The sequence below is a fragment of the bacterium genome (genome assembly GCA_012517375.1).
GTDB lineage: Bacteria > Hydrothermota > Tepidihabitantia > B3-TA06 > B3-TA06 > JAAYVC01.
The window spans coordinates 1-47,518 of record JAAYVC010000028.1 but is presented as its reverse complement, the minus strand read 5'-3'; the positions used below and the strand labels follow the sequence as shown (position 1 = coordinate 47,518).

At 47.6% G+C, this 47,518-nt stretch carries 66 protein-coding genes and 1 tRNA gene; 13 read left to right on the top strand and 54 right to left on the bottom strand.

What is annotated here, in order from left to right; genetic code table 11:
- The coding region (locus GX441_03690) for a hypothetical protein (protein ID NLI97747.1) at nucleotides 1–306 on the top strand (306 nt) is incomplete at its 5' end.
- Nucleotides 299–667: a TraR/DksA family transcriptional regulator gene (locus GX441_03685; GenBank protein NLI97746.1), complete on the top strand. Its 369-nt coding sequence runs from the start codon at nucleotides 299–301 to the stop codon at nucleotides 665–667. The genes GX441_03690 and GX441_03685, both read left to right, overlap by 8 nt.
- Here the strand turns inward: GX441_03685 and hflX are convergent.
- The 5 genes from hflX to GX441_03660 are packed head-to-tail and all read right to left on the bottom strand — an operon-like array spanning nucleotide 636 to nucleotide 6,512.
- Nucleotides 636–1,949, bottom strand: a complete 1,314-nt coding sequence (gene hflX, locus GX441_03680) for a GTPase HflX (GenBank protein ID NLI97745.1) — start codon at nucleotides 1,947–1,949, stop codon at nucleotides 636–638. The genes GX441_03685 and hflX overlap by 32 nt on opposite strands.
- Complete coding sequence (locus GX441_03675) at nucleotides 1,921–2,517, bottom strand: CDP-alcohol phosphatidyltransferase family protein (protein NLI97744.1); 597 nt, start codon at nucleotides 2,515–2,517, stop codon at nucleotides 1,921–1,923. The genes hflX and GX441_03675 overlap by 29 nt, the downstream gene beginning before the upstream one ends.
- The gene (rsmI, locus tag GX441_03670) at nucleotides 2,489–3,151 is read right to left on the bottom strand and encodes a 16S rRNA (cytidine(1402)-2'-O)-methyltransferase (GenBank protein ID NLI97743.1); all 663 of its coding nucleotides are present in this window, start codon (nucleotides 3,149–3,151) and stop codon (nucleotides 2,489–2,491) included. The genes GX441_03675 and rsmI overlap by 29 nt, the downstream gene beginning before the upstream one ends.
- A gap of 20 nt (nucleotides 3,152–3,171) precedes the next feature.
- The gene (locus tag GX441_03665; protein ID NLI97742.1) at nucleotides 3,172–4,125 is read right to left on the bottom strand and encodes a hypothetical protein; all 954 of its coding nucleotides are present in this window, start codon (nucleotides 4,123–4,125) and stop codon (nucleotides 3,172–3,174) included.
- Entirely contained in the window at nucleotides 4,122–6,512 is a 2,391-nt protein-coding gene (locus GX441_03660) for an AAA domain-containing protein (protein ID NLI97741.1), read from the bottom strand. Before GX441_03660 ends, GX441_03665 begins: the two co-directional genes overlap by 4 nt.
- 155 nt (nucleotides 6,513–6,667) lie before the next feature.
- Here GX441_03660 and GX441_03655 point away from each other — a divergent pair, with 155 nt between their 5' ends.
- Nucleotides 6,668–6,880 (top strand): hypothetical protein, encoded by a 213-nt coding sequence (locus GX441_03655; protein ID NLI97740.1) that lies wholly within the window; start codon nucleotides 6,668–6,670, stop codon nucleotides 6,878–6,880.
- A gap of 288 nt (nucleotides 6,881–7,168) precedes the next feature.
- On the opposite strand, the gene GX441_03650 is transcribed toward GX441_03655, so the two are convergent.
- Together GX441_03650 and GX441_03645 are read right to left on the bottom strand one after the other, a co-directional pair.
- Entirely contained in the window at nucleotides 7,169–7,462 is a 294-nt protein-coding gene (locus GX441_03650; protein NLI97739.1) for a GIY-YIG nuclease family protein, read from the bottom strand.
- Between the two features lie 321 nt (nucleotides 7,463–7,783).
- Nucleotides 7,784–8,677: a hypothetical protein gene (locus tag GX441_03645; protein NLI97738.1), complete on the bottom strand. Its 894-nt coding sequence runs from the start codon at nucleotides 8,675–8,677 to the stop codon at nucleotides 7,784–7,786.
- A gap of 306 nt (nucleotides 8,678–8,983) precedes the next feature.
- Between GX441_03645 and GX441_03640 the strand changes: the two genes are divergently transcribed.
- Nucleotides 8,984–9,556, top strand: a complete 573-nt coding sequence (locus GX441_03640) for a hypothetical protein (protein NLI97737.1) — start codon at nucleotides 8,984–8,986, stop codon at nucleotides 9,554–9,556.
- A 48-nt stretch (nucleotides 9,557–9,604) separates the two neighbouring features.
- Here the strand turns inward: GX441_03640 and GX441_03635 are convergent, their stop codons facing one another.
- From GX441_03635 to GX441_03485, 31 genes are all read right to left on the bottom strand, one after another.
- The gene (locus GX441_03635; protein ID NLI97736.1) at nucleotides 9,605–9,994 is read right to left on the bottom strand and encodes an STAS/SEC14 domain-containing protein; all 390 of its coding nucleotides are present in this window, start codon (nucleotides 9,992–9,994) and stop codon (nucleotides 9,605–9,607) included.
- 117 nt (nucleotides 9,995–10,111) lie between these two features.
- Nucleotides 10,112–10,477: an STAS/SEC14 domain-containing protein gene (locus GX441_03630; protein NLI97735.1), complete on the bottom strand. Its 366-nt coding sequence runs from the start codon at nucleotides 10,475–10,477 to the stop codon at nucleotides 10,112–10,114.
- Between the two features lie 186 nt (nucleotides 10,478–10,663).
- Nucleotides 10,664–11,317, bottom strand: coding sequence for an STAS domain-containing protein (locus tag GX441_03625; protein ID NLI97734.1), 654 nt, complete (start codon nucleotides 11,315–11,317; stop codon nucleotides 10,664–10,666).
- Nucleotides 11,318–11,339: 22 nt separating this feature from the next.
- Entirely contained in the window at nucleotides 11,340–11,690 is a 351-nt protein-coding gene (locus GX441_03620) for an STAS/SEC14 domain-containing protein (protein ID NLI97733.1), read from the bottom strand.
- Nucleotides 11,691–11,702: 12 nt separating this feature from the next.
- Nucleotides 11,703–12,056, bottom strand: a complete 354-nt coding sequence (locus GX441_03615; GenBank protein ID NLI97732.1) for an STAS/SEC14 domain-containing protein — start codon at nucleotides 12,054–12,056, stop codon at nucleotides 11,703–11,705.
- A 12-nt stretch (nucleotides 12,057–12,068) separates the two neighbouring features.
- Entirely contained in the window at nucleotides 12,069–12,428 is a 360-nt protein-coding gene (locus GX441_03610; protein NLI97731.1) for a hypothetical protein, read from the bottom strand.
- 9 nt (nucleotides 12,429–12,437) lie between these two features.
- Nucleotides 12,438–12,791 carry an STAS/SEC14 domain-containing protein gene (locus GX441_03605; protein NLI97730.1) on the bottom strand — a complete coding sequence of 118 codons (354 nt, stop codon included), beginning with the start codon at nucleotides 12,789–12,791 and terminating at the stop codon, nucleotides 12,438–12,440.
- Nucleotides 12,788–13,153 carry an STAS/SEC14 domain-containing protein gene (locus tag GX441_03600; protein NLI97729.1) on the bottom strand — a complete coding sequence of 122 codons (366 nt, stop codon included), beginning with the start codon at nucleotides 13,151–13,153 and terminating at the stop codon, nucleotides 12,788–12,790. The genes GX441_03605 and GX441_03600 overlap by 4 nt, the downstream gene beginning before the upstream one ends.
- On the bottom strand, nucleotides 13,150–13,512 hold the full coding sequence (locus tag GX441_03595) for an STAS/SEC14 domain-containing protein (protein ID NLI97728.1): 363 nt from the start codon (nucleotides 13,510–13,512) through the stop codon (nucleotides 13,150–13,152). The genes GX441_03600 and GX441_03595 overlap by 4 nt, the downstream gene beginning before the upstream one ends.
- The gene (locus tag GX441_03590) at nucleotides 13,509–13,895 is read right to left on the bottom strand and encodes an STAS/SEC14 domain-containing protein (GenBank protein NLI97727.1); all 387 of its coding nucleotides are present in this window, start codon (nucleotides 13,893–13,895) and stop codon (nucleotides 13,509–13,511) included. Before GX441_03590 ends, GX441_03595 begins: the two co-directional genes overlap by 4 nt.
- Nucleotides 13,874–14,236 carry an STAS/SEC14 domain-containing protein gene (locus tag GX441_03585; GenBank protein NLI97726.1) on the bottom strand — a complete coding sequence of 121 codons (363 nt, stop codon included), beginning with the start codon at nucleotides 14,234–14,236 and terminating at the stop codon, nucleotides 13,874–13,876. The genes GX441_03590 and GX441_03585 overlap by 22 nt, the downstream gene beginning before the upstream one ends.
- Complete coding sequence (locus GX441_03580) at nucleotides 14,233–14,595, bottom strand: STAS/SEC14 domain-containing protein (GenBank protein NLI97725.1); 363 nt, start codon at nucleotides 14,593–14,595, stop codon at nucleotides 14,233–14,235. Before GX441_03580 ends, GX441_03585 begins: the two co-directional genes overlap by 4 nt.
- The gene (locus tag GX441_03575; GenBank protein NLI97724.1) at nucleotides 14,592–14,963 is read right to left on the bottom strand and encodes an STAS/SEC14 domain-containing protein; all 372 of its coding nucleotides are present in this window, start codon (nucleotides 14,961–14,963) and stop codon (nucleotides 14,592–14,594) included. Before GX441_03575 ends, GX441_03580 begins: the two co-directional genes overlap by 4 nt.
- Entirely contained in the window at nucleotides 14,953–15,198 is a 246-nt protein-coding gene (locus tag GX441_03570; protein ID NLI97723.1) for a hypothetical protein, read from the bottom strand. The genes GX441_03575 and GX441_03570 overlap by 11 nt, the downstream gene beginning before the upstream one ends.
- Before the next feature lie 121 nt (nucleotides 15,199–15,319).
- The gene (locus GX441_03565) at nucleotides 15,320–15,703 is read right to left on the bottom strand and encodes an STAS/SEC14 domain-containing protein (GenBank protein NLI97722.1); all 384 of its coding nucleotides are present in this window, start codon (nucleotides 15,701–15,703) and stop codon (nucleotides 15,320–15,322) included.
- Nucleotides 15,682–16,044 carry an STAS/SEC14 domain-containing protein gene (locus tag GX441_03560; GenBank protein ID NLI97721.1) on the bottom strand — a complete coding sequence of 121 codons (363 nt, stop codon included), beginning with the start codon at nucleotides 16,042–16,044 and terminating at the stop codon, nucleotides 15,682–15,684. Before GX441_03560 ends, GX441_03565 begins: the two co-directional genes overlap by 22 nt.
- Nucleotides 16,045–16,048: 4 nt before the next feature.
- Nucleotides 16,049–16,426 carry an STAS/SEC14 domain-containing protein gene (locus GX441_03555; protein NLI97720.1) on the bottom strand — a complete coding sequence of 126 codons (378 nt, stop codon included), beginning with the start codon at nucleotides 16,424–16,426 and terminating at the stop codon, nucleotides 16,049–16,051.
- 4 nt (nucleotides 16,427–16,430) lie between these two features.
- Nucleotides 16,431–16,826 (bottom strand): STAS/SEC14 domain-containing protein, encoded by a 396-nt coding sequence (locus GX441_03550; protein ID NLI97719.1) that lies wholly within the window; start codon nucleotides 16,824–16,826, stop codon nucleotides 16,431–16,433.
- Nucleotides 16,826–17,185: an STAS/SEC14 domain-containing protein gene (locus GX441_03545; GenBank protein ID NLI97718.1), complete on the bottom strand. Its 360-nt coding sequence runs from the start codon at nucleotides 17,183–17,185 to the stop codon at nucleotides 16,826–16,828. Before GX441_03545 ends, GX441_03550 begins: the two co-directional genes overlap by 1 nt.
- Complete coding sequence (locus GX441_03540) at nucleotides 17,182–17,568, bottom strand: hypothetical protein (GenBank protein ID NLI97717.1); 387 nt, start codon at nucleotides 17,566–17,568, stop codon at nucleotides 17,182–17,184. The genes GX441_03545 and GX441_03540 overlap by 4 nt, the downstream gene beginning before the upstream one ends.
- A 66-nt stretch (nucleotides 17,569–17,634) precedes the next feature.
- On the bottom strand, nucleotides 17,635–17,994 hold the full coding sequence (locus GX441_03535) for an STAS/SEC14 domain-containing protein (GenBank protein ID NLI97716.1): 360 nt from the start codon (nucleotides 17,992–17,994) through the stop codon (nucleotides 17,635–17,637).
- The gene (locus GX441_03530; protein ID NLI97715.1) at nucleotides 17,994–18,377 is read right to left on the bottom strand and encodes a hypothetical protein; all 384 of its coding nucleotides are present in this window, start codon (nucleotides 18,375–18,377) and stop codon (nucleotides 17,994–17,996) included. The genes GX441_03535 and GX441_03530 overlap by 1 nt, the downstream gene beginning before the upstream one ends.
- Before the next feature lie 92 nt (nucleotides 18,378–18,469).
- A complete protein-coding gene (locus GX441_03525) occupies nucleotides 18,470–18,835 on the bottom strand; it encodes a hypothetical protein (GenBank protein NLI97714.1) in 366 nt (121 codons plus the stop codon).
- Nucleotides 18,836–18,960: 125 nt separating this feature from the next.
- Nucleotides 18,961–19,329 carry a hypothetical protein gene (locus tag GX441_03520; protein ID NLI97713.1) on the bottom strand — a complete coding sequence of 123 codons (369 nt, stop codon included), beginning with the start codon at nucleotides 19,327–19,329 and terminating at the stop codon, nucleotides 18,961–18,963.
- A gap of 214 nt (nucleotides 19,330–19,543) precedes the next feature.
- Nucleotides 19,544–19,909 (bottom strand): STAS/SEC14 domain-containing protein, encoded by a 366-nt coding sequence (locus tag GX441_03515; protein NLI97712.1) that lies wholly within the window; start codon nucleotides 19,907–19,909, stop codon nucleotides 19,544–19,546.
- Nucleotides 19,910–19,915: 6 nt separating this feature from the next.
- Nucleotides 19,916–20,263 (bottom strand): STAS/SEC14 domain-containing protein, encoded by a 348-nt coding sequence (locus GX441_03510; protein ID NLI97711.1) that lies wholly within the window; start codon nucleotides 20,261–20,263, stop codon nucleotides 19,916–19,918.
- A 363-nt stretch (nucleotides 20,264–20,626) separates the two neighbouring features.
- Entirely contained in the window at nucleotides 20,627–21,238 is a 612-nt protein-coding gene (locus tag GX441_03505) for a hypothetical protein (protein ID NLI97710.1), read from the bottom strand.
- Nucleotides 21,235–22,155 (bottom strand): hypothetical protein, encoded by a 921-nt coding sequence (locus GX441_03500; protein NLI97709.1) that lies wholly within the window; start codon nucleotides 22,153–22,155, stop codon nucleotides 21,235–21,237. Before GX441_03500 ends, GX441_03505 begins: the two co-directional genes overlap by 4 nt.
- A gap of 95 nt (nucleotides 22,156–22,250) precedes the next feature.
- The gene (locus tag GX441_03495; GenBank protein NLI97708.1) at nucleotides 22,251–22,988 is read right to left on the bottom strand and encodes a ribonuclease Z; all 738 of its coding nucleotides are present in this window, start codon (nucleotides 22,986–22,988) and stop codon (nucleotides 22,251–22,253) included.
- Nucleotides 22,985–24,118 carry a DUF1624 domain-containing protein gene (locus GX441_03490; GenBank protein NLI97707.1) on the bottom strand — a complete coding sequence of 378 codons (1,134 nt, stop codon included), beginning with the start codon at nucleotides 24,116–24,118 and terminating at the stop codon, nucleotides 22,985–22,987. The genes GX441_03495 and GX441_03490 overlap by 4 nt, the downstream gene beginning before the upstream one ends.
- A 22-nt stretch (nucleotides 24,119–24,140) precedes the next feature.
- Nucleotides 24,141–24,545, bottom strand: coding sequence for a hypothetical protein (locus GX441_03485; protein ID NLI97706.1), 405 nt, complete (start codon nucleotides 24,543–24,545; stop codon nucleotides 24,141–24,143).
- Nucleotides 24,546–24,945: 400 nt separating this feature from the next.
- Here GX441_03485 and GX441_03480 point away from each other — a divergent pair, with 400 nt between their 5' ends.
- The 9 genes from GX441_03480 to GX441_03440 are packed head-to-tail and all read left to right on the top strand — an operon-like array spanning nucleotide 24,946 to nucleotide 33,809.
- A complete protein-coding gene (locus GX441_03480) occupies nucleotides 24,946–25,182 on the top strand; it encodes a hypothetical protein (protein NLI97705.1) in 237 nt (78 codons plus the stop codon).
- Nucleotides 25,166–28,357 carry a hypothetical protein gene (locus tag GX441_03475; GenBank protein ID NLI97704.1) on the top strand — a complete coding sequence of 1,064 codons (3,192 nt, stop codon included), beginning with the start codon at nucleotides 25,166–25,168 and terminating at the stop codon, nucleotides 28,355–28,357. Before GX441_03480 ends, GX441_03475 begins: the two co-directional genes overlap by 17 nt.
- A 2-nt stretch (nucleotides 28,358–28,359) precedes the next feature.
- Complete coding sequence (locus GX441_03470; GenBank protein ID NLI97703.1) at nucleotides 28,360–29,874, top strand: hypothetical protein; 1,515 nt, start codon at nucleotides 28,360–28,362, stop codon at nucleotides 29,872–29,874.
- Nucleotides 29,875–29,914: 40 nt separating this feature from the next.
- Entirely contained in the window at nucleotides 29,915–30,370 is a 456-nt protein-coding gene (locus GX441_03465; GenBank protein NLI97702.1) for a hypothetical protein, read from the top strand.
- Nucleotides 30,367–31,194: a purine-nucleoside phosphorylase gene (locus GX441_03460; protein NLI97701.1), complete on the top strand. Its 828-nt coding sequence runs from the start codon at nucleotides 30,367–30,369 to the stop codon at nucleotides 31,192–31,194. The genes GX441_03465 and GX441_03460 overlap by 4 nt, the downstream gene beginning before the upstream one ends.
- On the top strand, nucleotides 31,191–32,081 hold the full coding sequence (locus GX441_03455) for a tetratricopeptide repeat protein (GenBank protein NLI97700.1): 891 nt from the start codon (nucleotides 31,191–31,193) through the stop codon (nucleotides 32,079–32,081). Before GX441_03460 ends, GX441_03455 begins: the two co-directional genes overlap by 4 nt.
- A complete protein-coding gene (bamD, locus tag GX441_03450; protein NLI97699.1) occupies nucleotides 32,078–32,830 on the top strand; it encodes an outer membrane protein assembly factor BamD in 753 nt (250 codons plus the stop codon). Before GX441_03455 ends, bamD begins: the two co-directional genes overlap by 4 nt.
- Nucleotides 32,827–33,399, top strand: coding sequence for a nicotinate (nicotinamide) nucleotide adenylyltransferase (nadD, locus tag GX441_03445; GenBank protein NLI97698.1), 573 nt, complete (start codon nucleotides 32,827–32,829; stop codon nucleotides 33,397–33,399). The genes bamD and nadD overlap by 4 nt, the downstream gene beginning before the upstream one ends.
- Nucleotides 33,399–33,809 carry a hypothetical protein gene (locus GX441_03440; protein NLI97697.1) on the top strand — a complete coding sequence of 137 codons (411 nt, stop codon included), beginning with the start codon at nucleotides 33,399–33,401 and terminating at the stop codon, nucleotides 33,807–33,809. The genes nadD and GX441_03440 overlap by 1 nt, the downstream gene beginning before the upstream one ends.
- Nucleotides 33,810–33,825: 16 nt before the next feature.
- Here GX441_03440 and GX441_03435 read toward each other — a convergent pair whose 3' ends face one another.
- From GX441_03435 to GX441_03360, 16 genes are all read right to left on the bottom strand, one after another.
- Nucleotides 33,826–34,389 carry an orotate phosphoribosyltransferase gene (locus tag GX441_03435; protein ID NLI97696.1) on the bottom strand — a complete coding sequence of 188 codons (564 nt, stop codon included), beginning with the start codon at nucleotides 34,387–34,389 and terminating at the stop codon, nucleotides 33,826–33,828.
- Nucleotides 34,386–35,084 (bottom strand): orotidine-5'-phosphate decarboxylase, encoded by a 699-nt coding sequence (pyrF, locus tag GX441_03430; protein NLI97695.1) that lies wholly within the window; start codon nucleotides 35,082–35,084, stop codon nucleotides 34,386–34,388. The genes GX441_03435 and pyrF overlap by 4 nt, the downstream gene beginning before the upstream one ends.
- Nucleotides 35,081–35,983, bottom strand: coding sequence for a dihydroorotate dehydrogenase (locus GX441_03425; GenBank protein NLI97694.1), 903 nt, complete (start codon nucleotides 35,981–35,983; stop codon nucleotides 35,081–35,083). Before GX441_03425 ends, pyrF begins: the two co-directional genes overlap by 4 nt.
- Nucleotides 35,980–36,732: a hypothetical protein gene (locus GX441_03420; GenBank protein ID NLI97693.1), complete on the bottom strand. Its 753-nt coding sequence runs from the start codon at nucleotides 36,730–36,732 to the stop codon at nucleotides 35,980–35,982. The genes GX441_03425 and GX441_03420 overlap by 4 nt, the downstream gene beginning before the upstream one ends.
- Nucleotides 36,698–38,068, bottom strand: coding sequence for a tetratricopeptide repeat protein (locus tag GX441_03415; GenBank protein ID NLI97692.1), 1,371 nt, complete (start codon nucleotides 38,066–38,068; stop codon nucleotides 36,698–36,700). The genes GX441_03420 and GX441_03415 overlap by 35 nt, the downstream gene beginning before the upstream one ends.
- Before the next feature lie 41 nt (nucleotides 38,069–38,109).
- Nucleotides 38,110–39,126 carry a phenylalanine--tRNA ligase subunit alpha gene (gene pheS, locus GX441_03410; GenBank protein ID NLI97691.1) on the bottom strand — a complete coding sequence of 339 codons (1,017 nt, stop codon included), beginning with the start codon at nucleotides 39,124–39,126 and terminating at the stop codon, nucleotides 38,110–38,112.
- Nucleotides 39,101–39,478 (bottom strand): 50S ribosomal protein L20, encoded by a 378-nt coding sequence (rplT, locus tag GX441_03405; GenBank protein ID NLI97690.1) that lies wholly within the window; start codon nucleotides 39,476–39,478, stop codon nucleotides 39,101–39,103. Before rplT ends, pheS begins: the two co-directional genes overlap by 26 nt.
- Nucleotides 39,479–39,481: 3 nt before the next feature.
- Nucleotides 39,482–39,718, bottom strand: coding sequence for a 50S ribosomal protein L35 (gene rpmI / locus GX441_03400; protein NLI97689.1), 237 nt, complete (start codon nucleotides 39,716–39,718; stop codon nucleotides 39,482–39,484).
- A gap of 25 nt (nucleotides 39,719–39,743) precedes the next feature.
- On the bottom strand, nucleotides 39,744–40,412 hold the full coding sequence (locus GX441_03395) for a translation initiation factor IF-3 (protein NLI97688.1): 669 nt from the start codon (nucleotides 40,410–40,412) through the stop codon (nucleotides 39,744–39,746).
- A gap of 3 nt (nucleotides 40,413–40,415) precedes the next feature.
- Nucleotides 40,416–42,311, bottom strand: a complete 1,896-nt coding sequence (gene thrS / locus GX441_03390) for a threonine--tRNA ligase (protein ID NLI97687.1) — start codon at nucleotides 42,309–42,311, stop codon at nucleotides 40,416–40,418.
- A 93-nt stretch (nucleotides 42,312–42,404) separates the two neighbouring features.
- Nucleotides 42,405–43,451 (bottom strand): tetratricopeptide repeat protein, encoded by a 1,047-nt coding sequence (locus tag GX441_03385; protein ID NLI97686.1) that lies wholly within the window; start codon nucleotides 43,449–43,451, stop codon nucleotides 42,405–42,407.
- A complete protein-coding gene (locus tag GX441_03380) occupies nucleotides 43,448–44,791 on the bottom strand; it encodes a GGDEF domain-containing protein (protein ID NLI97685.1) in 1,344 nt (447 codons plus the stop codon). The genes GX441_03385 and GX441_03380 overlap by 4 nt, the downstream gene beginning before the upstream one ends.
- Before the next feature lie 68 nt (nucleotides 44,792–44,859).
- Entirely contained in the window at nucleotides 44,860–45,300 is a 441-nt protein-coding gene (locus GX441_03375) for an MgtC/SapB family protein (GenBank protein ID NLI97684.1), read from the bottom strand.
- Nucleotides 45,301–45,309: 9 nt separating this feature from the next.
- Nucleotides 45,310–46,287, bottom strand: coding sequence for a PrsW family intramembrane metalloprotease (locus tag GX441_03370; GenBank protein NLI97683.1), 978 nt, complete (start codon nucleotides 46,285–46,287; stop codon nucleotides 45,310–45,312).
- Entirely contained in the window at nucleotides 46,284–46,949 is a 666-nt protein-coding gene (rnc, locus tag GX441_03365) for a ribonuclease III (protein ID NLI97682.1), read from the bottom strand. Before rnc ends, GX441_03370 begins: the two co-directional genes overlap by 4 nt.
- A 2-nt stretch (nucleotides 46,950–46,951) precedes the next feature.
- Nucleotides 46,952–47,036: transfer RNA gene (locus GX441_03360), tRNA-Leu, on the bottom strand.
- Between the last annotated feature and the right edge of the window lie 482 nt (nucleotides 47,037–47,518).

Below are 47,518 nucleotides of genomic sequence, written 5' to 3'. Positions count from 1 at the left end.
TCAGCAGGCAGGTTGCGGGCATCCATCGACGCCTGCATCCGCATTGCTTCAAAGAGTCCGCAGCAGAATGATTTGTTAAAAAAATATTCAAATCAACTGGCAGAATTATTTATCGTTTCGGAGGTAATCCTTGAGGAGTGGAATAAGATTGCTTCCGATGCCAAGAGCGCGGAGCTTGCTATTGTTGCAGAAAAACCTTCTGGAAGCAAGTGCGTGCGCTGCTGGCTTTGGTCTGAAACCACAGGAACGCACCCTGATCATCCGGGGTTGTGCGATAAATGCTACGAGGCGGTAACAGATGAATAAACGTGATCTTCAAAAATTCGCCCGAAGACTTCTCGAGGAAAAGATAAGACTCTTAAGAGAAATAGGAGTAGAAGAAAAAGCCCTGGAAGAATTGGCAAAGGAAGCTTCAGGAGATCTTTCGAGTTTTGCTTTTCACATGGCAGATCAGTCCGGCGAGACGTACAGAAGAGAATTAAAAGCTAGCTTGACTTCGGAACAAACGCAGATACTTAAAGCAATCGACCTTGCTCTGAAGCGCATTCACGACGGCACATTCGGTGTATGCACAAGATGCGGAGAAAAAATAGAAAAGGACAGACTGGATTATCTACCCTACGCTATGCACTGCATCAAGTGCCAGCGTCTCGTAGAAAGCAGCTGAATTCCTTCTCCAAAGAAGATAAGAGAGAGCGGTAACCCCTTACGATCAAGGTCACGCTATCTTCCATTTCCAACCTCTTTACGACATCTCCCGCTTCATAGAATCTGTTTTCCCATTGCGGTAACGAATGCGGGATAGTTACCTTTACTTCAAGAAAAACCCCAGCAGACAACTCCTTAATTCTTTCTTTTAAAATGTCTAACCCTTCTTTTTTAAGAGCAGAAACGAAAACCGAATTCTCGTACTTCCTCGAATATTTTTCTTTTACCTGTTCGTCAAAAAACAAATCACTTTTATTGAATACCATTATTTTAAGTGCATAAGTAGCTCCCAACTCCTCAAGGTGCTGTTCAACAACATCAATCTTTTCTGTCATCTTGCGATCGCTTGCATCTACCACGTGCAGTATGATATCGGCCTCGGCAATCTCACTCAAAGTCGCCCTGAAGCTCGCAACAAGCTGCGCTGGAAGGTTTTTAATGAAGCCTACGGTATCAGTAAGAACAACATGCACGTTTTCCAGCAACTCGAAGGAGCGTGTCGCCGAATCAAGCGTTGAAAAAAGCATAGAGGATACTGGAGTCGAATCTCCAGCAAGAGCGTTAAGAAGGGTAGACTTCCCGGCATTTGTATATCCTGCCATAGCTATTCTAAGCAGACGCTTTCTGCGTCTGCGTTGAACGCTTCGCTCTTTTTCTATGCTTATTAGTTCGCGTTTCAGGCGGGTTATTCGTTCCTTGATTCGTCTTCTGTCGCTCTCAAGCTTCGTTTCTCCTGGACCGCGAGTGCCTATACCTACGGCTCTTCCTCCCAATGCTCCAGACCTGCCTCCTAATCTGGACATCTCGCGACCCCAGCCTATCAGTTTAGTATAGTTGTATTCGAGTTGAGCGAGTTCGACCTGTGTCTTCGCTTCAGCGCTTTGAGCGTGAAGGGCAAAGATATCAAGTATAAGCGCCGTCCTGTCTATTGTCCTTCGTCCGAGTTCCTCCTCGATCACGCGAAGCTGCACGGGCGTTAGTGCATTATCAAAAATAACAAGATCGATCTTGAGCTGTACTGCAATCGCTTTTATATATTGAAGTTTTCCCTTGCCAACGAACGTTCTCGAATCAGGTTTGTCTCTGATTTGCAGAATCTTCTCTATGACCTCTCCGCCTGCCGTAACAGTTAAAGCTGCAAGCTCTTCGAGATTATCTATTGCCTCCCAGCGTTCGCGGTTGCCCATTGCTACGGCGACAAGAAGAATCCTTTCAGCTAACTTTTTTTCTCGTAAGGACATATACAAACCTGTGAACTGCTGTAAATGATGTGCCCACAAGCAATAACCTTAATACCCACTCCATGTAATCGGGAATAATCACAAGAGCAATTCCAAGTATTGTTACTCTCAACGGCCGGTCGAAAATCCCGACCTTGCATTCTATTCCAATGCCCTCAGCTCTTGCTCGAATGTAACTGACCGCCAGACTCGAAAAAAGGAGTGCAAAAAGGAACACCTTATCCAGTCTTGAGAGATTCAAAAACAAAAAAAACCCCAGGAAAACTGTAAACTCCGAGAATCTATCCAGCACTGAATCAAGAAAGGCGCCTTTTTTTGATTCGCTTCCCTGCAGGCGGGCAACCTCTCCATCAAGAGTATCCCAGAGAGCGGCAAAAAGCACAAATCCTCCTGCTACCCTCATCCATCCTCTGTACATGAGGATGAATGAGAGAAGAGTCAAAAGCATACCCATCAAGGATATAGCCCATGGGGGTGTTCCTCTTTTCGCAAAGAAATTAACAAGAGGTGAAACAAGCCGGCGAAAAGTCTTATATACCTTATCTTGTATTACCTGATACCAGGACAACAAATTCTCCTTTTAACGTAATCCCTTTGATTGTATCCTCGAATTCGCCAAGCTCGAACCTGGTCACTTCCTCAAACATCTTTGTCATCTCTCTGGCAAGGACTATCTTTCTTTCTGGACCAAGGCATGTTAGAAGGTCTATAAGTGTTTCAGAGAGTCTTCTCGCGGTTTCGTAGATGATTATTGTCCCTCTTTCTTCCTTGAATGATTTAATTTCTTTTTGCCTTCTGCCGGAGCGTTTAGGCAGAAATCCTATGAAAAGAAACCTATCTGTAGGCAGACCGGAAACGACAAGAGCAGAGAGCATTGCAGAAGCGCCCGGAACAGGAGTTACAGGGATTCCCTGGGATACCGCAGCTCTGACAAGGTAGAAACCTGGATCTGAAATTCCAGGAGTGCCTGCATCCGAGATTAATGCAAGAGTTTCGCCGCGATTGAGTCTAGCCAAAAGCTGCGGGGTTCTTGACTCCTTGTTTAAGTCATTGAACGAAATCAAGGGTTTGTGAATGTCGTAGTGCGCAATAAGACCCATCGAATGGCGAGTATCTTCGCAGATTACGGCATTGACGGATTTAAGAGTCTCTATAGCCCTCAGGCTGATGTCTTTGAGATTTCCTATAGGTGTGCTTACCACGTATAATTTGCCGCGTGTGATCAAAAGATTTGTTCTTTGATAAATTCGAAAAATTTGAGATTGTTCAATGCAAAGCGGTAATCTTGCAGCGCCTTGCGGAAAACAGTAATGTGCCTACCCCCGGAGATGGTCGAAAGGGACTCTGCCAGCATATTAAAGAATCCTGCAAAACCCCTAACAAGGGTATCAGTGTCTACTTTTGGTTCCGCCGATATTTTAGCTTCATCTGAGATTGAGACTTCGTTAAAAAAGCCGTATTCTTTCGCTATCCCCTTGAGTGAAATCTCTGCAATCTTTTTAACAATATTCCTGCCAAGAATCGCTGAAAACTCTTCAAGAACCCTGTTTGCCGATGTAATAAGAAGCTCAATTTGTGCTGATGTAGCATACGCGGCTTCCTCAGGAATCTGACGCAGCATTTTAATCGTTAATTCTGCCGCTCCTTCATTAACGTAACGGATGAATTCATCGCGGGTCTTGCCGCCAGAGGCAAGGTAAACCAAAGTAATCTCGCCTTCATTCATCAATGCATATGATTTTTCGCTCCGTCGAGTCACTACCAGTATCCCCGAGAAATGCTGGACGGAAAGATCCCTCAAAAGATTCGCAGGAGGAACGGATTTTCCATCGACTTCGCGCACTACCTGTTCGTCCTTAAGCCCTGATGAGATCATTGCCAAAAGCTGATCGTCCACAAATGCGATATTCACTATGGACGACTCTGTGTGTTTAATCTTCTCTTCAACGTCCTTAAGACTGACTTCTGCTGTAGGTCTGTTGTTTGCCGTTCGTAAGATTTTTGAAAGCTCTCCGCGCTGTATCAGGAGAATATCGAAAGCATCCGGGTAATCGATTGTTATGTAGAAGGAACGCTTATACGCTCTGTCTCTCTTGGCGATATGCAATACACCTTCTAAGTCAACAAACTCCGCTCGGAGCGAAAAGAGAATCAGTTTCTCTTTAGGAAATTTCATTTCTCCTCTTTTTCAAAAACAAGCTTTCCGTCTGACAATTCTATTTTGTAAACCGCGCCTTGTGTTTCACTAATAATAAGCCTGGAAAGAGGATTTGCAACCAGTTTCTCAATCGCTCTCTTCAGTGGCCTTGCCCCGAAACGAGGATCGAAACCTTCCCTTGAAAGAAGTTCTTTAACCTCATCTGCAACCTCAATCCTTATATTTTGTCCCAATAGTCGTTGAGAAAGCCGCGAAAGCTGGAGTTCGACTATCCGGCGCATGTGTTCAATAGAAAGAGGTTTAAATACAATGACCTCGTCTATCCTGTTCAGAAATTCCGGTCTGAAATTTGAGGAAAGATGATGATCAAGTTCTTCCTTGCTTAGAGCCCCGCCTGAATCGATTATCTCTTGCGACGCAATGTTTGAGGTCATTATTACGACCGTGCTTTTGAAGTCAACAGTCCGGCCTTGCCCGTCGGTAAGCCGACCGTCATCAAGGAGCTGAAGGAGGATATTGAATACGGAGGGGTGCGCCTTCTCTATCTCATCGAGTAGTATAACCTGATAGGGCCTTCGACGCACGGCCTCAGTCAACTGCCCGCCTTCTTCGTAGCCGACGTACCCGGGAGGCGCCCCAACGAAACGTGCGACCGAGTGTTTCTCGGAATACTCGCTCATATCAATTCTGAGAAGGGCTGCCTCGTCGTCAAACAAAAACCACGCAAGACTTCTGGCAAGCTCCGTTTTACCTACTCCTGTCGGCCCGAGGAACAAAAAAGAAGCGGTCGGTTTATCGGGATCAGCTAGCCCTGACCTTCCGCGTCTTACGGCGTCGGAGACCAGATTAACTGCCTCATCTTGATTAATAAGGCGTTCGTGAATCCGTGATTCCATATTTAAAAGCTTGTCTCTTTCTCCCTCCAGCATGCTTGCTACTGGTATTCCTGTCCAGCGAGAGATGGTCTCTGCAATATGCTTCGCCTCAAGTGTATCCTCAATTCCCTTATCTTTGAAGTAGGCGTCTCTTTCCCGAATATATTCCTCCTGTATCCTATCAGCCTCCTTCTTGAGCTTGGCAGCGCGAGCATAATCCTGAATTCTTACAGCCTCCTGCCCCTCGCGTGTCAACTCAGCAAGACTGCGCTCCTTATCACGAATTGCCGAAGGAAGCGAGAACTTTTCGAGTTTGAGATGTGCGGCAGTCTCATCTATCAAATCTATCGCCTTGTCCGGAAGATGACGACCGGTAATGTATCGTGCCGAAAGCCGCGCTGCCGCTTCAAGGGCCGCTTCGGAGATAGCAACTCCGTGATGAGCTTCGTACCGGTCGGCGAGCCGTTTGAGGATTTCTATGGTCTCCTCTATTGTCGGTTCGTCGACATATACAGGTTGAAAACGACGCTCAAGAGCTCCGTCTTTTTCTATATTCTCCCGATATTCCTTAAGGGTAGTGGCGCCAACACACTGAATCTCGCCCCTGGAAAGAGCAGGCTTAAGAAGATTTGAAGCGTCGAGCGCTCCTTCCGCTGCACCTGCACCGACAATCGTATGCATCTCGTCTATAAAAAGAATGATGTTTACACGGTTAAGCTTCAATTCGGCAAGAACAGCCTTGAGTCTTTCTTCGAATTCACCTCTGAACTTTGTTCCCGCAACAAGCTGACCCATATCAAGCGCAAGAACCTTTGAGTTTCGCAGAACTTCAGGCACGTCGCCGGAGACGATTTTTTGTGCAAGACCTTCCACAATAGCTGTTTTGCCAACCCCTGGTTCGCCGATAAGCGCAGGGTTATTCTTTGTACGGCGCGAAAGAATCTCAATCACGCGCCTTATTTCGTCATCCCTGCCTATCACCGGATCAAGCTTGCCTTCTTTCGCAAGCGCTGTAAGATCACGGGTGTATTTTTTCAGCGACTGATAGTGATTCTCAGCATCAGGGGAATCCACTCGCTGACTACCCCTGATCTTCTGGAGGGCTTTGTATACTTTTTCGGTAGTTATGCCGAAGTCGGAAAGTAGCTTAGCCGATAAGCCTTCTCTTTCTTCAGTAAGTGCTAAAAAAAGATGTTCGGTACCAATGTATTCATCCTTCAGACGCAAAGCCTCCTGTGAAGCTCTGTCCAGCACACGCTTAAGTCGCGGTGAGAGATATACTTGTTCGGTACCACCCGCAGCCCCAAGCACTTTTGGAAGCCTGTCCAGCTCTCGTTCAAGCCGCTCGATAAAATGCTCCGAGGCTATGCCCATTTCTGAAAACAGCTGCGGGACAACGCCCTCTGCTTGCGTAAGCAGTCCATATAAAAGATGTTGAGTATCAAACTCGGTGTGCTGGAATCGCGACAGCGACTCCTGGGCAAGTGACAGCGCTTCCTGCGCCCTTTGGGTAAATTTATCTAATCTCATGTTAGTAAATAGTTTAGCACATTAATTGCCGTTTGTCAATATGACTCATCGCGATTATTCGTGTTACCTTTAGCAAAATTATTGACACAAAACCAGGTCAGGTTTGACAAAACGCGGTCCAGTTTGAGTCTGACAATACGCTCAGGATTAAAGGAATGCGGTCAGGAATCATGGTCAAAAGCTGGTCAAAAGATGGACAAATAGCCGCTGGAAGCGGCATTGGCCGAAGTAGCGCTGGTAGCGCATGCATTCGGCTCGAAGCCTACAGCTTCGGCAGATCGATTGAAGTCGATATTGAAGGAACTAAGCCTTGTTTCAAGAGTTCGTTTGCGGGGCAGAAAATTTCTGAGATGATTAGTCAGGATTGATGGTTTGCGATCAGGCTTGGAGAAATCCTTCAGACTCCTGATCCCGCCGGTCTTCGACTACCCCCCTTCATAAGTGGGGCCATTAACTTTCTTCTGCTATCATAATAGAACCAGACTATTGCCTTGTCTCCTTTATTAAGGGAGGTGGCCGACACCCGAAGGGCCGGTCGGAGGGATCAAGCCACCAGGGATGGCATGGGTCGAAGCTGTAGCTTCGGCAAAATATTATGAGTTAGAGGTAGCGGCTGGAAGCCGCATACACGGAAGTCGCTTCCGTAATCGGAGGAACTACTTTGTTGCACTGACCTCATTCCACAAATCCCGCCATGTTGGGTTAGCGAATTCCACCAATTCTATCTTCCTTCGCCGCGTCCCAGCCTTTATCTGCTTTTCTCTTTCAATCGCCGATTTCGGATCGGAAAAGATTTCAAAGTAGACGAGCCTATCGAGTTTGTATTTTTTAGTGAAGCCTTCCACGAGTTTTTCCTTGTGTTCATAGACTCTACGGATAAGATTATTAGTCACTCCTGTATAGAAAACATTGCGGTAGTTATTGGTCATGATGTAGACGTAGTATTGCATTGCCTTATCTTTTAGCCACCACTTTCTTTCTTAGTCATCGCGAGGGAGCGGCTGGAAGCCGCATGGGCGGAAGCTACCCACCTGCGGTGGCTGAGCTTCCGCAGCTGCGACCGTGGCGATCTCCTGGCACTATTTCTGAACATGTGGCAATCACCCGTGTTTTTTGACTTTCTGCCGGGAGATGGTTCTCTGCGCTCACCCTTCGGAGCCACGTCCTAACGCCTCCGGCGTTACTCCTCGCAATGACGAATGCTGTGGGGTCCCCCTCCTTGATGTGAGGGGTACGCTCCAGAGGAGCGTTAGAGGGGGCGGTGAAGGCCTTTAACGGTTCCTCTCCCAAAAAAGACTTTCGCGAACTGCCTCTGTATAAGAGGATGGTGGAATGATTATTGCACAGTTACCAAGAGATTCTGCACAAGGATCTCTTAACGGAACCTGAATATCCGAAAGAATAGAATCTCCGAGACATTTGTAACCACCTAATCCATCGTTGACTATTAAACCGTTGCGATCTTCTTTGTATTTTGCTCCAAATCTGCTTTCCTTTAAATAAAAATAAGGAAACCACGAGAAAAAGGAATCCTCTGGAAACCAGTAGAAAACTTGAATCTCCTTTTTTATAGTAGAGGCATTTTTTGCAAGAAGGGGGTAATCATCAAACCAGATTGTATCAAGATCCTTTATTGGGTAATACTTGAATGGATGGTGTCGGTAACGGCTGACCCTTTTACAATTTAAAAGACAGTACTGAATACTATCAGCACTTTTTTTAGCAATCAAATCCCCCTTTAAATATACTATTGCACACGTCGAGTCGAAAGGTTTTTGTATTCCCTTCTTTACAGTATCAGCTTGTATAATTTGTGACTTTTCATTTTTTTTGTTTTGTGAACTTGTTTCAATTTTTTCCCTGACTTGAGTGGGTAATTCTTTTCTGGTTTCGACAAACCTAGTCAATGCAACTTTTGTGTCTGTGTCATCAATTTTCATAATAAGAGAATCGAGGAAGGGATAGTATTGTGAATCAGATTTGTCTATTATTTCCATAATGAGTTGTGCCCTCTGCATATCGTTATTTGCTTGTTGAATCCTTTTTTGAAAAGTTTTCGTTGGTATATCCAACAACCATCCAATCACAACCCCTAAAATCGCGGTAAACAGAGGTAGAATTATCTGTGCCCAGATTGGAAGCCCCTTTTTTCCTTTTCGAGCCATGCCTATATCTTATCCCTCCTCCCCCCTTTTGTCAATCCTTAGTTATGGTTAAATGCGACTTGCAATAGATTTAGGCGATTAGCTTCGTGCCGCCAGAGGCGGCTTGCTGAACTCATACGCCTCCGGCGCTAGTTCAGCCTACGCCCCTCCGGGACTAACTCGCAATGACTACCCAAAATCAAAAAACGTCATTGCGAGGCCTCCTCGGGAGGACGAAGCAATCGTATTAATCAAGGCTCCATCCCGAAAACGCCACGGCCGCCCATGCAGCTATTGACTTTGCGCGACCCAGGCATAGCATAACCCATGAAAAGATTGCTGGCGTTAATCGCTTTAGCGGGCGCTTTCGCGTTGGTCTCTGCCCAGAACAAGGACGAACGCGAGGGCGCGGGCGGAATCATCTTCGGTCCCGGCTTCTCGTTCGCGCTCGGCGCGCCCAAGGAATGGATATTCGACACCGAGCTTGCAACGGCAATAGGCGCGCGCGCGGTCATGTATCCTGCGGGAACCGAGCTTGCAACCACCGACGTGATAATTTACGCAAACGCTTTCCCTCTTGAGGGAAAATCCGTAAACGCCTGGCTTACAGGCGATATCGAAAAGCTCAAGAAGGACTTTCCCGGCGTATCGATTACCGAAGAGAAGAACCTTATGACCGCTGACAGTTTAATTGCGATAGTGCGGGGCTTTGCGCCTGCACAAAGCTCGTACCCGAACTACGAACGCACGGCATACATTATGATAGGGACGAACGTGGCGGTTATCTCGCTCTCGGCTCAGTCGAGCGAAGCGTTCAAGAAATCGGTTTCGGCTTTTGAATACGTAGTGACAGGCTTCCGCAACATCGGCAAGGAACTTCTTCTACAGGGCGAAAAGTAGCTAGAATACACCCTCTCCCGCTGCAGCGGAGATTCGTTTTGCGGGTGTTTAGTGTCCGTTATTATTATTTAACCAGTTGAGCGCCTCATCCTCGGAGTCGAAGAACCGCGCCTCTATATCCTTTCCCTTGTGCTTCATTCCGGCGACAAGAACCTTTATGAGCATCCTTATGTCGGGCTTGGCGTTGACCATCGCGACTCTTTCCTCAACGTATCTCTGCTTTGCCGAGCCTTGTATCAAGAGCTCGCGCGTTCTTTTGTTGTAGAAAGGCTGTGAAGCCTGGGACAAATCGACAATAACGCGGCACTGGTCGCCGCTTTTGTTGTATACCGCTCTCATCCGGGAAAGATACTCGGGAACATCTTCCTCGGTGAATCCTCCTAGAAACTTCTCCCGCAGGACATTGTGTTCCTTATCGAACCATACTTCATGTTTCATGCCTGACTCCAGAGAAGATTAACGATTAACCAATGACCCTACGGTCCATACTATATAATAATATACTCCGTAATACTACGATGTCAACAACGGGCGGGTCTTAAGAATTAAAGGAGATTATTTTTTAAGCCATTCAAGGGCGTCGAATGTATTACTGAAGTAACGGATCTCGAATATCTTAATTCCTTTCATTATATTAAGGAGCACTCCTGCCATTATTCTAAGCGCAGGGTTCGCGCCGAGAACGGCCGCTTTTTGAAAACTAAGCAAGCCCATATTTTCGGCAAAAACCCTTCTGAATTCCTTGCTGTAATGCTGCGGCGCCGCGTCAGACAAGTCGACCAGAACGTATCGCTTCTTCCTGCCTTCAAGCAAGCGATTTATTAGAGAAAAGAACTCAGGGATATCATCCTCAGTCCATTGTTCAAAAAACCTGATCCTTAAGACCTTGTTCTCTTCGTCAAACCAGGTTTTAGGAATCATTACGCTCTCCTTTAGAAATCCGTTTATCCAATAGTTATTATAGCTATTTTTTTTCTGATTACAACCCTTCGTATTATAAAAGCTAAGATAAACTTATCCATAAGCGTATAGCTTTATTTAAACAATAAACAACTTACACGTCTCTATAAAAAGAGACTGGAATGCGACCATCCTCCACTGGTACGGTTATCTCGAATCCCTGGCGCTTTTGTTTTTTATTTCCAGGTTGAGATGAGCAAGCGTCCATTTCAAGCCTTCAGCGAGATTGGACAGTGTTTCCACCGATGAAAGATCGACGCCCAGGTGAACGATGGTCTGCGCAACTTCGGGACGAATGCCTGTTATAACGCACTTGGCGCCCAGGAGTTCTACCGCCGAGACCGTTTTAAGAATGTGGTTGGCTACGGCTGAATCCACGGTGGGTACGCCCGTGATGTCTATTATCGCCACCCTTGACTGGGTCGTTCCGAGTTTTGTCAACAGCTCTTCCGTAAGGCGCTGGGAGCGCCTCGTATCGAGCGTGCCTATGATGGGAATAACCAGCACGCCATCCCACACCTTGATGTTGGGCGTGGAAAGCTCGAGTATCGCAAGCTGCTGCTGTTTAACAAGACCAAGCTGCTCTTCGAGAGCCTGCTGCTTTTGCTCGTTTTCGCCTCGCTCGTATGCAAGCTGCTCTATAAGGAAATTAATCGAGTACTCTACCTGAGTGAATTCATCCTCGGCTTTTTCGTCTACATCGAATGCCACTTCGTAGTCGCCAGTCGTGAGGGCGGCAAGAACTCCAATCATCCGTTCGACCCTTTCGGCTTGTATCTCTATTTTTTTCCCCGGGCTCATTTCAGCTATTCCTTTCTAATTTTTATTTAGCCAGCCATTCGCGGGCTTCTTCTTCGGTTTTCACGAACGTCGAATGATCGACAAACGGCAGCATCTTGATTATTAACCCGCCCATAACGCGCATCTTTGTTGAAGCGCCGAAAACCGCCAATCTGGAAATACGGAATTTGGCACCTCCATCACGCAAGGCTTCACGAGTCTTGGGCAGGAGATCTTCGAGGGTTGAGGCGTCTACCATCACTTTACACTTCTGTTCGGGTTTTATGTACTCAGCCCATTTTACGAACATATCTTTTATATCTTCAGCAGGCGGTTTGACGCGTAAGTATATAACTAAGGTATCGGGAGGTTCAAAGGTGATTATCTCTTTCATGATCTACTCCTGTTATTCATTTAGGAGCCACGCCCGGGCCTGCTCCTCCGTATCGAAGAACTTGGATTTCTTCACGGTCGGCAGCATCTTGAGTATCAAGCCGCCGAGGACCTTGAGTCTTTTCGACGCTCCAAAGAAAGCCATCTTGAGGTATGTAAACGGCATCCTGTGTTTGATGAGCGCCTCCCTTGTTTCAGGCGGGACTTCGGCGAGCTCGGAGACGTCTGCAAGATAATTGATTTCTCTAAGATCGCCGACTAGCTTCATCGCAAGTTCGTTCATCTCGAACAACTCATCCCTAGTCCACTTGCCGCGCACCCTCATAATGAGAAGATTAGGCTTCTCGAATGACATCTCCTGTTTCACGGTTCGCTCCTTTTATTCTTTTACTTCGCCAAGCCACGCGCGCGCCTGGGCTTCGTCTTCAAAGTATCTCGACTTCTTTATAGCAGGCAGCATCTTGAGGATGAGCATACCCAGCACCTTCATCCTGGCATGTTTTGTTAAAAGAGCCATCTTAAGATAGGTGAAAGGCGTACGGTATTTTACGAGATACTCTCTTGTTTTAGGCGGAATAGATTCCAGTTCCGTGCCGTCCAGTAAAAACGTAACCTCTCTCAAATCGCCTGCAAGCTCCATCGCTCTGTCGTTCAAATAAAGAACGTCTTCCGGCTTCCATTCGCCCTTAAGCCTCATGACCAGAAGGTTCGGCGGCTCGAATGTCAGTTCGTGGTTCACAGCCAGCCCCTATTCCTCTTCATTAAGCCAAATCAGAGCATCCGCTTCGTTTTCAAAAAACCGAGACGCCTTTACATTGGGCATTACTTTCAATACCAGAGTTCCCATGACTTTGACCATTGCGCTTGCGCCGACTACTGCTATCTTTTCGCTCTCGGGCAAGGGCTTTTTCACCATCGCCTCTCGCGCCTTGGGAGGTACTCTCTTCAGATCTCTGACATCCATAAGAACGTGCACCTTGTTTACTGTTTTCAACAGATCGAGCATCCTCTCAGTGGTAGATTCGACATCCTCAGGAGTCAGATCTCCTGTGAGTTGTACAATGAGATTTTTGTTTGAATCGAGGTTTACTTGCTGATTCATTTCTCTTCTTTCAGCCAGGCTAGCGCTTCATCCTCGGTCTTGAAGAATTTGGCGATATTGGACGACCCCATTATCGTCAACGCTATCTTTGCAATCATGCGGATGGAGGGGTTGGCCCCGATAATGGCTATCTTTTCGACATCGAGATATTTGGCGTTCTCCTTGAAGGCGTTGCGGGCATCCTTCGAGAGGAGTCCGGAAGGGTTTTGAGAAAGGTCGCCGAGGATATATCGGTGTTCCTTGCCTTCAAAACACTCCGCCACTTTAGGCAGAATCTCGTCGACATCGGCTTTTTCGAGCATGGCAAGGGTTTTGACGTACAGTACGCCTCGCTTCTCGTCAAACCGCATCTCGTAGTTCATTTCTCTCCTTTCAGCCAGGCGAGCGCTTCGTCTCTTGTCTTAAAGAATCCGGTCTCGTTTCTCTTGCCTATGACCGACGAAACTATCTTCGCCGTCATCCGCGTCATCGGACTCGTAACCACCATTGCCATCCGCGCTATGCCCACGTTTCCAGCCTCGGTCTGAAGCAGCCTTCTTGTATCCCTGTCGAGATCGGAAGATAATTTTTCCAAATCCAGCAGGAACGAATAAGGCGCCTTGTCGGCGAAGGAATCACGCATCAGCTTCATGGTTTCCTTCGCTTCTTCAAGCGTGAATTCGTCCTCCACTTCCAACACTACCAGCTTGTTTTCTTCGTCGTAGTAAAGCTTGTGCTTCATTTCTCTCCTTTCAGCCAAACAAGGGCTTCTTCCTGGTCTGCGAAGATTCGCGTCTCGACCTTCTGCTTTACAGTGCCGAGAAATATCTTGGTCATCATGCGTATCACCGGAGAGGTGATAAGGACGGCCGCTCTCGCATTATCATGCAGAAGGGATTGAACCCTTTTGTCAATCGCCGCACGGCTCTTGCGGTCAAGTTTTGCAACCTTCGCCTGGGACATATCAACGAAGGTCAGCATTCTCTGTTCGGGAGTAAACTCGAGGACGCGGTCGCTGACCTCGCTGTAATCCTCGACAGTTATGTCGCCGACGTAGCGGACGAAAAGAACTCCCTCCTTCTCATCGAGCCAGACCTCGTGCTTCATCCTTCGCCCTTCAGCCACGCGACCGCTTCTTCCTCTGTCTTGAAGAAGCGCGTCTGAGACTGCGTTTTCCCTATATGAACAAAAGCTTTTGAGATGATCCTTATGGCCGCCGATGCCCCTATTACAGCCACCCTTGATCCTTCGATAGTGGGAGTGGATTTAGCCAGCATCTCCCTGGTCTCGCGATTCCACATAGGGGTGACTGTCTGTGATATGTCGACCAGTATGCGCTTGAGGTTTTCTTCGGGCATCTTCAGCACCTCTTCGGCGGTCTGTCTGTACTCATCAGGGATAATCTCGCCTATATACTGAATCCGAAGTATCCCTTCCTCCTCATCATACGCTATCTTGTGCTTCATTTCTCTCCTTTCAGCCAGGCTAGCGCTTCGTCTCTTGTCTTAAAGAATCCGCTTTCATTAGTCTTGCCAGAAGCCGATGCAAGTATCTTTGCCGTCATACGGATAACAGGATTTGAAACTACAAGAGCCATTCTCGAAATACCGAGTCTTCCCACTTCATCCTGAAGGTACTTTCTGGCATCCCTGCCGATATTGTTTGATGTATTTGTTAAATCGACAAGCAGAGGGTATGGGGATTTTTCTTCGTAGGAGTCCCGGGTAATCTGAACCGTTTCCTTTGCGTCCTCGTACGTATACTCACCCGCTATTTCGAGCACCAGTACCTTGTTTTCTTCGTCGTAGTAAAGTTTGTGTTTCACTTATCTCCTTTTATCCAGGCCAAGGCATCGGCCTCGCTATCGAAGAACTTCGTCTCCGCTGACCATTTATTGCCTATTACTGCCAAAAGTATCTTCGCCATCATGCGAAGAACGTTATTAGCGCCCAGGATGGCGACCTTGTCGAGGCTAAGCGCTGTAGCCTCTTCGGCTACCATCTTCCTCATTTGTCTGCTGTACGATTGAGGTGCAGCATGCGACAAATCGCCTACGATGTTGCGTTCTTTCCTGCCTTCAAAATGCGCCCTTATGCGCTTAAACAACTCGGGGACGTCATTCTCGTCCCAGACCTCGGTAAAACTGAGATGCAACGCTTCGTTTTTCTCGTCGAACCACATATCAGGAATCATTTTGCTCCTCCTTAAGCCATTTGACGGCTTCATCTTCGGATTTAAAAAAATCAGTATCCTTGAGTTTTCTCATTGTCGCGGCAATGGTCTTGGCGAGCATTCGGGTTATTGCCGAAGTGCCCGTTATCGGGATAAGGCCTCCTTTAATGAGTTCCGGTTTGCCGGCGACAGCGTCTTTTGTTTCCCCGCTCCGCAGAGAACCCTCAAGCCTTGATACGTCCACAAGATAGCTCATCCTTTTCTCCGGGGAAGGGAGTTGATGAAATTCTTAAGTGAGGCGTATTTTTCGACGTTCAACTCCCCGATGAAGCGTATCCGCACGATATTGTTGACCTCGTCGTAGCCGAACTCGGGTGTCACTTTGCTCCCTTGAGCCAGACTAGGGCTTCCTCTTCGGTCTTGAAGAATTTGGCGATATCGGATTTACCCATTATGGTCAAGGCAATCTTTGCAATCATGCGGATGGAAGGGTTGGCTCCGATAATGGCTATCTTATCCACTTGAAGATTTTCTGCATTTTCCTTAAAAGCCGTGCGCGCGTCCTTCGTCAAAAGACCGGACGGGTTTTGGGCAAGATCTCCGAGGATATAACGGTGCTCCTTGCCAGCTAACATTTCCGCCACTTCGGGGATAATATCTTCTACATCGGCTCTTTCGAGCATGGCAAGCGTCTTTACGTACAGGACGCCGTTTTTTTCGTCAAACCACATCTCGTAGTTCATTTTTCTTGCTTCAGCCATTCCAACGATTCCTCTTCGGTCTTGAAAAAACCCGCCTTGAAGTCTTTACCCATCGTGGCAACCACTATCTTACTGATCATACGCAGGGCCGGATTTGTGACAATCATTGCCATCCTCGAAATCCTGAATCTCTTCGGCAGGTCCTGCATCAACCTGCGTACATCCTTTTCGAGTTTTGGAGGCATCTCTCTCGTATCAATAAGGGCCCGGACATCTTCAAGACCTTTTACAAGGTTTTCCATCTTTTCGACGGCTTCGACACCGTCCTCGTAATTGAAAATCCCCCTTGCCCTGAAAAAAATTATGCCGCTTTCTTTGTCAAGGTATAGCTCGTGCTTCATTTTCTTATCTTTCTCCTTTCAGCCATGCCAGGGCTTCTTCCTTTGTCTTAAAAAAATGCGCAATCTCTGACTTTCCGGTAACGGCAATAGCAATCCTTGCGACCATGCGTAATGCAGGTGTTGCTCCGAATATTGCCGATTTATCGGCTTCCATTAAATTGATCATTTCCCTGTATGTGTCCCTCATCTCTCTGGTCATAATACTAGCGCCGAACTGCGGACTTTCCGACATATCAACCAGAACATAACGGCGCTTTCTGCCCTCAAGCAGTTTCTGATAGCGGGGAATCAGTTCGCGCAGTGCTTCGTCGTCCATCAACCCCAGTATCTTAAGATAAAGGATGTCGTTCTCATCGTCAAAAGAAACGATGAATTTATCCATTATTTTATTTTCCTTTCAACCACGATAATGCTTCTTCCTCGGTTTTGAAGTATTTCGTGGAATCAATCTTGCCTGCAATGGTAAAAATAATCTTCGACATCATTCTTGTCATGGAGTCTGCCCCAAACACGGCTACGCGGTCCAATCCAACTTTTTCCCCTGCACCCATGAATATCCTTCGCGTCTCTTTATCCATCCTGGAGGCGGAAACTCTTGATGAATCGTCCAGAAGCAATTTGGGTGATTTGCCTTCAAGGAGGGTCCCGAGCACGTCTATCATTTCCCGGGCATCATCCGCGTAGATTACGTCGTAATGGATAATCACTGCGACGCCTTTTTCCTCATCGAAAAAAACCTTGTGTCTTACCTGACCGGTTTCTGAAATTATTTCTCTCATCATTAATCTCCTTTCAACCAGTGAATGGCTTCCTCTTCAGTTCTGAAAAAAGCTGAACCTCGGGCGTTTCTCATGGTAGCAATCACTATCTTACCGACTATCCTGATAGCAGGGTTAGTAACTATCATAGCGAATTTCTGCATCTTCATTCGCTTCGAAAGATCCTGCATCAACTTTCGAACATCCTTGTCGAGCTTGGGCGCTGCTTCTCTCATATCAGCCATCACCAGGATAGTTTTTTTGTCTTTTCCAAGCTCATCCATCTTATCCACAGTTTCCATAGCATCCTGGAGGTTGAATTCGCCTTTTACCCTCATGACTATGATGTCGTTTCTCTCGTCGAAACTGATTTCATGCTTCATTTCACACCTTTCAGCCAGCCAAGGGCTTCTTCCTCTTTCTTGAAGGTCGATATCTCTTCGTCCTTTCTTCCTCTTATACCAGCAAGCGTCGCTTTAACGAGCATCCTGACCACAGGGTTTTCAATGACGAATGCTGTCCTGTCAAGTGTTTTAAGGTATTCTTCGTATTCGCTGAATGCCTTGCGAGCCTGTCTGCTCATGCTGGTCTGATTGTTTCTGGAAAGGTTGACCAGTATCTTGCGCTCTGTCTTGTCTTCCAGCGTCTTTTTAATATCCGACCACATTGAATGAACATCTTGGGCAGAGTCAAGATGCATTATGTCGACGCGAAGGATTCCTGCCTTCTCGTCGTATCTGACTTCAAAAGAACCTGCGTCGCTCATACGACACCTCCTTCAACCATTCAGTGCTTTCCGAACACATGGTTGAAGTTATAAGTGCTCGATTCATCATTCCTGCTTCAACCAGGCAAGAGCCCTGGCTTTATCCTTGAAAAAATCTTTTTCATGCGAGCTCTTCGACAGGGCAACCACCACTCGCGCTATCATCCTGCTCGTCGGTCTCGTGATGACGAAGGCTATCCTTGCAGAGCGCTTCGCCTTGAGCTTCTCGCTCAGGAGCCTGCGCGCCTCGGCAGACAGGTTGCCGTTCGACTGGCTTAGGTCTATGAGCAATCTGTAGTAATCCTTGCCCTCGAACTGTTTATCGAGTATCTCGAACGTGCAGTCCACGTCTGACGACTGGAACTCGCCAATAACATCCACGCACATCGCATTGGCGTCTTCGTTGAAGCAGGTCTTGTGTTCCATTATGACTCCTCTCCTTTAAGCCATTCCAAAGCCTCCTCCTCCAGATTAAAGAACCTGACCTCCGGAAGCTCCGGGTTTAAGGTTCTTGCAGCGGCCAAGAGCATCTTTGCCATCATCCTGAGCACGGGCGAAGCGCCCGTTATTGCGGCTTTTTCGATTTCCACGTTTTTTGCTGTCCGGGCTACCGACTGGCGGAACTCCTTCGTGTAGGATTGGAAGGAGCCTTGAGATAAATCACAGATAACGATGCGTTTTTCCCGCTCATCAAGCAAGCTGTTCATCATGGAGACCGCCTCGGCAAATTCCCTGCCCGAACCCCACTGACCTTTGAGATTCAGCCTTACCATACCTATCTTTTCATCGTAAAATGTTTCGTATGCCATTCAGCTTCCTTTTTAAAATCCTTCACATCCGGCAGTCACACCCGATGACTTGAGATTTTCAGTGCAGACGCTTCCTGGAAAGTTCACAATAATCATTGACGTTTTATCCATTCCAGGGCCTCTTCATATGATTTTACGAACTTTGCCGTCATGGTCATTCCCAGTGAGCTGAGAACGACTCTTGCAAGCATTCTTATGACCGGCGAGGTGACTATCACTGCTGCGCAATCGAGCGCAAGACTCCTTGCGTACTCCTTGTAGACCTCCCTCACTTCCTTCCCTATCTTTTCAAACGCCTCCGCGTTTGAAAGATCCATAATCCCTTTGGTTGCTTTTTTTTCTTTCAGTATCTCCTTGATCCCGTTCATCAATGCCTCCGCTTCCTCTTTTTCAAGCGCAGCCGTAACATTAGCCATCACAAGCTGATTTTCACTATCGAACCATACCTTGTATTTCATTTCATTCTCCATATCGGGACTTTCCGTCCCGGAAGCTTACGATTATTTATTGCCGCTTTCTTTATCTCTATCTTTCTTATCAACGAGATGCAACCATTCTCTAGGATACTCATCCGATTTATCGGTCATTTCTTCGATTTCAGCCACTTAAGGGCCTCGGTTTCAGATTTAACGAACTTCGCCGTGCCCGATTGCCCGAGCGCAGTAAGGGCAACCCTTGCAATCATCCTGAGTACCGGAGAATCCACGATAACGGCCGCTCGGTCCAACGATAATCTCTTAGCATGTTCCTTATACACTTCTCGCGTTTCCTTGCTGACTTTTTTAATGCTACCGGCATTTGAAAGGTCCATGATTCCGAGCCGGGTACCATTTTTTAAAAGCTCCGCTTCTATCTTCATCATCATGTCTCCCGCGTCTTCCTTGGTTAAAGACTCAAGAACCTCAGCTCTTACAAGATGATTCGCGGCATCGTACCAAACCTTGTATCTCATTTCTTTCTCCTTCTTTCAACCGCACTCCTGCGCATTCCGTACCTTTATTTCTCAATCGACTCGCAAAGCGCTCATCGAATTCGGCAATCTCACACTCCCCTTCGGTTCGTGGATATTCATTTCAGATCCGCTACCTGTCGAAAAGAATTCAGAACAGCAGGCTTCGTGAAACACGTACTATCCTTCAAGCTTAAGATTCCCTTTCATATCTCATTCACGGCTTCTCTTTCAGCCAGCGAAGCGCCTCATCCTCGGTCTTGAAGAATCTGGTTGTCTTGCTCAGACCTATCGCCGCCAGAACGATCTTAGCCGACATGCGTACAAGCGTATCAGCTCCAACTACCGCAGCCTTGTCCCACGTCAAATCTTTTGACAGCTCCCGCATTCTTACCCTCTCCTCTTTCGTCGCCATTACCCTGTCGTTTTCTCTGACGTCTGCAAGAAGAAGCTTCTTATCCATATTCAAAAAGAGCTTCTTGAGTTCTTCCATGCTTTTATCGAGTTCTTGCATCGTGAATGATCCTTTAGTTTTAGCTCTCACTACGCCGAGTTGCTTATCTAGTTCTATCATGGGTTTCATATCATTTTATCCTTTCAGCCAGCGGAGAGCTTCCTCCTCGGTCTTGAATATCTTTGAGTTACTCATGCTTGAAGTCGCAATCTTGCCTATAATCCTCAGCGCAGGATGCGTGACTACCATCGCAAACTTTTTTACTGCATCCTCTTGCGACTGTTTTTTGAGCATCGTTCGCACCTCCTTATCAAGACTTGGCGTAGCTTCCGAGAGATCCACAAGAACGTTGAAGGAGCCTCTCTCCTTCAAGGTCTTATCGATAAATTCGGAGCATCGGACGGCGTCGTCCATTGCAAAATCGCCCCTTACTCTCAAAACTATCATGTCATTTTCTTCATCAAAGAATAGTTCGTGGTTCATCTTTTCCTTTCAAACGTTGCAGGGTTTTTCTTTATAGATGTCCGACCTCTGGGGGTGAGTATTTCGTCGTGATTCACTTTTTCATCAAGACAAAACTCATGACGGCTAACATGATTTTTTCCTGGATTACAACTTCCTTTTTTTAATGAAAAAAACCGTATTAGAGATACCGAGGCATCTCCACCTCTGTTAGGGAGTCTCTTATTATTACGCCGCTCGTCCCACAACCACAACCTGTATCTCATATTTTTAGCTCCTCAGAATTACACCATCGGTAATATCAAACTCAATTACCTAATAATAGTATAAATATTAACGCTGTCAAGTGGAAAACTGGATATAGAAGCTATTTTGCGAATTCGGTTATCTCATGAAAAGAATAAACATAAGGCCGAAGGCGGCGGTTCCAAGAAGGGCAGAACCCACGCATTGAAACCACTTAGCATCAAAAATCTTCCTTGCGCTGATGTATATGAGCGCTGCCATCCACAGAGCCGGTATTGTCAGTCTGATGATCTCGAGCCAGGCTGGCCAGGGTGGAAAGTACCACGAACCGAATATTGGTGCAAGAAGGGTTTCAGGCAGCCATGTAAAGAAGAACCAGGGAATAACGAAAGCCATGCCCAATGGACCAAGTATATCGGAGATGCGGCGCTTTGCCTCACGGGTAAATATGCGGTTCCACAGGAAAATGATTAGACCTGCAAACAGCCACGAGACTACTGCCCATGGTAGCGTAAAAAAAGTCTGCCAGAAGTAGTAAGTCTCTTTTGGAATAGGGAGTATGGGTGCGAATGCGGGTCTGAATCCCGTGAGATGGAGCAACAAGGCGGTTCCGGAATAAAGTATGGCGAAGATGAAGACCGCCCAGAAGCCGATGCCTGCATTCTTTTTGTCGTAAAGCTGGTCTTCTGCCGCCGTGCCTGGCTTCACTATCCAGCGCCAGAAGTATTTGAATATCTTTGCGAACATCATTTGCCCCTTTGACACAAGAAACGGAGTATGGCCTGGACGGTAACAGTTTCATAGCTTTCAGGATACTCCTCATACTCAACGTCATAGTCTTCTTCCTGGTAATACTCCGGTTCCTCTTGACTTGCCATCTGGACCGAGATATAGACGTACAAATCGCCCTTCGGATCGAGCGACGGTGATGAAAAGAACCCGTCTTCATTGTCAGGAAATTCCAGCGCTACCTCTTCGGGTTTGCCGAAAGACTTGGTTGTTGATTTACGTTCAGAGCGGTAAAGCGAATATCCGTCGGTCACGAGGATGGTCTTTTCGTCCGGGGAGAGCCAGCATGAGATGGGCGACTCAATTCCATCGAGAACGACTTCTTTTACGTTTCCGAATTTCTTCGCCTTTGCATCATACTCGGCGACCAGTATCATGTCATTTGCAGTATAATAGACCCTTGAACCGTTCGCAGAAAGCCATGGATACGCTTCTGCATCATCGGTGTTCAATTCATCGAGAGAACGGACGTCGCCGAAAGCCTCATATACCGAAGCCCTGGTTGCTATCCAGAGGTCGTTTCCTTCCCACCCGGAGCCCGGATTTCTCACGAAGATGATTACGAGTCCGTCGTCCGAAATTGTAGGCTGCATGTTGCCGGATGAGTCTGTAAGTTCATTGATCTCGCCCTTAAGGAGAATGGGTTCCGACCACGCCGCATCGAGCGTCGAACGCTTCCACAGATACAGCAACTCCTCACCGTTCTCGTTCGAGAAGCCACCGATGAAGTAGAGACCGTTGGATGAAACGCGACCGGGAACCGCATTCGGGGTCACAAGGGTATCCTCAAGCGAATACATCGCACACGGTGTTACTTTTCCGGCATTTAACATGGATGAGATGAATACTAGCCCTAGAGCAAGGTAAATTTTATTCATGACTTTGCCTCCATGATTTCAATTTTTCCAAACAGTTTATTCTCATTCCAGGGTAAGTCAATACCCGTCAATATCTTGAGGAGAAAAGACTCTCATCAACCTTGGATATCGAGGGGTTCTTTGCAGCGAACCCTGTGGATGATGAACGCCCTCTTTGCGAGCCTTGCAAGCCTTTCTGAGGATTCGAGTGAGAGGTGTACCCTCCGTTCGCTCTCTCCTCCCGGCTTATCCAGTGTCGCTTCGATGAGTAAAAGATCCGCACCGTTGATTCGGGGTTCAAGATTCGAGCCAAGACCCGCATCGCCCGTATAAACTATTCTCTGATTAGCAAAGAAGAGCTCGTAGCCGACCGCAGGGAGTTCCTGGCCGATTCCCTGACTCGTGCTTCCGGAGTGTACAACCTTGAAGGATTTGATTATAATCTCTGCGAACTTCAAAGACCTTGAATCCTCGACTTCATGCCGGACGACTTTGAAAGGCATCGTATTTGAGTAGAGAGACTCGAACGCGTCGAGTATTGCAGGCGGTTCTCTGGCTCCCTTCGGCATAGCTATGACAAGTTCTTCGCTCCGGCCTATCATCCGCATGAAGCCTAAGAGGGAGTGAATACCGCCGATATGATCGAAGTGACCGTGAGATATGAGGACGGCTGAGAGCGAGCGGAAGTCGCAGTTCAAGGATACAAGATCCCTCAGCGTGCCGTCTCCAGCATCCATGAGCAGCGATCCGCCTTTCTTCGAGGTTACAAGAATGGATGTTGCAACGCCGGCGGAGGAGTAGAGTACTCTTACTCCCCATCCTTCGCCCTGCCAAAAAAGACAAGTTTCATTCATACGGGGCTTACCAGGTAGGTAATAATGAACAAAGCAGTCATCGCAAGCTGAATGATCCTCAGAACCTTAAGGTTCTCCTTCTTTACCCAGTGCCACCCCCATGTGAAGGCAACAGTAAGAGCGGAGATGAGCGTGAACACGAGAAGCAGCATCGGCATCCCCAGGGTAGGGCCTATAAAGGTAGCGATCCCTGGCGAGAGTACCGATCCGTACAGAAGCATGAGATGTATGACATAGACTATCAAGGTCTCTTCGCTCAGGAAGAATGCCTTTCTAATCTTCTTGGCGAAACCGACCCTTTCGAGAAGCCACGCAATGCTTATCACTAAAAGCACACCGCCTATGTTCGCGAGAACCTGCTCTGGTTTGTTCGGAGAGCCTATCCCGAACGGCCTGCCTATCATGAGCGAGACGACGAACCCTATTATGAAACAAGCTACACCCGAAATGATGGCGATGATGATGTACCTTCGCTCATCCTTCAGCTTGCCCGACTCGGGAAAAAGGATTCCGAAGCACGCTCCGAATAAGATGTATCCCCACCATGGAAGAATCGTGAAGTTGGAACCGTACTGGGTAGTGAGCCACGATACAAGCGGCGAAGGACCTGGAAGATTTAACGGTCGGACTAAAGGAGCGAGAGCCAGACACGCCACACCCAGGGGCAAAAGCACCCACATAGCCCTCCTGGGACGACCCAGCAGCATGCAGATGAGATGGAGCAGGATGAGGCCGATTGAGATTATATGAAGAACGTCAACGGCGGTCATTCTTGCAAGGAGTTCGGGATTCATCATTCGGATGGTCTTTGAAAGACTCAAGGACGGAAGATGTAGCCAGTAGCCTATCACGAGAAAGTATATGTAGCGCCTCAACCTCTGCCAAGTCTTTGCCCCGAACTTGCGGTATTCATCCCATCTGCCGCGCGTTACCACCATGAATATCATACCGGAGCCGAAAAGAAACAGCGGCGCAGTCAGTCCGTGAACGGTTTCGTGTATCCTCCAGAAAAGCCCCTTCTGGATTGCATCATTCGCAAGCGCCCTGAATACGTGTCCCTGGACCATCAAAAAAATCGCAAACAAGCGGAAAAGGTCAACAAAAAAAAGTCTTGAGCCGGGTTTTCTCATATATTCGGGGCCTAGCGCCTGACTACTCTGCGTCTGCATTTTTTTTACTTGAGTTGGAGTTTGGAAGCACAACGGCTCTGTAAATATATGTTGCACCAAGAGATATAAGAAGAACGCCTACCCCCCACGCGATGTCCGGAATCAGTTTGAAGGCGGCAAGCGCGAGGCCAACTCCGAAGAGGATGAGGAATACGGCTGCTCCGAATCGGATTATGCATCTTTTTTCGACTCCTTCCTTCATATAGAGAGTATTCTTTCTTATGGCGCTCACGAGAACCCAGATGCCTATAGTTTCACAAAGCACGACAGGAACAAAACACCACAACGGAACCCAGCCCTTCCAGTAGAAGAAGAGGGCTAGTCCTGAAAGAACAAGCACGCCGCCAATAATGCTCGCAAGGACGATTCTTGAGCGTTTATGCATCATGCCCCCTCTCCGAACGATCTTTTCCGCATTCCGCATGCTATCCAGGGTTAAGAAAAAGTCAAGAATTTACCATACGCTAATCTGACTGTCTGAGCTGTTTTCGTGCAACAGCATACGACTCTGAAGCAAGAAGGTGCGAGATATAACTGCGACCCCATGGAACAATGTAAAGATACGTTTTCATGTCAGGCTTGAATCAAGAAATACGAAGTAATTTCTTGGGCTGGAGGCGCCTGATGGGAAGAGCCGGTCTGGCAGAATTAACCTTAACGAGTAACCTCAAACACGACCTGTCTGCTCGGAATCCATACCTGATTCGGATACCCAAAAAGAACGTCTCCTGCGTTCTTTTGGGGAAAAGTCCGCTTGACGGTTAAGGTCTCTGAACCTATAATCCCCTGTGATAAAGATATGCTTTTACGAAGGCTATAAAGCCGAGGAGGTCCCTAAAGAGTTGATACTCGAAGGGGAGCGGGTTACGGTCGACGAGATAGTCCTTGAAGCAAACGTTTACAATGAAACCGTTAGGGAATATGAGCGTCTAATAAAGGTGAGATGCGGAGATCGTTACTTCGAGCTTTCAGGCAGCCTGGAAGGCTGGGATTGCAAGGAGGTTTATTGTGAAGCCTCAAGGTAGACTACTCCTTTCAAGACTGGACAACTACAGGAAGAGGAAGAATTCTCTCCAGATGTTAGCCGTTCTCGTGCTTTTTGTCGCTTCAGCACTCCTGGCAAGCATTAGCTCCTTTATGCTGTTCTCACCCCTACCCTATCTTTTATTATTGATACCGCTCGGTCTTTTCTTGCTTTTGATTATACGAAAGCCTTCTTTGTACGAAGAGGCAATATCTGCCGAGGAGAGAGATATTACCTGGAAGGATCGCCTTTCGACGGCCGCAGACATCTCGCAAAAAGGGAACCCTAAGGAGGTGTATTCTGAAGAACTCAAAGGCGATTATCTAACAGGGATAGAAACCGCTCTTGAAGCGAAAAATCTGAACGCCGACAGGGAAAAGAAGCGCTTTTACGCGTCTTTAGGCATCCTGGCCGCTTCGTTTGCGTTAAGCCTCTCGGTCCTCATCCTCGCTCCTCGAAGACTCTGCTTCGGCATGAATGCCTTGTTTGCACCAGGAAGCCTCGATTTGAGGATTGAGTCTGTTACAGGTGATACAATTCTAGAAAGGGGGACGAGATTCCAGGCAAAAGCAAGGATTGTATCTCCTGTAGGGCTGCGATACGTAATCCTCGAGCAGACAAGCAACGCTAAAACCACAAAATCGAAGGTTAAAATCGAGGATAAGCTGGCAACCGCCGACATCAGGATGGATAGTGATGTAAAGCTCAGGTTCAGCCGACTGGGCAGGAGTTCAAAAGAGGTCTACCTTGGTCTGAACGAGCCCTTTGAGATAAAAAACGTCACTTTTACTGTAACACCTCCGGGTTATACGCGAGAAAAGCCTGTTGTATTCCATGACTTCAACATCTCGGCATTGCCGGGCAGCATGGTAGATTTTGAAGGCGAGGCGTCTTCAGAACTCAATGAGGCTCATCTGCAGAATGGCGACAGTTCATCCCGGATACAAGTCTCCGGGAAACGATTCATGGCGAGCTTTAGATTCACGAACTCAATGAATGCGGCTGTTGTTCTTGAGGATAGAACAGGCTCAAGGAAGGAACAGCGCATATACGTTAATGCGAAGCACGACCAGGTTCCCCTTGTAGACCTTTTTATGCCGGGGAAGGACGCCGTTCTTGATAAATCCATGTCTTTATACCTGGGAGCAGAAGCGCTCGACGATTACGGCCTTGACCAGGCGATGCTTGTTATGCAGGCAACTGACGGACAAATGATATCTATAGGCCGTTCCCGTGGAAAGGTTGAGGATACCTTGTACTACAAATGGGATTTGAGCGGACTAAACCTGCTGCCTGGAGACGAGATTAGCTACTACGTGGAGGTGTCCGATAACGATGCAGTATCAGGGCCAAAATGGGGCCGAAGCAAAACCTACAGGTTGAGACTGCCCGGTATGGACGAGGTTTTTTCCGAACTGACTGAATACGGCAACAAGACTGCCTCAGGACTATCAGCACTCGGCGAACAACAGAAGGAGCTTGGAATGGAGCTATCGAGAATCGAGTCCAAGCTCAAACAGGATAAAACCATGCCGCCGGAGGAAAAGGCAAGGCTTGAGGAGATACTGGAAGCCCAGAAGAACCTCATGGGTTCAGTGGACAGCATCGCTCAGGAAGCGAGGCAGTTCCTGGAGAAACTGAGAGAGGGAGCCATCAGCGACCCTGAGATGCTTGCCAAACTCTCATCACTCAGCAAGATGCTTGCCGACATGATGCCTCCCGAACTCCGCTCGCGCCTGGATGAACTCGCAAGCGCCCTGAAGAATGACCCTCAAAAACTCGCGGAGGAACTCGCTAAGACAGGCTCGCTCAGTCGCGATCTCGAAGGACAGCTCGAGCAGGCGATGTCGGTGCTCGAGAGATTCCTTGAGGAGCAAAAACTCTCGGATCTTTCCGAAAAATCCGACGCCCTCGCCAGAATGGAAGAAAATCTCATGAAGGAGGCAGGAAAGCTCTCTGAAGAGGAAGCCAAAGCGCGACAGGAAGAGATAAGAAAGGGACTTGAGGAACTTGCCAAACAGGCTCAGGAGCTTTCCGAAGCTCTAAGGGAGAAAGGGATTTCGGACGAACTCAAGAAGCTTGCCAGCCAGATGGCTGGCGAGAACAAAAATCTCTGCGACAAGGTCAGTAAAAGTTTGAGTGATTCAAAAATGGACAGGGAGAGCGCGAAAAAGCTTAGCCAGAATCTGAAAAATGCATCGATGCAGTTCGGACAGATGGCCTCAAACCTCAAGCGTTCAAGGCAGGATGAACTCAACCGCGAGATGGCTGCCGCTGCAAGGGAGCTCCTGCTCTTAAGCGATGAGCAGGAGAAGCTCACCGGCAATCTTCCTGCGGTTCCATCGCTTGAGGCCGCTGCAAAAGCTGCAGAACTAGAACGTGCGCTGGAGCGTGCTAAGGAGAATCTCTACCGGCTGGCAAGCCTGAGCTTTAACGTTCCAAGGGACGCAATGCAGAACCTGGCCGAGGCGTCGCGCAGCGAGGAGGAGTTCAAGGAAAGCCTTATAGAAGGCAGAACACCGAGTGCGCAAAGCCAGGCGCTATCCGCTCAAAGCGCAATAGACCGCGCGGCCGCGTCCCTTCTCAACGCTTACGCGCGCAGCCTTGGGCAGCAAGGGGCTTCGTCAACAGGTCTTGCGGAGATGCTCAACGCACTATCTCAGATGAGCCTGGCGCAGCTATCGATAAACCAGCAGATGGGCGGACTTCTGCCCCTGCCGATATCCGGTCAGATGACCGCCGCTCAGCAGGCCGCACTCGGAGAGCTCCTGAGCCAGCAGGCAGGTCTGCGGGAGCAGCTGGAGGAACTCTCGAAGGGTCAGGGCTCAAATCCTGGACTTTCGGGAATGCTCGAGGGAATCATCGAGGAGATGAAGAGAATGGAGGAGGATATGTCGCGTTTCACGGGAGAACGCGAACTTGTGAACCGGGGAGAGCGCGTTTTCAGAAGGCTTCTGGACGCAAAAAACGTACTGCGGAAAAAGGATGAGACAAGAGAAAGGGAGCGTGAGATTGGAAGCGTATGGAGAAATCTTTCTTCGCCCTCAATGCCGCTTGATGCAGGAGAAAAGAACCTCTGGCTCAAGAAGGAGATAATCCGAATAGAAAGGTCGGACTACCCTGAAGAATACAAAAGAATGGCAAGACAATACATAGAATCGCTGATGGAACGTTAAGCATGACTTTTGGAGTTCTGGTTCTATGTCTCTTCTCGCAATCGGACGTCTTGACAACGCTTGAACAGCGTCTTGTTACTGCATTCGATGAAGATACCTACAGGCGCTATCTCTATTACTGCCGCCAGCAGGATCAGGGTTCAAGGCTTGTTGAGACCAGCTCCGAACTGTTGAGCAATTACCCTGACAGGGAGATTCTAAACCTAGGCCGCGCCGAAGGGCTATTGATGTGCGGGAGGAACGACGAATCATTCAAAGCCTTAAAGGAGCTTTATGGAAAGTCGCCACAATGGGGAAGCGATATCATCTTTACATTAAACGAACTCGAATCCGATTACGTTGTATGGTTCATTACAGAGGAAAGAAAACGAACGTCAAACCCGACCCTGCACGCTCCGACGATGGTCGGTTTCTATTTAAGGCAAGCCAGAAACGAAAAGGCGCTTGAAGAGGTAGCAAACGCACTTGAGGCAGGAGCCGATTCGAAGGTTTTCAGCAAGCAAATCAAAACCTTATCCGAAAGACTTGGGCCGCGGAAGGTCTCAGCGAAATTGAGGACTAATAAGGATTCAAGCGCATTCGAAACGGCGCTCCAGCTCGGCGATACCCTTTTCTTGTTTTCAATAATAGAAAATACAAATGATTCGGGAGAACTCGCATCAATCGGAAGAAAAGCAGAGGAGAAAAAAATGTATGATGTTGCGTTAGAGGCTTACGAAAAAGCCGGCGAAAACATCGGCGCTGCAAGAATGATTCACGCCTTGGGGGATACAAAAAAAGCAAAAGAACTTCTTAGGAAAGATACGTCTATTCAATCCAAAACGGAGTTGGTCTTCATCCTATCGGAGTCAAAAGCAACATACCAGGAAGCTATTAAAACTCTTTATGAGATAGAAGAAGCCAGGGGAATCAGCGCCTGGACAAGGGTAAGGGTTTCCGCCTTAGAGCTTTTGAGAGGCAATTGGGAAAAATCCGGGGAGCTTCTTAAGGGCGTACCTGAGGACAGTTCTTCTTTATTACTTAAGGGCATTCTAGCCGCAGTTGACGGCGAAACGGACACGTTAAAGCTTTATATGGAATCCTTGCTCATCCGCTATCCTGGCAACTCGCTCGAAAACGACCTAGTTCTTTTGTACAAGATTGCATTAACGACTCCCCAGGATGCAAGCGATTACGCAATGGCGCTTGCAGCCTTGCGATGGGGTGATGCCGAAGACGCCTTGTCGTTTTCTTCACAAATCCAGAAGCGTTCGAAAGAGGCAGCGGATGAAGCTCTGCTCTTAATGGCGCAAAGCTTGGCAAAACTCCGACGATATCGCGAGGCCGACGAGGCATACTCGAAGATTTCCACGGACTGGCCAGAAAGCTCTCTGGCGCCGAGAGCGAAATTCGAGCGGGCGATTCTTTTGAGAGACAGGATGAATGATCCCGGGAAAGCGAAAGATATTCTTGAAGAAATAATCCTTCGCAACCCTGCATCACTTTATGCAGATCTTGCACGACACGAAATTCAATGAAAGAACATTGACACTTCCTGCAAGCTAGGTAAACTAGAGCATGAGCCTCACTCCAGCAGATATCAGAAAAAAAGAATCCCGGCGGGTACTGAAAGGACATGAAAGCGATGCAAGGGAGTTCCTTTTCGAGTTTGCTGCAGAGCTTAAGAGTTCAAACTCAGATACGGGAATTTTGAAATTCAAAATCAGCGACCAGCAGGAAACCGTCAAGGAATTCCGCAAAATGGAGCAGGTTCTCAAGGATACCCTTTCCCGGGGACATGGCGCGGCGGAGCTTCTCGGACGCAACTTTCTTGAGGATTCCGAAAAGATAAGGGAAGGAGCTAAGAATGACGCGGAGAAGCTCAGATTTTCGGCTCAACTTGAAGTTGAAAAGCTGCAAGCGGACATATGCAGTCTCCACACCCAAAAACATGCTTTTCTCGTGGAGGATGGAAGTAACGCCGGACAACTATGGAAGAATTCTCGAAAGATTGAAAAAGGAGACTCAAATTGACGAGACAGCAGATTGAAGAAAGTATCGAATTCATTCGTTCGACAACTGACATAGTTCCTGAGGGGCTCTTGATACTCGGTACAGGTCTCAAGGATGCTATTGGAGAACTTGATGAAGCGGCAATAATACCATACTCTCATATCCCTCATTTCCCGACGCCTACTGTTTCGTCCCATGAAGGCGAACTGGTTATCGGACGGATTGAAGGATATCCGTTGACGGTGATGAGAGGAAGACCCCACTTTTATGAGGGCTACACCATGGATGAAATAACCTACCCCGTTAGAGTCGTGCGTGAACTTGGGGCAAGGATGCTGGTTGTGACCAACGCGGCTGGCGCCCTGAACATCAACTTCAAGATAGGGGATATTGTTATCATCTCCGATCACATCAACCTGATGGGCGTCAATCCCCTAAGGGGCTTTTCAGATGACGCAAAGGGACAGAGATTTCCGTCACTCAGCCAGGCATACAATCCTGAACTCATGAACAGCTTTACTGCTGCAGCTCTTGCAGAAAAAATATTACCTAAGACAGGCATCTATGTAGCGGTAGCCGGACCAAGTCTTGAAACCCCTGCGGAACTAAGGTTTTTTCACAGCGCTGGAGGAGACCTTGTAGGCATGTCCACGGTCCCAGAGGTGATTACCGGCGTACAGCTAGGCATGAGGATTCTAGCCGTTTCTGTTGTATCCAATATGGCTATATTCCTTCCCCAACCGTCAAACGGAGACACGCTTGAAGAAATAACAAAAGCAGCATCCGAAACCGCTCAAAAGATGAGGAAAGTATTCAAGCGCTTCTTCAAGGAGTTCAGCAAATGAAGAAATACATGTTGATTCCAATTTTTTTGGCACTCTTTTCAGGATGCGGTTCCAAGAGTGATTTGAGTTTAAAAAAAGCCCGCGAAGCCCTTGACAAAAGAGACTTTTCGAAGGTAATAGTCGAGCTTGACCCATTGAGAAAGAGCAATGACCCCGTTGTGCCTGAAGTCAATTACCTCATGGGAAGAGCCTACTTGGGTCTCAAGAATCTCTCGGAGGCTGAAAAGAATTTCAAAAAAGCCCTTGCGTCAGACACTCTCTACAGAGACAGCATCGCATTAGCTTATAAGAAAAGGGGCATTGAGCTCGGAAAGGTTGGAGAAAGAGAACTGGCTATCGAATGCTTCGAATCGGCAATAAGAACTTCAAAGCGCATCTATATGGGCGACGCTTATTCCCTCATGGGTGATTTGTATGAGAAATTCGGGGAATACGGAAAAAGTGTTTACTACTACCGGCGCTCCCTCGCGTCGCTGAAGGATTCAACTTCACGAGCAATGGCATGGGAAAAACTGATAATCCTCTTGGAAAAACTCGGAGACAAAGGCGAAGCCTACCAGGCAACCGAGCAGGCGATGCAGGAAAGGCATTATTATCTTGAACCCAGATACTGCCAGAACGCTTATCTTTACGCCGAGGATCTTTTTCAAAGGGGGCAGCTCGACAGTGCGGATTTAATCATGACCAGGGTCCTTCAGGTCGAACTATCCCAGATGCTCAAGGATGATATCTACTTTCTTGCGGGCGAGATAAGACTCCGGAAAGGAGACGTTGAAGGCGCCAAAGCGGCTTTCCGGGAGGTTCTAAAACTCAGCGTCAACGCATCAGCCGCTCTTGCTTCTAAGGCCCGCGAGCGACTGGCGCTTTTAGGAGAGGAGACGAATTGAAACAAGCCATAATGATTTTTGCAGGACTGCTTTTATCCTTGCCGGTCTCGGTTAATGCAAAAACAGTCAAACCGGAATCACTGCCGCAAGACAGCGTTCTTCTTTTAGGGGAGACTGCGTTTGCGAATTCGGACTTCAGGAAGGCTATTTCTTTTCTGAACTATTATGTCCTGAATAATCCTACGAGCCCGGATGTACAAAAAGCCCAATTTCACCTTGCAGAATCTTATTACAATTTGAAGAAGTACGACGAAGCCTCGGTTGAATACGAGTTCCTGTACAAGCAGTATCCGGGTTCACAATACTCAGAACAGGCGCAGATCAAGGCGGCTACATCCAAATTCGAGACATCAGAACCCTACTACAAAGAGCAAATAACGACACTGGATGTTCAAAAAATGGCTACCGAATTTCTGCGCAAATACCCCAATTCCATCTACGCACCGGACGCAAGAAAACTTCTGGCAAGGATAGACGAAAAACTAGCAAGAAAAGAGCTTGAGGCAGCCAAGCTTTATTTCAAATTCAAGGAATATAACGCTGCCGTTATGTCTCTTGAGTATATCCTTGGTGAATACCCTCTAGCTAAAGAAACCAATTTCGAAACCAGCTACTATCTCGGCCTATGCAAGATGAAACTGGGCGAACTTGAAGAAGCTCAGGCGCTTATGGAAGAGTTGTCAGGAAACCAAAAGTGGCAGAAGAAAGCGCAGAAGGTGCTCGCGAAAATCGCAAAAGAGCTTGAATGAAGCGCATAGGTGTGTTAGGCGGATGTTTCGACCCCCCCCACATCGGCCATATGATTCACGCTCAGTTGGCCTCCTGCTTCTTTGAACTGGATAATATCCTCTTTATTCCAGCAGCCGCCCCTCCTCATAAAGACGCTTTCGCATCCTATGAAGCGAGAGTGAGGATGACTGAACTGTCGATTGAGGGAAATAAGGATTTTAAGGTTTCAACGATAGAGAAGGAAAAGAATCTTTCCTACACGGTAGAGACCTTGAGTGAATTGAAATTGAACCATCCCGACTCTCGATTATTCTTAATAATCGGCAGCGATGAATACGATATGTTTAACACCTGGCGCGATCCGGAGGCTATTATAGTGATGGCTGAACTCATTGTATTGCCGAGACGAACTGCTACAGTTCGCGATACCGATACAACTAGGAAAGTTTACTTCCCGGATTTTCCGATGATAGAAGTTTCATCATCAATGATTCGAACAAGATTGAAAGAAGGGAAAACAATTAATTATCTTGTTCGGGACAAAGTCAGGGATTATATTAACGAAACAAACCTTTATAAGGAGTGTTGATGTCCGATTTGTGGAAAGAAGTAACATCCTGGCTTGCTGAAGCAACACGTTCTGCAATAAAAGAAACCGAAGATCTTGCCCTGCGTGGTAAACATCGCTTCGACGTACTAGGCATGAACACCGTTCTCGGGGAAAAATTCACCGTCCTTGGAGGAATAATATACGCAATGCTCGTGAAAAAAGAGGCTCCTTCGAACATCTTCAAGGATCCGAGAGTAAAAAAGATACTCGGGGAGATAAGGGAAATAGAGACATCCCTGAAGGAAGCAAAAAAGAAGGCGTCAATCAATAAGACAGAGACAAAAACCTCCGTTAAGTCAAAAAATAAAAAGAGTACGCTACGAAAGGCCCCTAAGAAAAAACAAAGAAGCGCCGTTTCAAGGCCAAGAAAACTGAAGAAAGCTACTTAAAGCTACGAGGCTCTTTCTATCCGCCGAGCTTAACAAGCGGAAGCCCTTTCGAACAAAGCGGACAATTCGAAGACTCGTAAGCAGGCAGCGCATATCTGAGCGCGGAGATATAGTTCAAATCAGAAGGAGATTCCGCTGCCCTGTCAACAAGAACTGCTATCTGAGCTACCTTCCCGCCCTTTGCTTCGATTGCAGATACCGTCTTTCGAACAGACCCTCCTGTAGTCATCACATCGTCAACGACAAGAATGCGTTCGTCGGATGAAAGGCCCTTTCCGCGTCTAAGAACCATCTCATCGCCATCAGACTTCTCGGCATAACCAGCAGGTATCCCGAGCTGTCTGGCGGCCTCGTATGCAACAATCATCCCGCCGAGCGATGGACCTATTACGCGGTCGAAGGTTCCATCAATCTTTGAGCATAAGGATTCGACGAAGAGAGAAAGAACGTCAGGTCTTTCTAGAAGATAAAACTTCTCTACATACACTCCGGAATGCTTCCCGGAGCGAAGCAAGAAATGCCCTTCCTTTATGGCGCCGCACCCCTTAGCGAGAATGAGAAGGTCAGCGCCGCTGTTCATTGGGAAAGCTCCTTTCTGTATTCTTCAATGACTGCTACCGGATCCCTAGCCTCGACAATAGGCCTGCCGACTACTATGAAATCCGCACCGGAGAGAGAGGCCCCTTTAGGCGTATCCGTACGCATCTGATCCTTCTTGTCCTCGCCCGGAAGTCTGATACCCGGGGTTACAACTACGAAGTCTTTTCCGCACCTCTCTTTTATGGGCTTTATTTCGTTCGGTGAGGCGACAACTCCTGAAAGACCCGCGCTCTTTGCAAGTTGTGCAAGAAGCAGGACGTGCTGGTTGAGATTGTTAGAAGGCGAACCGAACAGATCGCGGAACGCCGCCTCGTCTATTGAAGTAAGTACAGTAACCCCGAGAATTATCGGGATGCCGCTGTGCATGCTCCAGGTCTCCTTGACTGCGGCTTCCATCATCTCGAAACCTCCCATAGCATGTACGTTGAACATGTCGACTCCGAGGAAGATGCAGTTTGCTGCGGCTCTGGCAACGGTGGACGGTATATCGTGGAATTTGAGGTCAAGGAATATCTTCTTTCCTGAATCTTTTATGAGCTTTACGGCATCAGGACCGGTTTTTGTGAAAAGACCGGAATCTATCTTGTAGAAATCAAGATGGCTTGAGGTTTTGTTTACGAAAACCTTTAATTCTTCAATAGATGCAACATTCGCTGCAACTATCAATTCTGTCATCTTTCCTCCAATCTGCCAATTAATTCTGAGGGTGAAGCAATACCCTCGGAATTAATGCATTCTTCAAACTCCTTAAGAATCCTAATCAGCGACTCGGGGTTTACCAGATTGATGCTCCCCAACTCCACGAGACTGGCGCCCGAGAGCATGAAATCTCTGACGTCCTGACCGCATACCGCCCCTCCGGAAGCGACTATCGGTATGCGGATGCGTTTTGAAACCTCCCGAACAAGGTAGAGTACATAGGGTTTAATGGCAGGGCCTGAAAGCCCTCCCGAGCCTGAGCCAAGGAACGGTCTCCTTCTTTTTGCGTCCACTACCAGGGCATTGAGGGTGTTTATGAGAACGACCGCGTCCGCACCTGAATCGGCAGCAGCCTTTGAAGTTTCACGCACGTCGCAGAAATTAGTGGTAAGTTTTACCCATATCGGCCTGGATGTCAGTGAACGGCACAAGGTTGTAACCTTAGCTACTTTATTTACAGACTGTCCGAGTGCGGCGCCACCCTCTTTGACGTTAGGGCACGAAAGATTGAGTTCGTATCCGGATATTCCCGGCGAGTCTTCAAGCGTCTCTATCAGAATCCCGAATTCATCTTCGTCAACGCCTGCCAGATTGACGTAAAGGGGCGTGGAGAAACGAATTGATGGAAGTATCCGGGTCTTGAACTCCTCCAGTCCCACATTCTCCAACCCGACGGAGTTTATGACCGTTTCGACTGAATCCCAGATTCTTGGAGGAGGATTACCCTTCTTCGGCTTGACGCTTATTCCTTTTGTTACGAATGCGCCGGCTTTTTCGATAACGTTTGAAAAGGTCAGACCGTAGCCGAAAGTGCCGGAGGCAAGAACCAGCGGGTTCTTGAAAGGGCTGTTTTTAACGAAAACCTCTAGATTCAAAGGAGTATCTCCTTGAGATTGAAGACAGGGCCTTCGGTACATACCCTGTGGTATATTTCATCACAGCCAAGAACCGCACATCCAACGCACAGGCCTGTGCCGCAACCCATGCGGGATTCCAGAAAGGCGTATATCGTCTGTTTCAGGGCTAGCGCCTTGAGTGAAACAAGCATCGCTTCCGGACCGCATGCATACAACACCTTTGTCTCGTAAAGCTCCGGGAGACTGGGCAGGACATCCGTGAGCAAACCCTTCTCGCCCTCTGAGCCGTCTTCCGTCGCAAGAATGACCCGTTCGCAACAGGTGCGGAACTCGCTGACAAGGATTAGCTCGGTTGACGTTCGTGAAGCGATGAGAGCGTAGCAAACAATTCCGCATTCCTTGAACTTTCTGGCAAGGTAGAGAAGCGGAGCGACTCCTACCCCCCCGGCACAGAGCATCACCGGGCTCTCTGAAACCATCGGCGCGCCGCAACCTAGTGGTCCTCTGATATCCATGGGAGTTTCAGGCTGGAGTTGCGATATCCACGAAGTGCCAGGTCCCACCACCCTGACTACAAACAGTATGTCCTCATTCATACAATCAGAGACCGATATCGCCCGCGGAAGGAACGTTTTTCCCGTCTGTAATTCAAAGAACTGACCGGGTTTGATTTCACCCACTCCTTGGATGCGTACTCTTAGGGCAATCAGCCCGCGAGCTAGCTCCCGGCGTTCAAGAAGAATCGCCCTGCGGGGTTCCATCTTCATTCAAAAGATTGAGCGCTTCTTTAGCGGCCTGGCTTTCCGGATAGCGTTCTAAGAGCTTTTCGTACACGTTCCGCCATGAAGGATCATTAAGTTTGTAGCGTTTTATCCAGATTATCCCGTACATTGACTTGGCTGCATACTCGCTTTCCGGATGTTCTTCCGACACCTTTTCATATTCTGCAAGAGCCCTTCTCGCGTCTCCGATACTTAGAAGATAAGATTCTGCCAAGAGAAACTGTTCCTTTGCAGGATCTATATCGGCTTGATCCGTTGTATCGGATGAGATTCTCGATTCAAGAAGCGTCTTTTTTCTTTCCGCTATCGCAGAATAGTTTGATTTAGTCTCGGAAGTGCTTATTGTATCATAGTATGATATGGCAAGTTCATACTTGCCTTGTTGCTCGAATATGTTTGCTACGAGGTAAAAAGCCTCTGCCCTGCTGCCTGAAGAACCCCGGGGAACCCTGGCCAGTATCTTTAAGGCTTCGGACGTATCGCCTTCGACAAGAGCTATCTTTCCTTTAATCAATTCTGCCTGTTCGTCGATATCTGGGTATCTGCCGCTGATCTGCTTCAGGGTCCGAGAGGAGTTACTGTACGAACCACTTATGTAATAGAGATTGGCAAGTGTAAGCCCCCTTGCATAATTATCTTTAGAAGTCTCGGCACGTTTAAGGTAGCGTTCATAGACTTTTATCGCATTAAGCGTATCTCCGCCGGCAAGCTCTATTTCAGCAAGATTTATCCTTGCCTCGTTAGATATCTCACCGAATGGGTAAAGTTCGAGAAAATCACTAAAAGCCTTGCTTGCGGAAGGCCAATCCTTCTCCTTTCTGAAGGCATCTGCCCAGGCGAATCGAGCTTTTTTTGAGTATTTACGGATAGGAAAAATATCATTCAGCTCGACTCTGCCTTCAGAGTATCTACCCTGTTCAATCAATGCTAAGGCGTGCCTGAAACGCGCCTCATCTATATAAGGGCTTTCAGGAAAATTCTCGATGAATCCTTCGAATTGAGGCAAAGCCTTGTCGTATCTCTCCATCCAGTAGTAATTCATAGCTATCAGAAAAAATGCATCGTCTACCCACCTGGAATCAGGATATTTTTTTGCTACTGTAACCGCTTTTTCAAGCGACTTCTGAAACAAAGACCTGCCTGATCCCTTGCTTTTTTCCTCATTGTTCAGTCCTTCCTTATAGTAGCGTTCTGCGTTATAGTAGGTATTAAAATAGGCGCACCCTGAAAGGAAGGCAAAAGATGATGCAAGAAAGGAGATTATGAATCTTATCTTAGCGCTTTTTTTAAATTTCCTTTTTTTGCATGTTGTCCGCATCATGAACATACTTTTATCCCCCTTTTTTAAATGATTTGTAATGATCAAGCCTCCCTGAATTGCCTGAGAAAACGCATATCATTGGTGAAGAAGTGCCTGATGTCATCGATCTTGTATTTTATGATAGTGATTCTGTCGATACCCATCCCGAATGCGTAACCTCTGACTTTATCCGGGTCATAACCTACGTTACGCAACACCTGGGGGTGAACCATGCCGCATCCGAGCAGTTCTATCCAGCCGCTGTGAGAACACATGCTGCATCCTTCGCCGCCGCATATTACGCATGAGATGGAAAGCTCCGCTGATGGTTCCGTGAAAGGAAAGTAGGAAGGAGAGAATTTTACTCTAACTCCTTCGCCGAACATCTCCTGCGTGAAAACCTCAAGTGTCCCCTTAAGATCTGCAAAACTCACGTCTTCGTCTACATAAAGCCCCTCTATTTGATGAAATACGGGCGAGTGGGAAGCATCGAATGGATCGCGCCTGAAGACCCTGCCCGGCGCAATAACCCTGACAGGAGGCTTCATCTTTTCCATTACCCTGACCTGCACAGGTGAAGTGTGGGATCGCAGAAGAAGCCCGCAATCGAGATAAAAGTTACCGAACATCTCCCCCCTTGCGGGATGACCTTCAGGAATATTCAAGGCTTCAAAGTTGTACCAGTCGGTTTCTATCTCAGGGCCTCTTATCTCCTCGAATCCCATACCGGTGAAGATTTCAACAATCCTTGAGGTGACGATTGTCAAGGGATGTATGTGACCTAGAAACCTCTTCCGGCCTGGAAGGGAAATATCTATCGAGGACGTTTTTACAGAATCTTTGAGTATTGAAACCCTGCGCTCTATTTCAAGTTCAAGTTCCTCTTTCAATAGATTCGCCGCACTTCCGGCGCTGCGACGTTCATCTTCGGACAGATCTTTAAGTGTTCTTAAAACGTGTGTGAGCGCCCCTTTTCGGCCCAGATACTTGACCCGCAGCAGCTCTATATCTTCAATGCTTTTAGCCGCTGCTAAGGCGGCCAACGCTTCGGATTTAATTGCTGCTAGGTTTTCCAGCATTCATACCCTCCCTGACTTTTTCTGCAAGAAGGGCAAAATCCTCTGGATTCTCTACTGCTATCTGGGCAAGAGTCTTTCTTGAGATATCGATTCCTGAAAGCTTAAGTCCGTGAATAAAACCGCTGTAGTTCAATCCCAACGGCCTGAGTGCAGCATTTATGCGTATATTCCAGAGAGCGCGCATCTCGCGTTTCTTGCGTCGCCTGTCGCGATAACTGGACTCCCAAGCTTTTTGAACGGCAGTACGTATGGACCGGGTCAAACGATGACGTCCTCCCCAGTAACCCTCGGCGTAATGACGCCATTTCATCTTGCGGGAATGACCCGCAGGTCCGCCTTTCACTCGAGGCATTATTTATTCTCCTTGTACTTTTTCTTTTTTGACTTTCGTGTTCCCGACATTAGGCAGCATCCTCTTCATCCTCTTTTCGTTCACGCCTTCTATGGTTGTAGGCTGCCTTAAACCGCGCCTGCGCGGGGTACTCTTGCATTCCAAAAGGTGGCTGTGGCCGGATTTGTATCGTTTAATCTTTCCGGTACCGGTAACTTTAACCCTTTTGGCTAATGCACGCTTTGTTTTCAACTTCGGCATCTTGCATTCTCCTTAACAGATGATATTAACTTTCTTCCTCTTGAGGCATCTTCGCCTCAGAGTAATCTCCCGCATTATCGACTCTCGTTTCATCTTCGCTGTCTGATGCGTTAGATTCCCTTCTCGAGCCTGACTTGCCTGAACTCCTGCTCGGAAGAAACATCACCTGCCATGACTGCCTGGTAGTGCCTTCAATAGTAGGTTCTCCTTCCATGACCGATATATCGGCAAGTTTAGCTTTAATCTTTTCAATCATCTCCAATCCGCGATCCTTGTGCACAACTTCACGGCCGCGCAGAATTACCGTCAGCTTCACCCTGTCCTTGGCCTCAAGGAATTCCTTCATCTTGCGGACTTTAGTGTCGAAATCGTGCTCGCTTATCTTCAAGGTCAGCCTCATCTGGCGAACTGCTACGGTGTGCTGGTGCTTCTTTGCTGTCTGCTGTTTGGCTTTTTCTTCGTAAAGAAACTTTCCGTAATCGAGAATCCTGCATACGGGCGGATCAGCCTCCGGAGCGATTTCAACAAGATCGTACCCTTGAGCAACAGCCATACGCATCGCTTCCTTTATAGGAAGGATACCTATCATTTTTTTATCAACGCCTACGACGCGAACATAATCTGATCTTATTTCGTGATTTATGCGATGTCGGCGTTTTGGAATGGGCGCAGGCCCGGCAAAGCGTCTGTGAATCTATCACCTCCGCGCTTTTATTTCTTTTTTGAAACGTTTTATAATCTCGGCAACGGAGTAACTGCCCATATCGCCTTCGTGATGGCGTCTTAGAGCAGCCCTGCCTTCCTGAGCCTCGCGGGCTCCAACGATAATCATATAAGGAATCTTATCGAGTTCCTGGCGTCTTATTTTGGCGCCAATCTTCTCGTTTGAAAAATCCGTTATAACCCTTATCCCTTCATCAATCAATTCTGCAGCAACCGAAGATGCATATTCCATGGCTGAATCCGTTACGGTTAATACCGCCGCCTGGTAAGGGGCTATCCACAATGGAAACTCGCCTTTATAGAATTCTATCAACCCACCTATGAATCGCTCAAGCGAACCGAGAATGGCTCGATGGATCACGCGAACCTCGTGTTCCTTACCATCCTCTCCTGCGTATGTCAACCCGAAACGCTCAGGCAGATTGAAGTCGAACTGAATGGTCGAAGCCTGCCAAGGTCTGCCCAAGGCATCCAGCAGCTTGATGTCTATCTTAGGGCCGTAGAACGCGGCCTCACCCGTCATTTTTTTATATGAGATATTGTTATCCTTAAGTACCTTTTCAAGTATGGACTGAGCATGCTCCCACTTGTCAGGCGTTCCCGCATACTTGTTGCGATTATCAGGATCCCACAGCGAGAGTTCCACCTTGATATCTTTATAACCGAATGCACGGGTCATGAAAAGAGCGAGGTTGAGTACTCCCTCGATTTCCGATGGCGCTTGTTCAGGCGTGCAGAAGATATGAGCATCATCTATCGTGAGTCCGCGGACGCGAAGCATTCCGTGAAGAACACCCGAACGTTCGTTGCGGTAGACAGTTCCGAGTTCGGCATAGCGGATAGGAAGCTCCCTGTAGCTGTGTTTGGCGGATTTGTAGAGCATCATCTGGGCTGGACAGTTCATCGGCTTTATTACATATTCTTGTTCGTCTATAGATGTAAGAAACATATTTTCTTTATAGTATGAGTAATGACCTGATATCTTCCACAGTTCGGCTCTGGCGATATGGGGGGTCGTGACAAGCTGGTAGCCGCGTTTCAAATGCTCCGAAGTCCAGAACTTCTCTATCTCCTGGCGGAGTATAGTTCCCTTAGGTTTCCACAACACCAGTCCTGGTCCGACTTCCTCGACTATATCGTATAAATCCAGCTTCTGACCTATGATTCTGTGATCGCGCGCCTTGGCCTCTTCTATCCTTTCAATATAGGCGGCAAGCTCCTCCTCCTTGGGAAATGATATGCCGTAAATCCGCTGCAGCATTCTGTTCTTTTCATCGCCCCTCCAGTAAGCCCCAGCCACGGATAGAAGCTTGAATGCCGCTATCTTTGATGTGTCGTCAAGATGCGGACCGCGACACAAATCAAGAAAATCATCCTGTTCGTAAATGCTTAATTCATTGTCAGGTATCTCATCAAGTAATTCAAGTTTTAAATCCTCGCCGTAGAACCGGTAATAATGTTCCAGCTTGGATTTTGGAAACACTTTTTTCCTGATAGGCAGGCTCCTTGCAGCCAGCCTGCGCATCTCCTTTTCGATTCGTTTCAGATCATCTTCCGTAAATGGCTTTTCTACGTCGAAATCGTAATAAAATCCCTCTTCAATAGCGGGTCCGATTCCTAGTTTTACCCTTGGGAAAAGCCTTTTTACGGCATGAGCCATAAGATGAGAAGTCGAATGCCAGAATATCCTTCTGCCTTCTTCATCTTCAAAAGAAACCCATTTTATACTTGCTCCATCCTCAACCCGAGTGGATAACTCCACCGCCTCTCCGTTAAGGATAGCGGCAAAAGCCCCTTCAGGGGCCAGATCGCGAAGACGCATCCTGTCTTCAACGTCATGAGCAACGCCTTCAAGCGTTATTTTGACCATGTGGCGTAAGTCTACGCGAACTAAGGCTTGTGTCAAGCCGCAAACCATGGCCCGCAAGCGACGCAACACAGTAAAATCAAGCCCACGATACGCTTACTGGGGTTTACCAGTGCGGATTTTATTCAACGTCTCGATAAGGGCCGTTACGTCCTTTATATCCTCGCTTGCTCTTACACCCAAATCCGAACCTGGATCGAGTTGAACTACCTCTTTCCATACCGCAAGAGCCTCTTCGTAACGCTCTTCGGCATAGTACCGGTTGGCCTTAGCCATCAGCTGTTCCTGTCTTCTCCGGACATCAGGAGAAACAACTTTCGATGTATCCTTTACCACAGGCGTTGTTTTAGAGATGTAGACTGTATCCACCCTTTGAGGTAAGTTTCTGAAAACAACGACTTCCTTCACTTTTGGTGATTGTACATCGCGGATATAGGAAATGCCGAACCGCCACGGTTCACCTGAAAACCCTTTGTTGACCCATACACCACCCCTGTCGTTTTCACTTTTTAAGACTACTCCCGCCCCCCATCCGTCTGTTGCCACAACGCTTTCGACTCTGAGGAACAAAAAAGGGTCGTATGCAAGTCCTCCCCCTGCTCTGAAAGCGACCGGAGCTACTTCGGCCGATGCCCCGGCAAGGAACTTCAACCCTTCGACTACCGGAACGGATGCGCCTATTTGAATCATTCCGCTTAAATGAGCGGTATCTGGGGCAAGCCACAATCGGGGTCCGAGGGCTAATCCAACATACTCTCTCCACTGAAGACCTGCCCTAAGAGAGTAATTGGATTCCGAATTCGCGGACTCGAAGGACGCCCCGAACGCTGCACCAAGGGCAAGAGGCAGCCTCAGATTTCCGGCGCCGATTGAGAAACCGGTCGTTTGAGTATTGTGATGTACGGAAACCGCAGCTGGCCATCCCCTGTAGTTATAAGAAAAACCAACGAGATTATATGCAAAGAGTCCTTCAGCCGCTACCCCCGCTTCTATTGAATCGACCCATGCAAGCCCGGATGGATTATACTCAAGAGCGAATACTCCTTTTTCGAGCATCATACCTGCATCTGAGCCGCAAGCAGGGCCTACCCCGAAGAGCCCGAAAGGATAACTAAATAAAATCATCTGGATAATGACGTTCATAAAGATTCCACCGCAAATGCAGTCGCGAGGTTTCTGCCGTTCTTCTTGGACAGATAAAGCGCTTTATCGGCCGCAGAAATAAGCTTTTCAAGACTTATCTCATATCTTGTCGTCGTAACGCCGATTGAGATAGTAATCGTTATTTGAGATTCGCTGACTCCCTCCACGCCTTTCAGGGAAATAGATTCAGATTCAACGGCGTGCCGGAGTCTTTCCGCAACCCTCAGAGCGGCCTGTTCATCCGTCTCCGGAAGCATAACGGCAAACTCTTCGCCTCCGTATCGGCCTATGGCGTCGATGCCGTCACGCGTAGCTGCTGCAAGCCTGCGCGCGACAGAACTCAAAACCACATCCCCTGAAGGATGACCGTAGGTATCGTTTACTCTCTTGAAATGATCTATATCGCACATGAGAAATGAAAGCGGTCTGTCATAACGGATAGAACGCCGGAGTTCCACGGAAAGAAGTTCAAGGAAGTATCTCTTGACATATAGACCGGTGAGACCATCCTCTGTAGCCATCTTGAAAAGCCTTTTGATTTCAATCAGTTTTTCCTTCAGTTCGTCGTAGCTGAGCTGCAGGTTTCTAGCCATGTCATTAAAAACTCTTCCAAGCAGTCCGAGTTCATCGCGAGAACGGACATTGACCCTTGCGGCAAGATCACCCTTGGATAACGAAATCGCCTGATTCTTGAGCTTGGATATCGGGGATGTAAAAACCGAACTCAAAAGAAACGAAAGAAGAATACTTATGGCTAATATTCCGCAGATAACGGGCAGAATGGTCCTTAAAGCGTCTCCTATCGCTTTATCAAGAACTCTTGGGTCCATACGGACCTGAGCGAACCCCAGCGTATCGCCTCTGACGAATATAGGCGAAACAAATGTAAATCCGTCCCCTGGTTCGTTAAGGACGACTTTTCTGGTTTCCGGCCGAGCGATGACAAGGGAATCATCCCAGTCGAAAAAGGCGGCTTCTTGCACCCATGTTTTCAAGGTATCCTTTTCTACAACCAAAACGCTATCGGTAACCTTCGCAAGGAACGTGAATAATGAACGCGACATATCGTAGAGTTTAGGCGAAGTAGCCAGCGAATCCTCAAGGTTCATTTCAGACAAAAAAGTCGAATCCTCGGCCTTCAGTCGCTTTATTTCGGTTGCGACGTAGTAAAACGCAACCCTGTCCACACCTGACAACTGCCTGGCCAGTATCTCCCCCCTTCTACGCACCTCTTCCCGCAATACATTCTGTTCGTGACGAATAAGCAAGTACCCTAATCCGGAGGTGCATAATATGACAATGAAAGTCACAACCAGCGGCAGCTTGATTTTCAAACTCACTCCGCAATATTAAGGATGAAGATGCCTTTGTCAACTAATAGTAATTAGATTGCCGCCAAAGATGTTATTTATTTTGTATTCTTTGAAATCCTCGATTTCTTTTTCGATCTTTCTATGACATCTTCGATAAAATGAAGGCCCCAAAGTACTGCAATTATCCCTAGCGTAGCAAAAAGGGATAGCAGCCAGAGTCCCCTGGATACAGCAATTCCTATCCCGGCAACCGCCCAAATCGAAGCCGCTGTTGTAAGCCCATGAACGGTTCCTCTTTCCTGTATTATTGTTCCTGCACCAAGAAAACCAATACCTGTGATGAGTCCTGCGGCAACCCGGCCTGCATCCAGTCCTCCTAAATCTGCAACTATCATGAACAAGGCAGAACCGAACCCTACGAGAATATGAGTACGCATGCCTGCCGGCTTTTCAGAAAGTAATCTTTCCAAACCGACCGCCGCGCTTAAGACGAGCGCGGCTCCAAGTTTCAAAAGCGGGAGGAGAAGGTCAGACATTGCAAAGACTTAATTCTTGAAATAGTCGTCAAGAAAATATGGTTTTTTTCCTTTTGAATTATCTTCACCCGATTCGCTTTCCTGGGGGGGGATTATTTGAGATTCTTCAGGATTCGTAAGCTGGTTTTTTGCCTGTTCTTGGATGACATCAGATGCTTCATCCGGTCGTGAAACATCCTTAACAACCGGTGAAATCAACTGGGAATGACGTTCATGCTTTCTTGCTTCTTTCTCGAGTTTCGCTATCATTTCAGGGGAAAGAGGCTCGCCTGATACAGTATAGCCGGTGTATTTGTTATCGGCGTCAACTGCAGGTCTGAAAGGCGAACGTTTTCTTGCATCACGGATGAGTAAGAGAGAGACAACTACCATCGCGCCAAGTAATGGGATAAGCCAGAGCCATGTCAGAGGCTCAGGCCACAAAGCGATAAGATCGTAAAGTCCGTGAGCGAATACGGATATTGTAAATCCGAAGAGAATGAGAATAGGCTTTAATGCCGGATGCTTTGAGAACTTTGCTCTTCCTGCGAAGTATCCTATGAATGTGCCGAACATTGCGTGAGCGGGAACCGCTGTTATTGCACGAACGACTGCTGTAAGTATCCCGCCCGATATAACGTAGAGTACGTTTTCTACTGCAGCAAACCCCAATGCAGCCGATACCGAATATATCAGACCATCGTAAGGTTCATTCATGTGCTTCGACCAGTAGGCTGTTGAGAAAAATGCAACCGCTTTGAAGAACTCTTCGGTTATCCCTATCTCCACGAATGCCATAAAAGAAAGTTCCTGAATACTCAATGAAGACGCATCCAAAAGCGTATGTCCCCAAAGCATCTCCACAATAACTACAGGTATGGCTGAAAGAGCTCCTATCCCTGCAGTAAGTATCAGCCTGCGGAATGGTTCTTTATCGTAACGGTCTTTTATCCGGAAGAAGAAAAAAATGGCAACTACAGGACCGAGGGCTAGCGTAAGATAACTCATTGTCCCGCTTTCGATGATTCAAGAAACAGTTCAGCGGCAATAATCTCGGCTTTCTTTTTGCTCCCAGCCTCGCCTGTCGAAACAAGTTCACCGTCTACGAACAACCCGACTCTGAAATGGGGGCAATGATCCTCGCCATCTTTATGCAGGACTTTATACTCGCACCTGCGCCCTGAAAGTCTGATATTCAATCTAGATTTTGCGTCAAAAGGTATTATCGAAAGATCTATATACGGTGAAACCTGAGTCCTGAAGAATCTGCGGCAGTACTTCAATCCCCTGTCCAGATACAGAGCGCCGAACAAAGCCTCAAAAGCATTGGCTAGTATTGAATCTTTCTGGCGACCGTTGGTTTCCTCGCTGCGACCAAGACGCAACACTGAATCAAGCTCGAACTTACGAGCAATTTCCGCCATGAATTCACCCGATGAGTAGCGGTTTTTAAGTTTTGAGAGCATACCTTCATCGGCATGATCCATTGCTTCGAAAAAGAACTCTCGTAAAAGCATTTCATAAACGGCATCACCCAGAAACTCAAGTCTCTCGTAAGACTTACGCTTGTCGCCCATCTGTTCGTGAGCGTAAGACGGGTGCGTAAGTGCGCGTTCAAGCAGCTCTCTTTTCCTGAAGGCGATTTTGATTTTTTTTGCAAAGTTCTTCACAATGCCGGGAGCCGGACTCGAACCGGCACGGGGCAAAGCCCCGAGGGATTTTAAGTCCCTTGTGTCTGCCAATTTCACCATCCCGGCTAAAGACAGATTTTATGCCCATATTACTCCTCTGTCAACTGCATTGTATGTCTTAGATTAGATGTTACTTATTATTTGCCCCTTCCGGTAATGCCCTCATTACGTGGCATGAATCATTCAAATCGTATGCCAAAGGGAGGTCAGGAATCACACACCCCAACAGGTTGCTGCGCACCCCGTTGGGGACCCCGAACCAAGTCAGATTTAACTCTTTGCGGTCAGGAATCACGGTCAAATACTCCCCAAAAGTAGCGGCTGGAAGCCTACAGCTTCGGCGAGTAAGAGATGTTACTTCGGGGTCCCCGCAAAGCTACGAAGTAGATTGCTTCCTCCGTTCGCCATCTCATGTTGCGGGGCAAAAAAAGCTGGTCAGAAGATGGACAAAAGGTGGTCAAAAGACAGACAAAAGCTGGACAAAATTTCTGTGATGGTTAGTCAGGATTCGAGAAATGGAGTCCCGTTTGATGAAAAGCGTCACGAAC

Coding starts and splice junctions, on each gene's coding strand:
- GX441_03575 (NLI97724.1), bottom strand. CDS start 14,963: ATGATTCCTGATATGTGGTTCGACGAGAAAAACGAAGCGTTGCATCTC.
- GX441_03645 (NLI97738.1), bottom strand. CDS start 8,677: ATGGCTCGAAAAGGAAAAAAGGGGCTTCCAATCTGGGCACAGATAATT.
- GX441_03455 (NLI97700.1), top strand. CDS start 31,191: ATGAAGAAATACATGTTGATTCCAATTTTTTTGGCACTCTTTTCAGGA.
- nadD (NLI97698.1), top strand. CDS start 32,827: ATGAAGCGCATAGGTGTGTTAGGCGGATGTTTCGACCCCCCCCACATC.
- GX441_03625 (NLI97734.1), bottom strand. CDS start 11,317: ATGAGCCCGGGGAAAAAAATAGAGATACAAGCCGAAAGGGTCGAACGG.
- GX441_03515 (NLI97712.1), bottom strand. CDS start 19,909: ATGAAACCCATGATAGAACTAGATAAGCAACTCGGCGTAGTGAGAGCT.
- GX441_03530 (NLI97715.1), bottom strand. CDS start 18,377: ATGGCATACGAAACATTTTACGATGAAAAGATAGGTATGGTAAGGCTG.
- pheS (NLI97691.1), bottom strand. CDS start 39,126: ATGCTGGAAAACCTAGCAGCAATTAAATCCGAAGCGTTGGCCGCCTTA.
- GX441_03510 (NLI97711.1), bottom strand. CDS start 20,263: ATGAACCACGAACTATTCTTTGATGAAGAAAATGACATGATAGTTTTG.
- GX441_03470 (NLI97703.1), top strand. CDS start 28,360: ATGACTTTTGGAGTTCTGGTTCTATGTCTCTTCTCGCAATCGGACGTC.
- GX441_03435 (NLI97696.1), bottom strand. CDS start 34,389: ATGAACAGCGGCGCTGACCTTCTCATTCTCGCTAAGGGGTGCGGCGCC.
- GX441_03370 (NLI97683.1), bottom strand. CDS start 46,287: ATGAGTTATCTTACGCTAGCCCTCGGTCCTGTAGTTGCCATTTTTTTC.
- GX441_03490 (NLI97707.1), bottom strand. CDS start 24,118: ATGAGAAAACCCGGCTCAAGACTTTTTTTTGTTGACCTTTTCCGCTTG.
- GX441_03585 (NLI97726.1), bottom strand. CDS start 14,236: ATGAAGCACAAGATAGCGTATGATGAGGAGGAAGGGATACTTCGGATT.
- GX441_03540 (NLI97717.1), bottom strand. CDS start 17,568: ATGAGCGACGCAGGTTCTTTTGAAGTCAGATACGACGAGAAGGCAGGA.
- GX441_03560 (NLI97721.1), bottom strand. CDS start 16,044: ATGAAGCACGAGCTATACCTTGACAAAGAAAGCGGCATAATTTTTTTC.
- GX441_03550 (NLI97719.1), bottom strand. CDS start 16,826: ATGATGAGAGAAATAATTTCAGAAACCGGTCAGGTAAGACACAAGGTT.
- GX441_03650 (NLI97739.1), bottom strand. CDS start 7,462: ATGCAATACTACGTCTACATCATGACCAATAACTACCGCAATGTTTTC.
- GX441_03485 (NLI97706.1), bottom strand. CDS start 24,545: ATGATGCATAAACGCTCAAGAATCGTCCTTGCGAGCATTATTGGCGGC.
- GX441_03440 (NLI97697.1), top strand. CDS start 33,399: ATGTCCGATTTGTGGAAAGAAGTAACATCCTGGCTTGCTGAAGCAACA.
- GX441_03630 (NLI97735.1), bottom strand. CDS start 10,477: ATGATTCCTAAAACCTGGTTTGACGAAGAGAACAAGGTCTTAAGGATC.
- GX441_03385 (NLI97686.1), bottom strand. CDS start 43,451: ATGAACGTCATTATCCAGATGATTTTATTTAGTTATCCTTTCGGGCTC.
- hflX (NLI97745.1), bottom strand. CDS start 1,949: ATGTCCTTACGAGAAAAAAAGTTAGCTGAAAGGATTCTTCTTGTCGCC.
- GX441_03570 (NLI97723.1), bottom strand. CDS start 15,198: ATGAGCTATCTTGTGGACGTATCAAGGCTTGAGGGTTCTCTGCGGAGC.
- GX441_03465 (NLI97702.1), top strand. CDS start 29,915: ATGAGCCTCACTCCAGCAGATATCAGAAAAAAAGAATCCCGGCGGGTA.
- GX441_03525 (NLI97714.1), bottom strand. CDS start 18,835: ATGAAATACAAGGTATGGTTCGATAGTGAAAATCAGCTTGTGATGGCT.
- GX441_03660 (NLI97741.1), bottom strand. CDS start 6,512: ATGAGATTAGATAAATTTACCCAAAGGGCGCAGGAAGCGCTGTCACTT.
- GX441_03415 (NLI97692.1), bottom strand. CDS start 38,068: ATGATGCGGACAACATGCAAAAAAAGGAAATTTAAAAAAAGCGCTAAG.
- GX441_03520 (NLI97713.1), bottom strand. CDS start 19,329: ATGAGATACAAGGTTTGGTACGATGCCGCGAATCATCTTGTAAGAGCT.
- rpmI (NLI97689.1), bottom strand. CDS start 39,718: ATGCCGAAGTTGAAAACAAAGCGTGCATTAGCCAAAAGGGTTAAAGTT.
- GX441_03495 (NLI97708.1), bottom strand. CDS start 22,988: ATGAATGAAACTTGTCTTTTTTGGCAGGGCGAAGGATGGGGAGTAAGA.
- GX441_03640 (NLI97737.1), top strand. CDS start 8,984: ATGAAAAGATTGCTGGCGTTAATCGCTTTAGCGGGCGCTTTCGCGTTG.
- GX441_03635 (NLI97736.1), bottom strand. CDS start 9,994: ATGAAACATGAAGTATGGTTCGATAAGGAACACAATGTCCTGCGGGAG.
- GX441_03600 (NLI97729.1), bottom strand. CDS start 13,153: ATGAACTACGAGATGCGGTTTGACGAGAAGCGAGGCGTACTGTACGTC.
- GX441_03565 (NLI97722.1), bottom strand. CDS start 15,703: ATGGCTGAAGCAAGAAAAATGAACTACGAGATGTGGTTTGACGAAAAA.
- GX441_03665 (NLI97742.1), bottom strand. CDS start 4,125: ATGAAATTTCCTAAAGAGAAACTGATTCTCTTTTCGCTCCGAGCGGAG.
- GX441_03685 (NLI97746.1), top strand. CDS start 299: ATGAATAAACGTGATCTTCAAAAATTCGCCCGAAGACTTCTCGAGGAA.
- GX441_03555 (NLI97720.1), bottom strand. CDS start 16,426: ATGGATAAATTCATCGTTTCTTTTGACGATGAGAACGACATCCTTTAT.
- GX441_03605 (NLI97730.1), bottom strand. CDS start 12,791: ATGAATCAGCAAGTAAACCTCGATTCAAACAAAAATCTCATTGTACAA.
- GX441_03595 (NLI97728.1), bottom strand. CDS start 13,512: ATGAAGCACAAGCTTTACTACGACGAAGAAAACAAGCTGGTAGTGTTG.
- GX441_03535 (NLI97716.1), bottom strand. CDS start 17,994: ATGGAACACAAGACCTGCTTCAACGAAGACGCCAATGCGATGTGCGTG.
- thrS (NLI97687.1), bottom strand. CDS start 42,311: ATGGTCAAAATAACGCTTGAAGGCGTTGCTCATGACGTTGAAGACAGG.
- GX441_03420 (NLI97693.1), bottom strand. CDS start 36,732: ATGAAGATGGAACCCCGCAGGGCGATTCTTCTTGAACGCCGGGAGCTA.
- pyrF (NLI97695.1), bottom strand. CDS start 35,084: ATGACAGAATTGATAGTTGCAGCGAATGTTGCATCTATTGAAGAATTA.
- GX441_03655 (NLI97740.1), top strand. CDS start 6,668: ATGCGGTCAGGAATCATGGTCAAAAGCTGGTCAAAAGATGGACAAATA.
- GX441_03620 (NLI97733.1), bottom strand. CDS start 11,690: ATGAAAGAGATAATCACCTTTGAACCTCCCGATACCTTAGTTATATAC.
- GX441_03545 (NLI97718.1), bottom strand. CDS start 17,185: ATGAAGCATGAAATCAGTTTCGACGAGAGAAACGACATCATAGTCATG.
- GX441_03500 (NLI97709.1), bottom strand. CDS start 22,155: ATGAATAAAATTTACCTTGCTCTAGGGCTAGTATTCATCTCATCCATG.
- GX441_03505 (NLI97710.1), bottom strand. CDS start 21,238: ATGATGTTCGCAAAGATATTCAAATACTTCTGGCGCTGGATAGTGAAG.
- rplT (NLI97690.1), bottom strand. CDS start 39,478: ATGCCTCGAGTGAAAGGCGGACCTGCGGGTCATTCCCGCAAGATGAAA.
- GX441_03375 (NLI97684.1), bottom strand. CDS start 45,300: ATGTCTGACCTTCTCCTCCCGCTTTTGAAACTTGGAGCCGCGCTCGTC.